Source organism: Pseudomonas mendocina, from assembly GCA_037482215.1.
GTDB lineage: Bacteria > Pseudomonadota > Gammaproteobacteria > Pseudomonadales > Pseudomonadaceae > Aquipseudomonas > Aquipseudomonas mendocina_E.
This window is the reverse complement of record CP148074.1, coordinates 57,672-115,342: the sequence shown is the minus strand read 5'-3', so window position 1 is coordinate 115,342 and position 57,671 is coordinate 57,672. Positions and strand designations below refer to the sequence as shown.

Genomic DNA, 57,671 nt, shown 5'->3' with positions numbered 1-57,671 from the left:
GCGGTATGTGCTCAAAGTGATTGAGGCGCCTGATGAGGTGCAAAAGGTGCGCTTGTTGCGGGGCAGGCTGGAGGTTTCTGTTCGGGCCAAGTCAGCAGAGAAGGTCCGCGAACTCCTTTACGCCTGGTACAAAGCGCGCGCCCGTGAGGTATTTGAACGACGCTTAGACGCTGTCTTGCAGCAGACCCTTTGGGTTGACGCTAAACCGCCACTGCGCCTGCTAAGCATGCAAACACAATGGGGCAGTTGTTCACCGGCAGGCCGCATCACACTCAATCCGCACTTGGTTAAGGCATCCCGCGAGTGCATTGACTACGTAATCTTGCATGAGCTTTGCCACATCGCCGAACACAACCACAGTGAGCGATTCTACCGCCTTATGCAGCAGGTCATGCCGCAGTGGGAAAAGGTAAAAAAACGGCTGGATGGTATGGCGGCTGCATTACTGAACGACAGCTGAAGATTGCGCAGAAACACAAAAACACTGGCCAGCCGAACCGTTACCAGTGTTTTGCAGATGCAGATGTGTTCAACCGATCAAAAATCGACCGTAGCCGATACCTGCAACGTACGCGGGGCGCCGAGGCCGCCGGAGAGGCCGGTGCCGTCGCCGCCTTGGTAGGAGCCCAGCCAGTAGGCTTTGTTGGTGACGTTTTGCACGGTGGCGCTGAGGGTTACCGGTTTGGCCATGACCTTGGTGCTGTAGCGGGCGCCGATGTCGTAGACGGTGTATGACGGCAGCTCAAGGCGGTGGTCGTCAGTCACGTAGCGGCCGTCGGTGTAGTTGGCGCCGGCGGTCAGGGTCAGGCCGGGGATTGCGTCGAGGTCGTATTCAGCACCGGCTTTGGCGATGACTTTCGGTACGCCGGTGATCTGGTTGCCTTCGGTCGTCTTGTCCAGCGCCTTGGTCAGTTCGGCCTTGGTGTAGGAGATACCGCCCATCAGGCGCAGGTTGGCGGTGGCCTCGCCGAAAAAGCTCCACTCCACGCCACGGTTACGCTGCTCGCCATACGTGCCGTAGACGTTGGTCGCGGTGTTCAGATAGGAGCTGGGCTTCTTGATCTCAAACAGCGCCACGCTTGTGGAGAAGCTGCCCAAGTCGAACTTGGCGCCGATCTCGTACTGTTTGGTACGGTACGGGCTCATCATCTCACCAGAGTTTTCTGCTGTGGTCGGTGCCGACTGGCCCTGACTCAAGCCTTCGATGTAGTTGGCGTACAGGGAGATTTCGTCAGTCGCCTTGAACAGGATCGCCGTAGCCGGTGACAGGCGGCTTTCGTCGTACTTGGAGGTTTTCACCTTCTGCCCGGTCAGGTTGGCACTCTTGATGTTCTGGTGGCGGGCGCCGAGGGTCCATTGGATGCGGTCATCCCAGAACGACAAAGTGTCGAGCAGCGCCACGCTCTCCAGCTCAGCCTCGGTGTACTGGGTGATGCTGCCATAGCCCGGAAACGTCGGTTTGCTGCCGTAATTGGCTTTGTCGTAGTTGGCGATATAGCTCGGAGCGCGGCCATCCTTAAAGCTCCATTCGGATTTGAAGCGCGTGGCGGCCAAGGCCCACGAGTGATTGACCGGGCCGGTATCAAAGGTGCCTTTGAGGCCAACCTCACCGGACTTCTGGGTGCCGTCGCGGATGGAGCGGATCGCACCTACTCCGATATCCCCTTCGTTGTTAAGCAGCGTGTTACGGGCGATCAGGGCGTTGTAGCCGCCATCGCGCTGACCCCAAGCCGCGTAGGCGGTGAGGTTGTCAGAGATGTCATATTCACCGCGCAGCAAGAAGGTGTCCGTCTCGGTGCGTACGTATGACCAATCAGGCGCCAGGGAATGATCGCCTTTTTTCGGGCCCGGGATGTGGGTGACATTCGGCGAGATCGCGGAGATACCAAAGTAGTTGGCGCCGTTAAGCAATTCGCGCTGCTGATACATATCCAGCGAGAGGCGGAAGCGCTCCGCACGCCAGTCCAGGCCCAGGGAGGAAATCTCCATTTTCTGGTCCTGATCATCCACCGCCGTATCGCCTTTGCGGTACACACCGTTGTAACGGATGCCGAACTCGTTGTTGTCACCAAAGCGGCGGCCCACATCGGCGTGAGTGCCCCACAGGCCATCGGATTCATAGGTGCCAGTCAGGCGGGTTAGCGGCTCATCAGCAGCGCGCTTGGGCACCATGTTGACGCTGCCGGCCACGCTGCCGCCCGGTGGCATGCCGTTAAGCAGGGCGGACGGGCCTTTCAGGACTTCAATACGCTCGGCCAACTCGGTTGAGGTGCGCATGTTGGGCGCCATGCCGACCAGTCCGTTGTAGGTAACGTCGTCAGAACTGGTAGGGAAGCCACGGATAAAGAAGGTTTCGAAAATGCTGTGCTTGGCTGCCACGTTCACCGAGGGATCAGTACGGCCAATCACCGCGCTGATGTCCTGGGCCTGGCCATTACGGATGTATTCGTCGGTGTAGCTGATGGTGCTGAAGGGCGTCTCCATGAAGTCCTTGTTGCCCATCAGACCGACCTTACTGCCGGTGGCTACCTGCCCACCGGCGTAGACCTGTGGCAGGTCGGCAGCGTCCGCACTGCCTTTAACCTGAGTCTCCGGCAGCTCCAGGTCCCCACCGCTGGCGACGATGGCCGCCGCTTCATCGTCAGTGGCCGCCAGCACGGGCACAACGCTGCTGCTCAAGCCGAGCAGCAATGCTGTGTGGATGGCGGTGCGTAGGGTGTTGCGGGTGAAGCGCGTCCTCGCTGATGAGGACACGCGGGCAGATGGTTGGCAGCGTTCCGACATGCTTATTTCCTTGCATTCAGGATTATTAAATTGACCCTCACAAGGTTTTTCGAAGCAGAACGCCAAAGCCTCAATCTAATTGATAATCATTCTTTAAAATCTGACCACAGGTCACTGGTAGCCCTGGATAACCTCATCGGCGATTCGATTTAGGCAGGTGAAGCTGGCCGTGCACAGGTACCAGGTTTGCGAATCGACAAACACCACACGGTTGTTCTTCCAGGCTTTGGTCTCACGCAGCAGTGGGTTTTCCAGCGTCTCGCGGTTCAACGCCGGGCGACGCTCCATCACCGCCGTGCGGTCGATGACATAGAGGATGTCCGGATCGGTCTGCTGAATGAATTCGTTGGATATCGACTGGCCGTGCAAGCTTGGGGATTTGTCGGTGTCCGCCGGTTTTACCCCAAGCGTGTCGAACAGGTAGCCGTAGCGTGAAGCCACGCCGTAAGAGGTGAAGGAGCCATTGTTGTGCTGCACGATCAGGGCTTTCTCCGGACGCCCTTCAGTCACGCTGCGCACCTGTTGAATTTTCGCGTCCATCTGCGCGACTTTTTCACGGGCCAGGTCATCTTTGTCGAAGATGCGCCCCAAGGTGAGCAGATGCTCCTTGGCTTGGGTGAGGATGTCGCCGTTCTTGTTGCTGAAGTCCATGTCAAAGTGCACGGTCGGTGCCAGCTGCGACATCTCCTCGTAGTCCTTGGCTTGCAAGGCGGAGATAAGGATCAGATCGGGTTTCACTGCATGCAGCTTTTCCAGATTCGGCTGCACGGTGGCGCCCACATCTGCCACGTTCGGGTCATCCTTGTACTTACTCAGGAAGTCCGCCACGTAGTCTTTGGCAATGCCCACAACCGGCGCGCCGAGCTGATCCAGCGTGTCGATTTCGCCCATATCAAAGGCCACCACGCGCTGGGGAATTTGCTTGATGACCGTGGTGCCCAGTTGGTGGGTAACAGACACCGGCTCGTAGGCGCTTGTGGTGCTGGCGCTGTTTGCCGCAGCCGCTTGCTCAGGCGACTCAGCAGGTTTGTCACAGCCCTGCAACGCCGCCGCCAGTGCGGTGACCAGCAGCAGTGAGTGGACTCGGTTTACAGGCAGTAAGCTCATGATCGTTCCCTCGAAGGTGATGGATTGAAGTAGTCGCAAAGCAGCCCGCGCTCGCTGTGCACAATCTGAAAGTCCAGACCGTACAGCGCGTGCAAATGTGCCTGAGTCACCACCTCATGCACGGGGCCTTGGCAGAACACCGCACCGTCTTTCATGGCCACGATGTGGTCGGAATAGTTGGCGGCGAAGTTGATGTCGTGCACCACCAGAATCACCGTGCGCCCGTGCTCATCGCAGAGCCGGCGCAGCGCACGCATGATGCCGACGGCGTGCTTCATATCGAGGTTGTTCAGCGGCTCATCGAGCAGCAGATAATCGGTTTGCTGGGCGATGGTCATGGCCAGAAACGCCATCTGCCGTTGCCCGCCGCTAAGTTCGTCGATGTAAGCGCCGCGCAGTGATTCCAGTTCGAGAAAGGCAATGGCCTCGTCGATGGCGATGCGGTCTTCAGCGGTCAGCGCACCACGGCTGTAGGGGAAGCGGCCAAAGGCGACCAGCTCATCGACAGTCAGACGCAGGTTGAAATCCGGCGACTGCCGCAATGTCGCCACACGCCGGGCGTAGTCGCGGATCGACAGGCTGGCAACCGGCCGCCCCTCTAACAGAAGCTCGCCGCTGGAGGCTTCGGCCAGGCGTGCAATCAGCATCAGCAGAGTGCTTTTGCCTGCGCCATTGGGGCCGATCAGTGAGGTGATCTGACGGGCCGGAAACTCGACACTGACATCGCCCAGAACCGCTTTGCGGCCATAGGCTTTGTGGATATTACGCAGGGTGATCATGAATGGCCTCGGGGGCGGAGCATCAAGGCGAGGAAATAGGTGCCGCACACCAGATTGACCAAAATGCCAACGGTGGTGCCGTAGTTGAAAACCTGCTCGACCAAGAACTGGGCCACGATAAACAGGGCAATGGAAATGGCACAGCTGAGCGGCAGGGTGACGCGATGGCGCACGGTACCGGCCAGCAAGTAGGTGATATTGGCGACGAAAATGCCCATAAAGGCCGTAGGCCCGACCAGGCTGGTGGACACCGCCACCAGCACCGCAATCAGCGCCAGTTGCAAGCGCACACCTCGGCGGTGATCAACCCCCAGCGAGAGTGCCTGTTCACGCCCCAGCGCCAGCACATCCAGCACATTCAGCAGCCGGTAAATGACCGCGCATACGACGATCACCAGCAGCGCCGAGTAAAGCAACTGAGCAGGCTGCGCCTTGTTAAAGCTGGCATAGCTGAAGCTCTGCAAAATGGAAAACTCGCCGGGGCTGATGCGCAACTGGATGAACTGGGTAAAGGTGCCCAGCACCATCGAAAGCACCAGCCCGACCAGCAACAAGTAGAGGTTGCTGCGCCCCGAACGCAGCAGCCAGTGATGGATCGCCCAGGAGTAGGCCAACATCAACAGGATCGACAGCGCCGCGTTGCTCGCTGCATTCAGCACAATCAGGCTGCCGGTGCCCAACAACAGGATCAGCAGCGCCTGAAACAGCAGGTAAACAGCCTCATAACCCATGATCGCCGGAGTCAGAATGCGGTTGCCGACAATGCTCTGAAAAATCACCGAAGACAGGCCCACACACACGCCCGCCAACAGGATGCTGCCCAGCCGCACCATGCGTTTGGGGATCACGTAGTCCATATCCAACCCGGAGCCGATCAGCAGAAAGCCCAGGCTCAGGGCCAGCACCAACAACCACACGATGATGTGAGTCAGCTTGCTGTTCATTTGCACTTCCAGATGATCAGCAGCAGAAACGCTACGCCGCCGATGCTCCCGGCAGTCAGGCCGATCGGCACTTCAAACGGATAGATCAGCAGCCGCCCCAGTACATCGCAGGCCAGCAGCATCATGGCGCCGGCAATGGCCACCACCGGCAGGCTGCGGGCCAGATTTTCGCCATAGAACAGTGCCACCAGATTGGGGATCACCAGCCCGACAAAGGGAATCGCGCCGACGGTAATAACGATCACCGAGACCGTCACCGACACCAGTATCAGCCCCAAGGTGGCCGTTGCGGTGTAACTCAGGCCCAGGCTGCGGGCCATGTCCTCACCCATGCCCAACACGGTGAAGCGGTGCGCGTAGAGGTAGGTCAGCAGCACGATGGGCAGGATCAGGTAGATGATTTCGTAATTGCCCTGCACCACCTTGGAAAAGTCCCCGAGCATCCAGCCCTGCATGCTTTGCAGAATGTTGTGGCGATAGGCATAGAACTCCGCCACCGCGCTGAGCACGCTGCCGTACATCAACCCCACCACCGGCACCAACACGGTGTTCTTGAAGCGGATGCGGCGGATGATCAGCACGTAAACCAGGCTGGCGATAAAGCAGAACGCTAGCGCCGCGAACAGGCGGCCGGTGGTGCTCACACCGGGCAAAGCGGTAATGGCGATCAGAATGCCCAGCTTGGCGGCATCCAACCCGCCAGAAGTTGCCGGTTCCACAAAACGGTTGCGCACGATTTGTTGCAGAATCACCCCGCACACCGCCAGCCCGACACCGGTCAGCAGCAACGCAGCCAGCCGGGGCAAACGGCTGGCGGTGAGGGTTAACCAGGCATCATCAGAGAACGCCAACAGCTGCATCCAGCTCACCTGTTTGACCCCAACCGTCAGCGACAATAGGCAGAGCAGGGCAAGTGGAATCAGTAGCAGCGAACGACTCAAGGCATGACCTCGCCGTCCTGCGCTTGGGTAAGCTGCCAACCCCGCGCCGCCTGACGTTGCGCCAGAAAGTGAGCGTACGCGCCTTGTGCAGCCTGCAACTGTTGATGGCTGCCGTGCTCGACGATTCGCCCGTCCAGCAACACCACTATCTGGTCAGCCATGGCCACGGTGGAGAGCTGATGAGCGATCACAATCAGCGTACGGCTGCCGCGCAGGCGTTGCAGCACAGCGGTGATCGCAGCCTGGTTTTCCGTATCCAGTGCCGCTGTTGCTTCGTCCACCAGCAAAATCGGGGCGTCCTTGAGCAGTGCGCGGGCGATGCAGATTCGCTGCCGCTCACCACCGGAAAGCCGCGCCCCCCCTTCGCCCACCTGCGTAGCGAGGCCATTCGGCAGGCGCTGGATAATCTCGCTGACAGCGGCCAGCTCAATCACAGCCTGTAGCTCGGCATCCGTCGCCTCGGGCTTACCCAGGCGGATGTTGTCGGCAATGCTGCCCTGAAACAGATACGCATCCTGAAAAATCTGGCTGATCTGCCCGGCCAATTGCTGGCTGCTCATCTGCCGCACATCCACACCGCCAATGCGCACACAGCCCTGACTGGCCTCAAAGAAACGTGCAATCAACCGCACCAGGGTGGTTTTGCCGGAGCCGGAGGCGCCGACCAGCGCCGTCATGCTGCCCGGGGCCACACGCAGGCTGACATCCCGCAGCACATCCGCCTGATCATCGGCATAGCGGAAGCTGACCACCTGCAATTCAACAGAGGCATCGGCAGGTTGCTGTGCAGATTCCGGCTGCGCCAGCGGCTGCTGTGCAAACAGGTTCGCCACCACCTGCAACTGCCCACGCACGCCACGCAACACCTCGCTGTAGCCCGCCACATCGAGCAATGGCTCGGCAAAGCGGATCGCCAGCAGCAGGCTCACAATCAACGGCGCCTGAGCCTGCACACTTTGTCCGAGCCCCAGCACCGCAGCGATCAGCAGTGCAGCGAAGCAGACCTGTACCGCCCATGAATTGAGCAACACGGACATCGCCGAAACCTGAATCAGGTTATGCGCCGACGACTGCTGCTGGCTGATCGCTTGCTCAAGAAAGCGACTGCCGCCTTGCTCACCATTAAACGCGCGCAACATTGCCTGCGCCTGAGCAAATTCCAGCATGCGCTGACTGGCATCCGCCGTACTGGCCTGATACGCCTCATCCGCGCGCAAACCGGCGCGGGCACTCAGCACGAAAACCAGCACCAGCAGCGGCAAGCTCAGTGCTGCAATCAGCCCCAAGGGGGGATTGATCACCAGCAACGCCAACATGATTACCAGCGGCGTTACCACGCCGGTTAGCAACGGCGTGAAGACATGGGCGGGTAACTGTGCAATGCCCATCATGCCTTGACCCGCCACGTGGCTGATGCGCCCGCTGTTATGAGCGTTAAACCAGCCCACCGGCAGGCTCGCCACATGCTCGCCAAGTCGATGACGACCGCCTTGCAGCACGGCAATACCGACGCGAATGCCGGCCTTTTCCACCTGACGGCGTAAGCCCCAGCACAGCAGCATTTCCACCAGCAACAGCAGCAGCCACAGCCCGGTCTGCGCCATTTGCTGCGCCAGCAGGTTGTTCAACACCGGCACCACCGTGAGGATGGTCAGGCCGCAGAGGACAGCATAAATAACCGCCAGCAGCAGGTAGCGGTGCAGCGTGGCGCGCTGATCACCCAGCAGTTGTATAAACGTCTTCAGCATGACGGCACCCCTGGGTCGATTGATTCAGGTGTCTGTCCGTACCCACCCAAGCTCCACAGCCGTGCATAGGTGCCGTCCAGCGCCAGCAGTTCGGCATGGCGGCCCTGCTCAACGATGCGACCGTTATCCAGCACGATGATCTGATCCGCCTGCCTGATGGTGTCCAGGCGGTGCGCAATCACCAGCACCGTGCGCCCTTGAGCAAAGCGCGAGAGCGCCTGCTGCACTTTAACCTCGTTATCGGCATCGGCGGCAGCGGTGGGCTCGTCCAGCACCAGCAGGGGCGGGTCAAGCAAGACGGCACGGGCGATGCTCAAGCGCTGCTGCTCACCGCCGGACAGGTGCGCGTCATCACCGATTACCGAGTCATAGCCACGGGGCAACGCGAGAAGCTGTCCGTGGATGTTGGCCAGCTTCGCCGCAGCTTCGATTTCATCCTGAGTGGCGTCCGGGCGCCCCAAGGCGATGTTGTCGCGCACACTGGCATGCAGCAGGCGCACGTCCTGCAAGACGAAACCGATGTGCCGGTAGAGCTGGGTGCTGTCGAGATCACGCAGGTCAACACCGCCAAAGCTGATCTGCCCGCTATCCGGGTCGAAGAAGCGCAGGAGCAAACGCGCCAGCGTCGATTTACCCGAGCCGGACGCCCCCACCACTGCCGTTACCGTACCGGGCTTAAGCGTCAGGCTGATGTGTTCCAGCACTGGCGCGTCCGCCTGATAGCCATAACTCACGTCTGAAAAACGCACAGTACGGTCGGCGGGGAAGGCCATGCCACGGTTTTCAAGAACCGGGGTTTGCAGCAGCGCCTCGACCCGCGAAGCCGCCGCTTTGGCGTGGTCCAGATCGTGGGTAATGTACTTAAGCATCAGCAGCGGCGCGCACAGCCCCGGTGCCACCAAGGCAAAAGGCACCACTTGCAGCGGGGTCATCCACTCAAGCCAGACAAACAGGCTGCCGAAGGCCAGCACCACGCCTAACACCGAGGCCGGCGCGAGCATGGCATTGGCGCTGGCCATGGCGCTTACCAGTGGCCGGGTGAAGTCATCAAAGGCACGGGCAAAGTCATCTACCGCTTGGTGATAGGCGCCGTGGGCTTTGCCCTCAGCAGCGAACGCCTTAACCACCGGCAGACCACGAACAAACTCGCCCAGCGCCGTATTGATACGCAGCATGCCCGCGCCGAATGAGTCGATATTCGCGGCACTGGCTCGGGTGGCGCGGTTGAAGAAAACCACAAACAGTACAAACGGCAGCAGCGATACCAGCGTCATCCGCCAGTCCAGCGCCAGCATGTACAGCACCGCGATCAGCACGGCCCCCACCGCGCGGCCAAGGCTGGTGAAAAAGTGCGCAGTGAGGCTGTGCAACGTGCCGATATCATCCTGAATGGCCTGCTTCACTTCACCCGAGGTACGGTTGCTGAACCAGCCCAACGGAACCTGAGACAAGCGCTGCACAATGTCCATCCGCAACTGAGCGGTGATGAAATTATCTGCCAGGTGGGCCACACCCTCAGCCAGCGCAAACAGCAATAAACCGGCGAACAAGCACCCCAGACTGATCCACAGCAGCGCCTCCACAGACCCGGACACCAGCCCAAACTGCACCTGCGCGATCCTCGCAATGCCTGCCAGTGGTACCAGCGTCAGCATGCTGCCTACGCCAGCCACCCCCGCGGCCAGTAGTAAACGTCCACGAACCGGCCGCAGCACCCGGGAAATCGGGCTGCTTGTGCGTACAGCGTCCTGCTTAGCACTCATCAACGTTCTCGCTTAACTCAAGGCACCCGCTAAATCAGGCGCTCATCTGTGTGTATTCCGAAGCAGGTGAACAAACCCTCAATCGGCTTCACTCATTTTTTTGCAAGGTGGCCTGCCGACAGGTCTTTTGCACCGCCGCCACATACTTTTCGACAGACGAGACGGAGACCTTCAGCTCATCGGCAATCTCCCGGTAAGCCTTGCCCTCAATCCGGTTCAGCAGCAAAGCCTGCCGGGCCTTGGCAGGTTGGCGACGCAAGGCGCTTTCGACCTGATTGAGGGCTTCGCACACCAGAGCCCGCGACTCTTCTGAAACGGTGGCAGGCTCTTCGCGCAGGCTCAGCTCACCGAGGTAACCGGATTCGAGGCTGCGACGGCGATACAGGTCGATGACCTTGCACTGCGCGACGCGGGTCAGGTGTCGTCGGCAGTCGCAGGTATCTGGGATATGCCCCTTGCGGAACATATGCAGGTAAACATCGTGAGCGATGTCCGCTGCATCCATAGAGTTACCCAATTTGCGCCGCAGCAAGTTGCACAACCAGTGATGATGGTCGGCGTAAAACCTTTCGAATGCCTGCGGCGCCAGCGACAACTCCTTGTCCACAACACTCTCCCTTCGAGACAGAAAGCCCTATTACAATACCACCAATGATAATCATTACCATTTGTATTTAAATCCTACGTATAATGGCCACGACTCGCAATGCCGCTCTCTAAATCGGGAGTTCCGGGAAATTGTCGGCTTAGGTCGGGCACGGACATGGACCGGATGTGGAGGCTTGTGGGCTCTTTTCGCCCCGACCGAACACGTGGGAGATATCCATGAAGGAAACCTACCCGGACGCGTCCTCAGTGCTGCCACTCAGTGCAACTGAAGAACAGATCTGGCTACTGCAGGAGCAACATCCCGAACGCATCCTGCGCACCCTCGACGCTTGGCGTGTACGCAGCGCCAGCACGCTTCCCCGGCTTATCGACGGCTTGCGCCAACTGATCGACAACCTGCCTGAACTGAACGCCCGCTACCGCTTCAGTGATGAGGGTGAGCTGATCAAGTCTCACTCAAATAACTGGCTTGAATGCCTGCAGTGGCTGGACAGTTCCAGCCCACAGGACATCACTGAGCAACTGCTGATACAGCAACGCGCCGCTTGGGATGCAGCCACCCAAGCACCGTTTAAAGCCCTGCTGATACGCAGTGAGGGGCAGATTTATCTCGCACTGCTGGCGCATCGCATCCTCGGCCCGCATGGCACGGCGGCGCTGCTGGCCAATCGTCTGGCAGCGGCCTGCGCCGGAAACAGAGTGGAAAAACTGCCGGTTGAACAAGCGTCTCCATTGGCGCAGCAGCATTTCACCGGCCCGCTCAGTGCACTGCGCCGAACAGAGGCTGCAACTTGGGCACTTAGCGGGCCATTCAGCTCCGTGCCGTGCCGTGAACAACCGGAACTGGCTCTACGCTGGCAAAGCCGCGTGCAGCCAGGCTCAAGCGAGCCTGCACTGCCACAGTTCAGCCTGCTGTTTGCCCGCTTTGCCGCTCAACTCAGCGATCAGCCTGACGTAACCCTGCTGATCCACCACGAAGGCATCTGCTGCCCGGTGCAGGTCAACGCCAACAGCACCGCGCAAGACCTGCAGCTCGCCGTTGAACAACACAGCGCCACCGGCGTCAGCGATCAACCGGTGCTGCATGTGCACTGGTTACCCGCCGCCACACACGAGCTGGATGAACTGCTCGCCGAGCCGCTTGCCGTTCCGACCGCTGAGCAACGCCCGGAGCTGGAACTCAGCCTGCAACCCTGGGCAGACGGCAGCCTGCAACTGACACTCAGCACCGGACAAAACCTCTGGGGTTATACCGGGCATTATCTGCTGGGTAGCTTCCTGACCTTTGCCGAAGCAGGCGGCTGTAACGTCGCGACTCTGGCTCCATCCACAGCGCAACACCCGGCGGCCAACGCGCAACCGGCAATGGATGTCACACAAATCATCCTCGACGAATTCCGCGCCACGCTGCTGGAGCCGGAGCTTAAAGCCGATGACGACTTCTTCGACTTTGGCGGCCACTCCATGCTGGCCACCCTGATTATCGGCAAGCTGCGCAGCCAGCATGGCATTGAGCTGAACTTCAACGACTTCTTCAAGGCACCCACAGCCGCCACCTTGGCGACTCGGGCGCAGGTCAGCCAGCCAGCAGCCAACCACACGCTGAGCAGCAGCGGCCCGATTAAAGCCCCGTTTGCTCTGGCGCAGGCGTCATTGGGTCGCGCTTATGAAGCGTTTAACTTTGGCACCATCTTCAACCTGCCATTTGCCGTGCGCTTTATCGACCCCGTGGATGAGTCAGTGTTTGAACAGGCCTTCCGCGACCTCATCGTGCGCCACGCCAGCCTGCGCAGCACCTTCCACTTCGAAAACGGCCAGGCTTGGCAGCAACAGATCGCCCTTGAGCAACTGAGCGCTTACAAATGGTTTTGGAATAGCAGCGAGAGCCAAGGCGCGACACTGGCCAGCGAAGCCGCCTGGCAGTTTGATCTGTCCCGCGAGCTGCCGATGCGCGTGCGCTTTCTGCGTGATCCGCACACAGGTCAGCAGGTGCTGTCGATGTTGGTGCATCACATGGCCATTGATGAATGGTCGCTGAACGTGATGATGAAAGAGCTGGCTCAGGCCTACCGCGCACGCGCCAATGATCAGGCGCCGCAATGGGCAGCAGCAGCGCCATCCTTCCATGAGTTCGCCACGCGCCAGCAGGACAGCGGCATTAACCAGCAGCATCTGGCGTTCTGGGTTAATCATCTGCGACACGCCACTCGTGGCCTCACACTGCACCGCATGGAAGAAGACAACGCACCTCAGAGCGAGGCCGTAACCACCCGCGCTCAGTGGTTCGAAATCAACCTGGCGCCCGACGTGGCCGATGCGTTGCAGAGCGTTGCCCGCACGCAGCAGTCCTCACTGTTCAGCGTGTTGTACAGCGCCATTGCCCTGTCGTTACAAAAGATGGGCGATCTGGCTGATCTGGCCATCGGCACATCAGCTTCCGGGCGCACCGATCCGGCGTTCTACGAGACGGTGGGTTACTTCACCACCATGGTGGCGCACCGCGTGCAGTTCACCGCGCAGCAAAGCGTCGGCCAGCTGATTGAGCAGGTCACCCGCACCATCAACGACTCCATGAGCTACGCCGACGTGCCCATGGAGCACATCCAGCAAGCCCTGGGCATGACGCCGGAGGACGGGCTGCTGTTTGATGTGTACGTGCAGATTCACGCCAACAACGCCCTGAACGGTGCGCTGCACGCAGCAGATGGCTCGCCCATTCGCTACCGTCACATCGACCCGGAAAAGAGCGAATCCATGTTTGGATTGCAATTCGAGATTATGGAGAACCAACTCGACGGCCAGCGTCAGCTACGCCTAGTAGTCACCTACCGCTGCGACAGTTACAGCGAAGCCCAGATGGAGCAACTGAGTCGCCTGTTGGATAAGGTGATCCATCGTCTGATTGAGCCGGGGGCAGAGCAGTTGAGCCTTGCGCAGATCACAGGTTGAAGGCCAGTGTTATCCATACCCATAAAGGCTCACTTGAGCACGGGTGCTGCTCATTTGCTTCGCTAAACGTGAGGCCGACACCCTTTGCCCACTCAGGAGGGTGAGCGGAATTACCGTGGAAGAGGTTGAGCGGCATGGATGCCGCGAGAGACGCGATGGGCCAAGGATGGCCCTTCGCGGCGGGCCTCTGGAACGGTGATTGCGGGCACGAACCCGCAGCGAAGCGGAGGGCCGGATGACTGGGCAAGCGGTTTTGACCACTTTTTCCAAGAAAAAAGTGGTTCGCCCGTGGAGGGCGAAACCCTCTTTCAAGGTTTAACCAGGGCGGCCCGATACTCGCCTATTGGCTTTGTTTCAGACGTGACAGCGCGTTTAATCGCTAAACAAAATGCCCGGCATTAGCTGAGTAGCCCCTTAGCGAAACCGCTAAGGGGCTTTTTTTCAGCTCAACGGCATGCCGTAACGCTGGAAGGAGGACTGCTTAGGAATGCGGTAATGATCGCGGCCCAGCAGCTGGTTGATGATGTTGATGTTGCGAATGGCCGCCACACAGAGATCCGGCGAGCCGACCCCGTGCTGAAAGATCTCAGCATTCTGCACAAAAATTCGCCCCGCGCCGCCATCACAACGGCGGGCGCAGAAATGCTCATCGACGATAAAGTCGCCGTGATCATCCACCTCCAGCAGCGAACCCTTAAAGCGCTCAAGCCAGGCAGGCCAGACGTGCTCATAACCGGTGGCCGCGACCACTGCATACGCCTCCAGCTCACCGTACTGATCCAACTCCCGGTGACGGAAACCCAAGCGCAGCGGGCCTTGCTCGCTGACGCTCTGCATGCGCTCCACTTCGCAATTGGACAGCAACGTCAGCCCCGGATCACGCCCACCAATGGAGCGCTCGTACATCTGATCAAACACATCGGCGATGGTGCTGAAACTGATGCCCTTGTAGAGCAAACCCTGGCCCGCCACGATCTCGCGGCGACGCTCACGGGGAATGCTGTGGAAGTAATCCATGTAAGCCGGGGTAAAACACTCCTGCCCCAGTTTGGAGAACTCCATAGGGTGGAAGCCCACCGCGCGGGTGATCCACACCAGTGATGCCCCGGCATCGACGCGCTCCGGCGTCAGCTCATTGAGCAGCGACAGCACACACTCAGCAGCGCTCTGCCCGGAGCCGACCACCACCACCCGTTTGCACTGGGCCAGTTGCTGGCGATGATGGGCAAACTGTGCGGCATGCAGTATCGGCGCCTGGGTACGCACAGTGGCCCAGGCAGGCAGCTTCGGTACCGTGCCCACACCAACCACCAGATCACGGCTGCTGTACTCGCGGGTGAGGCCGGAAACCGACTGGCTGCGAATCAGAAAGCGCGCACCGCCTGCGTCGTACTCGACATCCGTGACTTCCTCGCCGAAATGGCAGGCGGGTAATTGCTCCACCGCCCAGCGGCAGTAGTGGTCGTATTCACGGCGCGGGACCATGAAGGTGTCGTAGTAACAGAACTGGTACAGCCGGTCGTGATGATGCAGGTAGTTGAGGTAACTCAGCGGATGGGTCGGGTCGGCCATCGTCACCAAGTCAGCGAGGAAGGGCACTTGCAAGGTCGTGCCCGGCAGCAGCAAGCCTTCGTGCCAGTGGAACTCCGGCCGCCGCTCAAGGAACACCGCCTTGATATCCGCATGCCTCGATAACAGCGCCGACAGCCCCAGGTTGAAAGGGCCAACGCCAACACCGGCGATATCCACAGTGGGTTGATTCATCATCCGATTTGATTCCCAAGGTATTGCTGTAAGTAGGTTTCGGCGTCTTGTGCGTTGCGCCAACGCAGCAGCTGCGCGGGTGAAACATCGACCGAAAGAACCTCGCGCAAACGCGCCGAAATGGCTTTCAGATGACTGGGGCGTAAACCCAGGCTGACAAAATCGGTCGATTCTTGTGGACGTGCGCCTGGCGGCTGACCCAGCACACTGAGGTAGATATCCAACACTTGGCTGGGCTGTAGACCAGCGTCCGCCTGTATCGGCTTTGGCGTTACCGGCTCAGCTGCTGGCGGCGCGCTGAGCAACTGCCGGGCGCGGTTACGGTCGGGCTTGCCGTTGGCGGTCAGCGGCAGAGCATCCACCACGACAAACCGCGACGGCACATGGGACTGCGCCAGACAGTGGCGGGCATGCTCGCGCAGCTGCGCCTGAGTCACCGGCTCGCGGCAGACGTACAGGGCGCCGAGGCAGGTATCACCGTTGTGCTGATCGCCGTAATCCACCACCAGCGCATGCTGTAATGCGGGGTGGCCGAGCAGGGCCATTTCCACATCCGGCAGGGATACCCGCACGCCGCGCACCTTCACATAACCATTAACCCGACGGGCAAAAATCAGCGTTCCATCGGCGCGGTAATAACCACAGTCCCCGGTGCGGAATGCCCGCACCGGCTGGCCGTGCTCATCCTCGACCGGAATGAAGTCGGTTTGCAGCAATTGGCCTTGATCCAGATAGCCCAGCGCCAGATTCACCCCAGCCGTATGAATGCGACCCACCACTCCTGCCGGGCAGTGCTCACCCCGCTCATCCAGCAGCAGATAGCGATTGCCGGGCAGGGGATGGCCGTAGGGGATTCCATCACGATCATCGCTTGTGATCTCGTGCCAGATGCTCCAGATCGTGGTCTCGGTCGGCCCACCCAGTGATATTAGGCGAGCACGGGGCAGCAATTGGCGCAGTTCGCTGATGACCGCTGGCTTGATGTAATCACCGCCTTGAGCGATCAGGCGCAGGCTGCTCAGGCTATTGCCAGAACGGCAGGCCAGGAGCATTTCCAAAATCGCCGGAACCGAGCACCAGAGCGTGACGCCGTGCTCGGTCACCAACTGGTTCCAGCGCACCGCGTCCTTCTCCTCGCCGACACCGGGCAGCACCAGCGTGGCCCCGGCGCTCAGGCTGCCGAACACATCGAACACCGACATATCGTGGTGCAGCGGCGTGACGGAGATAAATACATCGTCCGCCGTGACGCCCCAGTTGCTAAGAGTGCTGCCGATTACATTGGCGGTGGCGCGGTTGTTCAGCACCACGCATTTGGGCCGCCCAGTGGTGCCGGAGGTGTACAGGTAGTAGGCCGCGTCCTCACTCAGCGACAACGCATGCAAATGCTCCAGCGGCGGAATGGGTGCAGGTTGCGCCAGCAACTCTGTCGTGTGTGCAAACGGCTGAACAACCTGCTCGCCCTCACGCAGCACCACCAGATCTGGGTTGCAGTTTTGCAGCAGGTATTCACGCCGCTCCTGCGGCGCGCAGGCATCCACCGGCACCCAGATAATCCCGCTCAAGGCACACGCCAGGGTGATCTGGGTGTGCTCCGGACTGCGCGGCAGGCACACCGCGACCACGCTGCCACGCGACAATCCACGCGCCTCGAACGCCGCCATAACCCGCGCTACCGACGAACCCAGTTGTGCGTAACTGAGGCGTTGGCCGCCACTGATCAGCGCCGTGCGATGGTTTTCAGGGTCAAACAGATTGGCGGCAATGCGGCTGAGAAACGGCTCGCTGCTGGCCTCATGGGGCGAACTGTTCAAGCGATAGTGGCGGCGGTCGATAAACGCCGCACTGTGCAGATCAAAGGCAGTGGAATTGGCCAGTTGCTGCAAGGCCTGTTCGAATGCGGCAAGCAGATCAGCAATCACTCCGGCATCCAGCGCCTGTCGCACGTAGTCAATGTCGATCAGCAGGTCGCCATTCGCATCGGCACAAAAGCGGATATCCATCGCCACCTGCGGCGTCTGGGTCAGGCCGCCATACAGCTTCATCGGGCTTTCAGCGGAGACGTGAGGCCAGGAAAAACCGTTGGTAATCACCACCGGCAACACCGGCCCTGGGCCATTGCTTTCGAACAACGTGCGGCCCAAATCGACACCGGAGAAGGCCAGATGCTCCAGCCCTTCCAGCACATCGCTCTGCAGGGTGGCAGCACGCTCTGCAAAGCTAGCCTGATGCACCTGCCAGTTCACCGCGATAAAGGTGGAGCGGTTGGCAAAGGCACCGGCGCTGGGCACCGCAACTGGCACGGCGACGCACAGATCGCCTTCATCCAGCCAATGGGAAAGCACGTCCAGCAGCACGGCCATTAGGGTGGAGTTTTTGAACAGGCGTTGCTTTGCCCCGGCTCGACACGCGGTGTTGAATACCTGCTTGGTCACCCGCAGGCTCTGCCGGGCAAAACGGGCTGCGCCCATTTGCTCCAGCGGCATTTTCCAGGGCAGTCGAGGCGCACCGGTCACATCGGCCAGTTTGGCTTTCCAGTAGGCCGCATCGGCTTTACGGGCGAGGTTACTGTCTACTGGAGCAGTCTCAACGGAGGGCGCAGGCACCTCTGGCGCCCGACCTTCAAACAACTCAACCAGCAACGCAGCAATGGAACGGCCATCGAGGATTAGCGCATCAAAGCGCACAAAGACGACCTGCTCAGTGCCGGGCATGCGAAACAGGGTGACATTCCAAGGCGAGCGGGAGAGGTGGAACAAGCCATGGGCATATTCATCCCGTAGCTCATCGACCCGCGTGCGGGCTGCCGCTGGAGTCAGTTCACGTAAATCAATTTGATCAAAATTGACCTGCACTTCAGCGCTGACGTACTGCTCGCGCTGTGCGGCATCAATGCGTGTACGCAGGCTGTCATGACGCTTCACCAGTGCAGTCAGGCGTTGCTGCAACAGCTCGGGATCAATCGGGCCGCGGTATTCACGAAACTCCTGCATGGCCACGCCGCCCAGCGCCATCTGCTCGCTGCGGCCAAACAGGTAAGCCTGTTGCAGCGTGTTGAGTGGTGTGCGCACTGGCGCCGCAGGCAGGGGCTGATTGAGCCGCTCCGGATCGTCTGCGACCTCGCTGACCAAGGCCACAAAAGCATCGAACAGGTTATTGACCCAAGGTTGTGGCAGGGCATCAAGACGCACATCCCAGTTGATCAGAATGCCGCCGTCTGCGCAGGCCAACTGCGCATCCAGCGCCACCTGCGGGCCTTGCGACACCACCCAGCTCAACGCGCCGAGCTGCTGTTTGACGCGCTCTGAGAAGAGCTCGCCTGTGGGTAAATCCAGTGCGGCGGTGAAGACCACCGGAGCCAGCTGCGCCGTGCCGCTAAAGCGCGACAGATCACGCATGACGCTGACCCCGGAGTAGGCACTGTGCTGCAGCAACTCAAGCAGGTTGGCGGCGAGTTGCTGGCACAGTTCTGCCAGCGATTGCGCCTGATCCAGATCGACATCGAGGATCAGCACATTGGCGAATTCACCGACGATGCGTTCCACCTCCGGCACCAGCGGGGCACGCCAGAAGCTCGGCACATTCAAGCGAAAGGCCCGGTCGCCAGTCATACCCGCCAATACACAGGCAAACAGCCCCAGCATCAGTTGCGACAGGCTCAGTCGCTGTTGGCGAGCCAGCTGCTGCAAGGCCTGACGCCGTGGGGCCGACAGCCATGCACTGTAACGCTCACTGCGGGGACCGCTGATAGCCTGATTCAGCGGCAAGGATGGCGCCGGAGCGACCTGAGCGAGGCGTTCACGCCACCACTGTCTACCCGCGTCGCGTGCGGCTTTGAGCTCGCTGTCGCTGCGCACCTTGTCGAGCCAGTCGAAGTAATTCGCGGTGGGCACCAGCGGCGCATCCGGGTCTTCGCAGAGGCGCGCTAGGTCTTCGATCATCACGCGAAAGCTGGATGGGTCGATGGCCACCATGTCGGTGTCCACATGCAGCCGGCAGCGCTCACCAGGGAGCATGCTCAGGCACCAGCGTGCAGCTTGGCCCCGAGCCAGATCGAGCTTTTGGTGGGTCCAGTGTTGGCGTATCTGCGCCAGCCGCTGCTGCACCTCATCGGCACTGGCGCTGCGCAGATCCTCAATCTCCAGCGGTACTTCAGGGAGCTGCGGAGTGATCCGCTGCGTGCCTTGCGCAGTGACCTGCATCCGCAACATCGGGTGCAGCTCGTAGAGCCGGTGCAGCGCTTGGCGCAGGCGGCCGACATCCGCCACGTCGTTCTCAAATTCCGCATACAGGTGGGCGGATACACCCCCCAATGCGGCGTGTCCTTCACGGCCCATCCAACAAGCGGCCTGCATCGTCGTAAGTTCTTTCATGACTCCATGGCCTGGTTGACAAGTCCGTCTGTTTCCCGTTCTTTAGTATTACAAATGAGAATCATTATATTTCAAGTGTTTTCTCATTTTTCTCTCACCCGCCATGGAGGCATGTCCCATGAGAACGGCTACACAGCCGGTATATGGATCGAACGAACAGGAAAATGACGGCTATTACCGCGATTTTTCATTTAATTCGGGCGATCGCGAACTTCTTACCCAGGGTTCGTTGCAGCGCATAGACACACCGGCCAGCGGTGGTCATTTGGCCGAAAGCCACTTCTTGAAAACCATCGAAAACGCACTGGAACGTGCACAGAAAAGCGGGCAAAAAAACCCGATAGTGGTCGGTGCGATCCCCTTTGATACTACGCAGGCCTCCTGCCTTTACGTCCCTGAACAGGCGCAGTGGCAAACCCTCAATCAACCCCACAGCAGCACCACCAGCGACGCCATGCCGCAGTTGCTTGAGCAGCGCAACATTCCCGATGAGGGTGCATTCAAACGCGCGGTGGAACACGCCATCGTCAACTTTCAGCACAGCGATGTGCGCAAGGCGGTGCTTTCCGTGCAGCGTGAGCTGACCTTCGACAGGGATGTCGATGTAGCGGCCATGCAACACAAACTGCGCCTGCAAAATCCCTCCGGTTATCACTTCTGCGTGCCACAGGCGGACGGCACCACGCTGATCGGCGTGAGCCCGGAATTGCTGGTGCGTAAGCAAGGCGCTCAGTTGATTTCGAACCCGCTGGCCGGTTCGGCCAAACGCTGTGCCGATCCCGTTGAAGACCAGCGCAATGCCGACTGGCTGGCCGACTCGGAGAAGGATCACTACGAGCACAGCCTGGTGATTGAGGACATCACGGCACGGCTTGAAGGGCTGTGCAGCCACCTGGAGGTGCCGGAGCGCCCCTCGCTAATCAGCACGGCAGCGCTGTGGCACCTGTCCACGCGCATCGAAGCGCAGTTGCTGGATGCTTCAGCATCAGCCCTACAACTGGCTTGTCGCCTGCACCCGACACCTGCTGTTTGCGGCTACCCGACAGAGCGGGCGCGCCACCTGATCCGCTTTATCGAGCCGTTCGAGCGCGGCCTGTTCACCGGCATGGTGGGCTGGTGCGATGCCGAAGGTAACGGCGAGTGGGTGGTGACCATCCGCTGCGGCACGATCCGCCGCAACTGCGTGCGCCTGTTTGCCGGTGCCGGGATCGTCGAAGCCTCTCACCCTGAAACCGAATGGAACGAAGTTCAGACCAAGCTCGGCACCATGTTGCGTGCCTGCGGCCTGTCCCATTGATTGCAACCACACCGCTCAAGGACTGACATGACCATCCAATTCACCCACTGGCCGCAAGACCGGGCTCAGCGCTATCGGGACAAGGGCTACTGGATCAATCAACCGCTGACGCACATCCTCGAAAGCCACGCCCATACTCAGCCGGACGCTCCGGCCATCCTCTGCCAAGAGCGCACGTTCAGCTATGCCGACCTTGACCGCCTTTCCACCAACCTGGCCGCTCGGCTGGCGGTAAAAGGGCTGGGTAAGGGCGACACGGCATTGGTTCAGCTACCCAACGTGGCCGAGTTCTACATTGTGCTGTTTGCGCTGCTAAAAGCTGGGATCGTGCCGCTTAATGCGCTGTACAACCATCGCCAACTGGAACTCAGCAGCTACGCCGAACAGATTCGCCCACGCCTGCTGGTGGCCTCCCATGAACATGAAGTATTCCGAGACGAAAAATGGCTGAGCAGCCTGCAACATCGGCCTGACGTGGTATTGATGTTGGGTGCTGGCGACCTCGGCGAGAGCCTGAGCGACTGGCTGCACACACCACCCCAAGAACGCGCCAGCTATTCACCGACCGCACCGGATCAAGTAGCGCTGTTCCAACTGTCCGGCGGCAGTACCGGTACGCCCAAGCTGATTCCGCGAACTCACGATGACTATCACTACAACGCCCGCACCTGCGCTGAAGTCTGTGCGCTGAATGCGCAAACTCGCTTCCTTTGCGCGGTGCCTGCGGCACACAACTTTGTCCTCAGCTCCCCCGGCGCCCTCGGTGTCTTCAACGCTGGCGGTTGCGTGGTGATGGCCAGCAGCCCCGACCCACACGTGTGCTTCCCACTGATCGCCCGCCACGGCGTCAATGTCGCTGCGCTGGTGCCCAGTGCCGTGGTGCTGTGGTTGGAGGCGGCCGCCACGGACCGCGAGTCGCTTAATTCGCTGGATGTTCTAGAGGTCGGCGGCGCCAGCTTTGCCGAAGCCTTGGCGCGCCGTGTGCCGCATGAACTGGGCTGTCGCTTGCAGCAGGTGTTCGGCATGGCCGAAGGCTTGATCAACTACACCCGCCTGGACGACAGCGAAGAACGCATCTTCACCACGCAGGGTTGCCCGATTTGTGCCGATGACGAAATCAAAGTCATCGACGAAGACGGCCAGCCTGTACCTGATGGTGTCACCGGCATGCTGGCCACACGCGGCCCGTACACCTTCTGCGGTTACTACAACAGCCCTGAACAGAACCGCAAAGCCTTCGACGAAGAGGGGTTCTACCTATCCGGTGATCTGGTGCAGCGCAGTCCAGACGGCTACTTGCGCGTGGTCGGTCGCGTGAAAGACCAGATCAACCGCGGCGGCGAGAAGGTTGCCTCGGAAGAAGTCGAGCACCTGCTCGTGCGCCATCCCGAGGTCAGCCACGCCGCACTGGTGGCCATGCCAGATGAGCGTTTGGGCGAAAAGAGCTGCGCGTTCGTCGTCTCGCGCAATCCAGCCCTCAAAGCCCCGGCACTGCGTCGTCATCTGATGGAACTGGGGATTGCTGAATACAAGCTGCCGGACCGCATCCGCCTGATCGACGAGATGCCCCTCACCGCCGTCGGAAAAATCGACAAAAAGCACCTGCGCACCCTGCTGGCGGTGCAAACCACCCGCGACTGGCTGGACAGCCGTGTGCGCCAGTTGGTGGAAGACGCTGACGAACTCGACCCGGCGGAAAACCTCATCTTCTACGGGTTGGACTCGTTGCAGGTAATGAACCTGGCCGCCGAGCTGAAAGCCAAGGGCATTCTGGTGACGTTTGAAGAACTGGCGAAAAACCCCACGCTGGAGCAGTGGCGAAACCTGGTGGAAGCCCGACAACTGGCGGCCTGAGTGCCGCCGACCTCAGTCACCCTCATCACTGTAAACGGAGTTAAGATGGCCCTTTCCACCAGCGACCAGGACAAGCTGGATAACTTCTGGCGCTACTGCGTGCAGCATCAGTACTTCAACATCGGCTACCCGGAATCAGCAGATTTCGACTACTCGCAACTGGAACGTTTTCTGCGCTTCTCAGTGAATAACTGCGGCGACTGGAACGACCCGAGCAATTACCTGCTCAACTCGTTCCCGTTCGAGAAAGAAGTAATGGCCTACTTCGCCGAGCTGTATCAGATACCCCTGGCGGAGAGCTGGGGCTACGTCACCAATGGCGGCACCGAAGGCAATATGTTCGGCTGCTACCTGGCCCGGGAGTTGTTCCCCTCGGGCACCCTGTATTACTCCCGCGACACGCATTACTCAGTGGCCAAGATCGTGCGACTGCTGCGTATCAAGAGCCAGGCGGTGAAATCCCAGGCCAATGGCGAGATGGATTACGACGACCTGATGCTGAAAATCAGCGCCAATCAGGAACGCCACCCCATCCTCTTTGCCAACATCGGCACCACCATGCGCGGCGCTGTGGATAACATCGCGATCATCCAGCAGCGTCTGGCTCAGGCGGGCATTGCCCGGCAGGACTATTACCTGCATGCCGATGCTGCGCTGAGCGGGATGATTCTGCCATTTGTGGAGGCGCCGCAGCCGTACAGCTTTGCCGATGGCATCGACTCGATCTGCGTATCCGGACACAAGATGATCGGCTCACCGATTCCCTGCGGCATCGTCGTGGCACGGCGCAGCAATGTGGAGCGGATTTCCGTCGAAGTGGATTACATCGCCGCTCAGGACAAAACCATCAGCGGCTCGCGTAACGGCCACACCCCGCTAATGATGTGGACAGCCCTGCGCAGCCAGACCCAAGCGCAGTGGCGTGAGCGCGTCCAGCACTGCCTGAACATGGCCCAATACGCCGTAGCCCGCATGCAACAAGCCGGCATTGCCGCCTGGCGACATGACAACTCCATCACCGTGGTCTTTCCACGCCCTTCGCAAGCCATTGCGAAAGCCTTCGGCCTCGCCACCTCAGGCAATGAGGCGCACCTGATCACCACACCCCATCATCGTAAACCCGACCTTATCGACACACTGATTGATGCCGTGATTGCAGACCGCAAGCGCAGCTCAAACCGCCCATATCACAACGAATGGAACACCTCCTGCAGCAACACACGCCCAGATTCAGCTGCATAAATCCCCAATTCACATAGGTAAATGCCATGACCACATTGAAAAACCCTGAAGACGTCACCAGCCTGGAAGATGTACGGGTGGGTATCGACCACTACGACCGGGAAATTTTCCAAGCCCTACAAGAGCGCCTGCGCTACGTGCTAGCCGCCGCGCAATTCAAACCCACAGAAGAATCCATCCCAGCCCCCGAGCGCGTTGCCGTCATGCTCGAGGAACGCCGTCAATGGGCGATAGACGCGGGTTTCGATGAGGACTTCATCAAAACCCTGTACGAACACATCATCTACTGGAACATCCAGCAGCAGATCCTGTACTGGCGGGAGATGCACGGTAAGGATTGAGCGCAAAAACAGTCTGAACCTCGGCCAGTCGCCCCATATGGAGCCACTGGCCAGCGTCAGCCATGCTTATGCCGAAGTGGCCGCCGCCCTTGGCTTCTTCACCTGGCTGGAAACCTGTACGCAGCCAACGCCTAGGAGAATCAGCAATATGGCGCCCATCACACTGGCGTCTATCGGCTCGCCTTGCATGCCACCGATCACCAATGCCACCACGGGGGGGATGTAGGTGATGTAGGCCACGCCTGAGCACATCATCCCCAGGCCCAATACCAGGCTGACCCAGGCTTGGGTCTCCTGAAAGACCGCTTCAATACCCTGCAAAGGCGTGATAAATGCCAGCACCAGCAATGCCAGGGCCATTTGGTAGGTGGTCAATGCCACGGCGGGTAATGCCAGCGGCGTTACAAAGCGTTTGGCATAGACAAATGAAACCGCCATGCACAGCGATGCAGAGAGCAAGTAGGCGATCCCTTCTAGGTTTAGTGCCTGGTCGGCAGTCCAGGGTTTTGCGATCAGCAGAATGCCGACGAACCCCAATAACACCCCGAGCACCTTCAACCCGCTCATGGATTCATCACGCAAGAACAGCCAGCCCAATATGAACGCAAACAACGGTATGGAGCCGTTGAGTACGCCTGCAATGCTGGTCGGCAACAAGGACGTGCCTGTGGCCAGCGCGAAGTAGTACAACGACGTGCCCAACAGGGCCATCATCAAAAAATGCGGCAGGTGGCGCAAATGTGACCAACGCAAAGCTCCCGTGCACAGGGCAAAGATGCACACGGGAATGAAGCCGAACAAAACCCGCATAAAGGTCGACTGCAAAGGGCTGATCAGGTGGGATGACATGCCCAGAAAGAGATAGGTCAGCCCCCAGAGTATGCCAAGGGCTGCACAGGTTACTGCGCCGGATAATTGCATGGGATCTCCCGCTAAAAAGCCAGCGCGGCGGGATCAGTTGACATGTCTGTCTGAGGCTGACACTGAACGATCTGCGGGCGGCTGCTTGCCGTTATGGATGGATTGGGTTGCAGCCAGAGGCATTGCGCATCCATAGCGAGGCGCGTGCCAATGCCTCTGGCTGATGTCGATTCAGGACTGTTTTTGCAGTGACTCGTCCCGTATCTGCTGCAAGGACTGACGCGGCGTGATGGCGTCCTGCGCCACCCGAATTTCAATCAGAGCCGGGCTACCTGCGTTAGCGCAGCGGGCAAACGCGGGGGCAAAGTCCTCGGTGCGTTCCACGGTTTCAGCATGCAGTCCGTATGCACGGCCGAGGGCGGCAAAGTCCGGGTTGTGCAGGGCCGTGCCGCACACACGCCCTGGGAAATTGCGCTCCTGATGCATGCGGATGGTGCCGTACATACCGTTATTGACCACGATGAAGATCACGTTGGCGCCATAGTGAGCGGCTGTCGCAATTTCCTGGCCGTTCATGAGGAAGCAGCCATCACCGGCAAAGGCAATCACCTGACGCTCTGGGTGGGTGAGTTTTGCCGCAATCGCAGCCGGCACACCGTAGCCCATGGAACCGTTGGTGGGGCCAAGCTGCGTGCGGAACTTGCGGTACTGGTAAAAGCGCTGCAACCAGATCGCATAGTTACCGGCACCATTGGTCAAGATGGCGTCTTCCGGCAGCTGCTGATTGAGCCAACTGATGATTTCAGCCATTTGCACATCCCCCGGAGAGCGGGTGATGGCCAAGTTTTCACGATATTTTTTGTTCAGCTCTGCTCGCCAGCCAGGATTACGGGCCTTGTTCATGCGCGGCAGGGCTGATGCTTTCAGGGCAAAGCTCGGCATGCTGCTGTTGATGCCGACGGTCGGTTGGTAGACACGGCCCAGCTCTTCAATACCCAGGTGTACATGCACAATCTTTTGCCGCGGGGTTGGAATCTCCACCGTGGTATAGCCACACGTTGAAACCTCACCCAGACGGGCGCCAACCACCAAAAGCAGGTCAGCATTTTTCATCGCTTGCACCAGTGCAGGGCCAGCGGCGAAGCCCAGATCACCGGCATAGTTGGGGTGACGGTTATCGAACAGATCCTGACAACGGAATGAGGCCGCCACCGGCAGGTCTTGCGCCTCAACGAACTGGGCCATATGGCTAACAGCTTGCTCATTCCAGCCACCGCCACCGAGGATCAGGAGCGGGCGCTCGGCCTCATCCAGCATGTGCGCCAGCGACTCCAGCTCTTTGCCATTGGCATGGGGCTCAAACCGCTGCACGGGGCCTGCATCGTTGACTTCGACCACATCGGTCAGCATGTCCTCCGGCAGTGCCACTACAACCGGCCCTGGTCGGCCGTTGACGGCTCGGTGGAAGGCCTGGCTAATCAGCTCAGGCAAACGCCGGGCATCATCCACCTGCACCACCCACTTGGCCATGGGGGAAAACATGGCCCGGTAGTCGATCTCCTGAAACGCCTCCCGATCACGCTGATCCCGCGCGACCTGGCCAACAAAGAGGATCATCGGCGTGGAATCCTGATAGGCCGTGTGCACGCCCACTGACGCGTTGGTCGCCCCCGGACCACGGGTGACAAAACAGATACCGGGTTTACCGGTCAGCTTGCCGTAAGCCTCCGCCATGTAGGCAGCGCCACCCTCCTGCCGACACACAACAAGCTCGATTTCATCCTGCACGTCGTACAGCGCATCCAGCACTGCGAGATAGCTTTCTCCGGGTACGCAGAACGCACGCTCAACGCCATTGATGCGTAAAGCGTCGACCAGAATCTCACCACCCGTCCGACGTCTAAGTGTCTGGTTCATGGATCAATACTCCGATGCAAAGGATGGAAGGCAGCTCGTGTGGGCCCGGCTCGGCGGCGCCTATACAGTGCCTGTGGTTGGGCCGCAGGCACTGCTCAGCAACCGCTGATCCGTAGCGTTACGCCAGCTCAGGGAGTTGCAGCGCCTTGCCGCATTCCTGCAGGGAGCGTTGCTGGGTTGTGGCGTAGAGATCCAGCTCATTGAGGACCGTGCTGCCCAGTGCCGCATGGAAATCCACTTGGTTGGAGCTCAGCGCGTAGTGCGCCTGCGCGTTGTCACCCAGGTTGGACTGGAAGATGCCTGCGGCGCTGACAGGCAGGAAGTCTTCATACACCAGCGGTTCGAACTCGATGTGGCCCGCTTGGATAAGGGCTTGCAACGTGCGTGGACGATCCTGATCCTGAACAGCCTTAACACCCTTCTCGGTGGCGAAATAACGGAAGTAGGCCAGCTGTTCGTCGTGCATCACCTCGTAGCTGTCCGGGAAGCGCTGGAAGTGCTTCTGCAACAGTTCGTAGTAACGAACGGCGTTTTCCTCATTCGGGAACTCGCCCAGTTCATCACGGGCAGCATTGAGCAGCTCATCGTACAGCGCGCGGCCTTTAGGGGTCAGCGCCGTGCCGCGTTGTTCGATCTCACCGAAACGAGCGGTATGGCTACCGTTGACGCTTGCTTCACCCACAAAGCGAACGCTCTCCTGAAGCGCTTTAAAACTGGTCTGACGCAGCAGGATCGGGCACTTACGGCGGGGTGGGCCTTCCACAATCGCTTTAGGCGTGATGCCACGGCCGAGCATGCCGCTTTGCACCTCATCAATGTCCAGTGTACGAGGCGTCAGGTGGTTGATGTGCGGGCCTTTGAATGCCACCACGTCGGCAATAAGGCGATGCTGGTCGTGCAATTGCTGATATTGCGCGTTGGTCACCGTGGCTTCGGTGTGCCAGCGGAAGGTTTCCAGGGCTTCTTTGACGAACTCATCCGCATCGTCCTGATTGAGGCCACCTTGGGACTCAAACTGGGTGATCAGCTCTCGGACCCGGTCAGTAAAAATGTTGCGCTTGGCCAAAATCTGCGCAGCCAGTTCACGCAGCTCTACGTTGTCGATCAGCTCCAGACGCAGCAGCGAGGTGAACACCCGGAACGGGCTGACTTGCAGGGCATCTTCATGCACCGCACGGAATGCGGTGGAGTGCACCGGTACACCTGCCGGAGTCAGGTCGTAGTAGCCGACCGGGCTCATTCCCATTACGGCAAACAGGCGGCGGATGGTGCACAGCTCTTCAGCAGTACCCACACGGATAGCGCCGTGGCGCTCCATATCGAGGCGGCTCAGCTCGCCGGTGCGACGCAGGTGCTCTTCGATCTCAGGGTGATCAGCCATCGCCTGACGGTTAACGTCGGCCACAAGCTCCATCAGATCGCCGTACAACGGCACCTCGGTTTTGTACATCTCGGACATTACACGGGAGAACTGCGCTCGAATGTCGGATGGGTCAACAAACCCCTGAGTGGCCATGATCTGAATATCTCCTTGATACGAAATAGCGGGCTAATCCGAGCGTGAGCGTCGGTGTGATGCGCGAAATTCTGATGAGCTTGTGGAGCGCGTACAAACGACATCTCCTCAGTACTTCAGTCGCAGGAGGAATGATCATTTCCGCAGACGAACGCAGACAGGGCGGGCCTTTTAGCCCACCCTTACGGGGTAAAACCTGACCAGTCAGATCAGGTGTGAGGTGCCTTGCACAATCACACAAGGCACCTTGAATACCCGCGGGCTAGTCGCCTGCGAGATGCTGTTTCAGCGCCTGTAACGGATGGGCCAGGGTGGCCTTGCTTAAGCGCTGGGCCTGGCTGCGACATGAGTAGCCGTTGGCAAGCAGTCGGGCTTGATCCTCATGCTCCACGACCTGCCGCCAGGAGAGGTCATAGATTTTTTCAGACACTTTTCGGTTAGCGGTCTCATGGCCATACGTGCCAGACATGCCACAGCAGCCGACCGAGACCATGTGCAGGTTGAGCCCTAATTGACCAAACACATGGCGCCACAATGCAGTAGCCGCCGGGGCATTGGTTTTCTCAGTGCAGTGGCCCAAGAGGTAATAGGCTTTGCCGTCCCCCGTTTGTTCTGGAATTTTCTCCAGCGTCTGGGCCAAAAACTCCTGAGGCAACAGCACCTCTGGCGCACCACTGCCGAGTGACTTGCGGTATTCCTGGCGATAAACCAGGGTCATCGCCGGGTCGAGGCCGACCAGCTTGACCCCGTACATGCTCAATGAATTGAGCATGTCTGCATTCTTGCGTGCCGCCTTTTCAAAGGCGCCGAGGAAACCCATCACATGCAACGGCTTGCCATTAGGCAGGTAAGGCGCCATCAACACCTTAAAGCCAAGGCGCGCAAGCACCTCAATCCAATCAGCCAGCAGGTCGGTTTCGAAGTAGCGGGTGAAGGCGTCCTGCACCAGCACCACCGTGTTGTCCCGCTCGACATCGCTTAAGCGTGCAAGCGCTTTAGGTGTCGCCTCTACCACGTGCCAGCGCTTAAGCACAGGCTTTAACGCAACGTTGCTGAGCAGCGGGCTGTCGACCATACCCACAGGGCCACGCAGCAGCGACTGCACAGCGCTGAGCCGCATAAGGCTGTTGTAAAGCCCCGGGAATTTGGCCAGTACAGGAACGGTGAACTCCAGCGAACCCACCACATAATCTTTAGCCGGGCGCAGATAGCGGCTGTAATACAGCTCCAGGAACCGCGAACGGAATTCAGGCACGTTGACCTTGATCGGACACTGCCCCGCACAGGACTTGCACGCCAGACACCCGGACATGGCATCGAACACTTCATGGGAAAAGTCTTCGCGACCTCTGTACTTACCCAGCGTATTAGCGATTTTTTTCAACGCGCCTGAAAAAAACCGAGCGTTGCGGGCTTTCTGCGCAACCTCAAGCACATCGACACCCGCATTACCCTGCAAGCGCAGCCATTCGCGGATCAGCGAGGCCCGCCCCTTGGGCGACTGCGTACGCTCTCGCGTGGCCTTCCACGAAGGGCACATGGCATCAGCAGGATCGAAGTTGTAGCAGGCGCCATTACCATTGCAGTGAACTGCCGTTTCGTAACTGTTCCACACCCGCTCATCTATCTGGCGATCCAACTCACCCCGCAGCGTCACTTCATCGACCTTCAGCAGTTCGTCGGTGGCATTGAGGGGCGTCGCGATCTTGCCGGGGTTGAGCTGATTGAATGGATCAAAGGCTGATTTAATCGCTTGCAGCGCCGGGTACAGCTCACCAAAAAATCGCGGTGCGTATTCCGAGCGGACGCCCTTGCCATGCTCGCCCCACAGCAGGCCGCCGTACTTATGCGTCAGCTCGACCACTTTATCGGTGATTGGCCGTACCAACGCCGCTTGCGCCGGGTCTTTCATATCCAGCGCCGGGCGCACATGCAGCACGCCTGCATCCACATGGCCAAACATGCCGTACTGCAAGTTGTAGCTGTCGAGCAGGGCGCGGAACTCAGCAATAAAATCTGCCAGAGATTCCGGCGGAACAGCGGTGTCCTCAACAAACGGCTGGGGACGAATCTCACCCTGCACATTACCCAGCAGCCCAACGGCGCGTTTACGCATGGCGTAAACCTGATTCACCGACGACCCACGGGCCAGTGTGTGATTGAGCCTGCGCACGCTGGTGTCACGCTGGAGGTGCTCAACAAACTCCTCCACTGCGTACTCCAGTGCTTCAGGGTCATTGCCACTGAACTCAACCAGGTTGATGCCCTGGGTCTCTGTAGCAGGGTGAGCCGGGAAGTACTGGGCAACGTCATGCCAGACGATGTCTTGTCTGGCCAGGTTCAGAACCTTGGAGTCCACCGTCTCAATCGACAGCGGTGACATGGCCATCAGCGCCCTTGCATCTCGCAGGGCATCCATAAAGCTGGCGTACGAAACATTCACCAGCACGGATTGCTTGGGAATCGGCAGCACATTCAGCGTGGCTTCGACGATAAAGCCCAGTGAACCTTCTGACCCGCACAGAATACTGTTGAGGTTAAAGCGCCCGTCAGGATCATGGATGTGCGCCAAGTCGTAGCCGGTCAGGCAGCGATTAAGCTTAGGGAAGCGCGCCTCAATCAGCTCAGCGTGTTGTCTGTGCACATCAGCAACGGTGCGGTGCACACCGGCAATTCGGCCGTTTCCACGCTGCAACACCTCAAGCTCATACTGTGTACATGGGCCTGATCTGAGCGTTTCCCCACCCAGCAATACCGTGTTGAGGGCCAACACGTGGTCGCGGGTCTTGCCATAGGCACAACTGCCCTGGCCACTGGCATCGGTGTTGATCATACCGCCGATGGTGGCCCGGTTTGAGGTGGAAAGCTCGGGGGCAAAAAACAGCCCAAACGGCTTTAAGGCCTTATTGAGCTGATCTTTTACCACCCCAGCCTGAACCCTGACCCAACGCTCTTCAGCGTTGATCTCAAGGATACGATTCATGTGCCGCGACAGATCGACCACGATGCCATGGGTCAGCGACTGGCCATTGGTGCCGGTGCCGCCGCCTCTGGCAGTCAGTACGATCTCGCGGTATTGCTCCGTTGCCGCCAGTTCAGCAATACGCTGTACATCTTCGGCATGCAGGGGGAACAGCGCCGCTTGTGGCAGGCGCTGATAAATAGAGTTGTCGGTCGCCAGCACCGTCCGGCTGCCATAATCAGGCGATATTTCGCCTTGGAATCCAGAGGTTTTGAGCGACGCAAGAAAATCCCGGTAGCGCGTTGTGAGCGCTACCGGTGTTGCGATACGAGCAATCATGACTTAGCGAATACCTGCCAGACACTCTTCGAAAATGTCCAGGCCTCTCTCATACAGCTCAGGCTCAATCGTGAGCGGCGGCAGCAAGCGGATGACATTGCGGTATTTACCACTGGGCATCAGCAACAAGCCCTTGCTGCGAGCAGCCTTAAGCAGTTCTGCCAATTGCTCAGTGGCGGGTTTGCCTTCAGGGGTCAGCAACTCAATACCGCGCATGGCGCCAGTACCACTGAGGCGACCCAGGTAGGGTGAAATACCACGCGTCAACCAGCTGGCGTAGCGGCTCTCCAAGGCCTGTTGCTGGTAACCGCCCCAACTGGCCAGGTTAGCCTCTGTCATTTGCTCAAGGCTGGCCAGTGCTGCTGAGCACGCCAGTGGGTTGCCGGAGTACGTACCCCCCAACCCGCCTTGCGGCAGTGCGTTCATCAGTTCAGCGCGACCATACACAGCCCCCAGGGGCAGGCCACCGGCAATGCTCTTGCCCATCAACAGCAGGTCAGGCTCGATACCCAAACGGCTAAACGCAAAGCGCTGACCGGTGCGGCCAAAGCCCGACTGAATCTCATCGACAATCAGGTAAATATTGTTGGCGTCACAGAACGCCCGCAGCGCTTGAGCAAACGCAGGGTCCATGGCCAGGAAGCCGCCTTCACCTTGCACCGGTTCAAAAATAAAGCAGGCAACGTCAGCGATATCGACTTCCACACTGAACAGGCGCTCGATGGCCTTGAACGCTTCCTCGGCGGTAACACCGGTATCCGGGCTTGGGTAGGGCACGTGATAAACCGGGCCAGGCAAAATCCCTACACGCTGCTTGTATGGAGCCACCTTGCCATTGAGGTTCAAGGTAGAGAGGGTGCGTCCATGGAAGCCGCCATCAAAGGCAATTACCACCGTACGGCCGGTGGCTGCACGAACGATTTTTAATGCGTTTTCGGCCGCCTCAGCACCGCTGTTGGTCAACATGCCCGCGCCTTCATAGCTGACCGGAATAAACGCGGCCAGCGCGTCCATCAGATCGCGGTAGCCTTGGTGAGGCACGGCGTTGAAGGCTGAATGGGTCAGGCGTTGAGCCTGTTCTGTAATAGCTGAAACCACTGCCGGGTTGCAGTGCCCGAGATTCAATACGCCAATGCCGCCCACAAAGTCGATGTAGGCATTGCCCTCGGTGTCCCAGACCTGAGCATTTTTGCCATGGGTCAGGGTGATCGGATGAACGATGGAGATCGGCGAAGCAATATGCGACTGGCTCATGGGTGGACTACCGTGATGGTTTCGGAAGTTGTCCACAGTTCGCGAGCCGAACCCAAGACTGATCGAGAAGGGCAACCGGAAATGAGTTCACTCCCGGTCACAGGCATGAAGAAGGCACGAAGCGGCATCGAGTAAGTTCTCTTTGAATAGGGACTTTCCCTTTATCAAAGCGAGTAACACGGTGGTGCCACAAGCGAAAAAAAATTGCGCCCTCATTCCATAAATTCAGGAACTTACGTGTTACAGGCTGCCGCCGCCCTCAGCCTTCTCCAGAATCCAGTTCACCAGGCTTTTGATTTTCGGCACTTCACCGGCTTGCTCAGCAAAGGCCACAAAGTGCGAACCTTTACTGACCTTTTTGTGCACCCAAGGGATCACCAGCTTGCCTTCATCCAACTCATCCTGAACCAGGAAACGCGGCACCATGGCCACACCACAGCCCGATCTGGCCGCGCGGATGCACATATAAAATGTGTCGAATCGCGGGCCGTGATAACTGTGCTCAGTGCTGATGCCCTGTTCCTCAAACCACTCATGCCACGACTCAGGTCGTGAGGTGCATTGCAACAGAACCAGATGGGTCAACTCTGACGCATCGGCAAGGGGCTCATCCGGCAGGATGTCGGGCGAGCAGACGGGTACCACATCTTCACCAAACAGTTCGATGCACGTGGCTCCCGGCCAGGAGCCCTGACCATAAAACAGCGCCACGTCAGCCTTGGCCTGCACCAAGTCAAACGACTCAAGCTCGCTCTTAATGTCCAGGTAAATGTTGGGGTGACGCTTGGAAAAACCCTTCAACGCCGGAATCAGCCAACGCGCTCCGAACGTTGGCTGCGTAGCAATACGCACAACCTCCGTCTCACCGCCATAAGAAAGGATGTAACGGCTCGACATATCGACCTGGGTCAGGATCTTGTTCACTTCAGCCAGATACAGTTCACCGGCTGGTGCAAGCTGTAAGCGCCGCCGAACGCGGTGAAACAGCGGGTGCTGCAACATATCCTCAAGCTGTGCAACTTGCTTGCTGACCGCGCTCTGAGTCAGGTGTAGCTCCTGAGCTGCCCGCGTAAAGCTGAGGTGCCTGGCAGCTGATTCGAAACACTGCAATGCAGTCATCGTAGGAAGTAAGCGCTTGGACATGGACATCTCGACTAAGGGATGAAGGGTAGTTAATTCCTTGGAGGAATGATTTGGTGCATAAAGGTCGTTTGTTGAACGCCGGTACAGAGATTAATACTGACCCCCGTCAATGAATTCAACCACTCACCAGATGCAGGAGAAAAACAAAACATGGTTGGTGATCTTCTAAAACACCTCGGGGTTGCTGAAAACGCGTACCAAGGGGGCAACCATGCCGTATATACCCCTATCGACGGTAGTCAGATTGCTCAGGTGAATCTTGAGGGGGCAGAGGCAGTTCGCAGCAAGATTGATGCTGCTCACAATGCATACCTTGCTTGGCGCAATGTTCCGGCTCCTCGTCGTGGTGAGCTGGTGCGCCTGTTCGGCGAAGTACTGCGCAAGAACAAAGCCGCTCTGGGCGAGCTGGTCTCCATCGAAGCCGGCAAAATCACTCAGGAAGGTCTGGGCGAAGTTCAGGAAATGATCGACATCTGCGACTTCGCCGTGGGCTTGTCGCGCCAGCTTTACGGTCTGACCATCGCCTCTGAGCGCCCAGGTCACCACATGCGTGAAACCTGGCACCCGCTGGGTGTGGTTGGCGTTATCAGCGCATTCAACTTCCCGGTTGCCGTCTGGGCGTGGAACACCACGCTGGCACTGGTTTGCGGTAACGCCGTTGTGTGGAAGCCGTCCGAGAAGACCCCGCTGACCGCGATGGCTTGCCAAGCTCTGCTTGAACAAACCATGAAAGAATTCGGCGATGCCCCACAAGGCTTGAGCCAACTGATTATCGGCGACCGCGAGGCCGGTGAGGTTCTGGTTGATGATCACCGCGTGCCATTGATCAGCGCCACCGGCAGCACCCGCATGGGTCGTGACGTTGGCCCGCGCGTGGCAGCACGCTTCGGCCGCAGCATCCTCGAGCTGGGCGGCAACAACGCAATGATTCTGACGCCAAGTGCTGACCTGGATCTGGCTGTCCGCGGCATTCTGTTTGCGGCAGTCGGCACCGCCGGTCAACGCTGCACCACGCTGCGCCGCCTGATTGTGCACCGTTCGATCAAAGACGATGTCGTAGCACGCATTCAAGCGGCATACGGCCGTGTGCGCATCGGCGACCCACGCAAAGACAACCTGGTCGGTCCGCTGATGGACAAACAGGCTTTCGATGCCATGCAGGATGCACTGGCTAAAGCACGTGACGAAGGCGGTATCGTCTTCGGCGGTGAGCGTCAGCTGCAAGAGCAGTTCCCTAATGCTTACTACGTGTCCCCTTCGATTGTCGAAATGCCGGCTCAGACTTCAGTCGTAAAACACGAGACATTCGCACCGATTCTCTACGTGCTTGCGTACGATGACTTCGAAGAAGCCCTGCACATGAACAATGATGTGCCTCAGGGTCTCTCTTCCTGCGTGTTCACCACCGACATTCGCGAGGCCGAGCGCTTCCAGAGTGCATCGGGTAGTGACTGCGGGATTGCCAACGTCAACATCGGTACCAGCGGTGCTGAGATTGGCGGGGCCTTCGGTGGCGAAAAAGAAACTGGGGGTGGCCGCGAGTCCGGCTCAGACTCCTGGCGCGCGTACATGCGCCGTCAGACCAATACGATCAACTACTCCCGCGAGCTTCCGCTGGCGCAGGGCATCGTATTCGACTGATGAAATGCAGGCAGCAGCAAGGGGGGATGCATGCCCCTTGCTGCGACCGGTAGCTGTTATGTGGCAAGGTATCAACACGAAAGATGGCAAAATGCCCTCGCCTTGTCGCCGTTATCTTCGTTGACTACTTACAAATCAAATAAAAAGAAGGAAAACGACATGATCAGCAAGACCTCTCTTAAGTCTCTGGTAATGGGTACTGCTTTGGCGCTGGGCCTCAGCTCGTTTGCTCAAGCCGATTCGGCATCGGCCTCCATTTGGGATGACGTTCGTAAGTCAGGCGAACTGCGTTGTGGCGCAGCTGTCATTCCTCCGTATGTATCCCTGGACCCGGCCAAAAAGGAATACGGCGGTTTCTTCTCCGAACTGTGCAAAGAGTTCGCTGAAACCGTGCTGAACGTGAAGCCTGTGTTCGTTGATACCACGTGGGACAACATCGTCGCTGGCCTGCAAAGCAACAAGTGGGACCTGGCCATGGCCCTCAACCAAACGCCAACCCGCGCACTGGCTGTCAGCTTCAGTGAGCCTGTGGTCGACTATGAAATTTCCTTCGCCTACAACGCCAAGAACCCGAAACTTGAAGGCGCCGGCAACAACCTGACCGACTACGACAAAGAAGGCATCACCTTCGTGGTGATCTCCGGCACCGCGATGGACAAATCCCTGACCGCAGCGGTTAAGCACGGCACCATCATGCGCCTGTCTGGCGTGGACGAAACCCGTCTGGCCGTCATGTCCCGCCGTGGTGATGTTCTCGTCGACACCTCCGACTCCAACCGTCTGTTCGGCATGAAGAACAAAGATTGGGTCACCCTCGTCACGCCAGAGCCAGCCCTGTCCAAGCAAGGCATTTCCTTCGGCCTGTCCCGCAATGCCTCTTACGCAGATATCGAAGTACTGAACATCTTCCTGCGTGAGAAAAAGGCTCTGGGTCATGTGGAAGCACTGGTCAATAAGGCCTCCGAAGAGTTCCTGAGCCTGGAATAAAACGGAAGCGCAACGATTAGGCCTGCAAGCCAGTAAAGCGTTGGAGTCAGCGCGGAGGGTCATCCCAAAACCTCCGCGTCTGCGTGCAGTTCTGCATAGGCGAACCTAAGCCACAGGCTTAGCGCACATGCAGAAAATCAGTATCAAGAAGCCCCACGACAAAGCGGGGGCTGTAATCCAGGAACAGTTTTATGAGCATTCTCAGCAATCCTGCAGCCGAAACGGCCGTGGGAAAACCTATCCTCAGCATAGAAAACGTATGTAAAAGTTTCTCCTCCGACATGGTCGTGATGGATAACTTCTCCCTGACTATGCAAGAGGGAGAATGTGTTTCCATTATTGGCCCGAGCGGCAGCGGAAAAAGTACGCTGCTGCGAGTGCTGATGGGCCTGGACACCATTGATTCCGGCCTGGTTCGCTTCGAACAGAAAGACTATATCCATGGCGTTGGCCCTACACGCAAACCGCGTCTGGATGACCAGCTGCGCCAGCGCATCGGCATGGTATTCCAGCACTACACCCTGTTCCCGCACTTGTCGGTACTGGGCAACCTGATGCTGGCTCCCACCAAAGTACTTAAACAGAGCAAAAAAGTGGCCGAAGAGCGGGCCCTGCAATTGCTGGCGCGCTTTGGTCTTGAAAACAAGGCTCACCAATACCCGAGCCAACTGTCTGGCGGACAGAAACAGCGCATCGCCATTGCCCGCGCACTGATGCTTGAACCGCGCCTGATGCTGCTGGATGAAATCACCTCTGCACTGGACCCGGAAATGGTCGAGGAAGTGCAAAAAGTGATCATGCAGCTGGCTCAGCAAAAGATGAGCATGATCCTTGTAACCCATGACATGCAGGTGGCGCGCAGTGTGGCGTCGCGTGTGGTGTTCTGCGCAAACGGAAAGGTGGTGGAGCAGGGTCGCCCTGACGAAATGTTCCTCAACCCACGAGAGCCTCGCACCAAAGAGTTCCTCAGTAAATTCCTGTACACCAACTGAGGTCCGGCCATGGACTACTCCTTTGATTTTTTCCACGTACTCCATAACTTCGACAAGCTGATTGATGGCCTGTGGATTACGTTGCAACTGACGCTGGCAGCTAACCTGATCGGCCTTACAGCCGGTTTTGTGCTGAGCCTGTTAGCCATGAGTCGTTTCACTGTTGTTCGCTGGCCTGCACAGCTGTACATCGAGTTCTTCCGTTGCACACCGGTGCTGCTGCAAGTTATTTGGTTCTTCTATTGCTTGCCGATTTTGTTCGAGATCTACCTGTCTCCCATTGCGATGGGTGTTCTGGCTCTGGGTCTGAACCTGATGGCATTCAACGCAGAAGCCTACCGCGCCGGCATTCAGGCCGTACCGCGTGATCAGCTGGATGCTTGTGTGGCGCTGAGCCTCACACCGTTCCAACGCACCATGCACGTGGTATTGCCGCAAGCCTTCCGGATTGCCTCTCCCGTGTTGATTACCAACGGAATTTCGATTCTGCAACAGAGCTCTCTTGTCGCAATCGTGTCAGTGGCCGACCTGATGTACGCAGGCAAGATGCTTGCGACTGACTCATACCGTCCGCTGGAAACCTACACCATCGTGGCACTGATCTATCTGGCTCTGGCGATGCCAGTCGGGCAACTCGTCAGTTGGATAGAACGCCGACAAGAAAAGACAATGCACTCCTGAGGCAGGGCCATGAATTTCGATCCTTCTGTTGTTTTTCAATACTGGCCAGCTCTGCTCAAAGGGCTTGGCTTTTCCCTGGTGCTGACGTTCTCGTGTGCACTGATCGGGATGATCCTGGGCTTTTTTATCAGCCTGATGCGCACCTCTAAGAACCATCTCCTGTACTGGTCTTCGACTCTGTTTGTGGAGGTGTTTCGCGGTACGCCGTTGCTGATCCAGCTGTTCTGGATTTTCTTCTGCCTGCCGATCGTCTTTGGAACCTCATTCAGCCCATTGGTCTCCGTGATCATTTCGCTGGTGCTGTTCATGGGCGCAACGAGTAGCGAGTCGTTCCGCGGCGCGCTGAAGTCGATCCCACGGGAGCAGTTTGACGCCTGTCAGGCGCTGGGCATTGGGGGGGTGACCCGCACCACGTACATCGTGTTTCCGCAGGTTTTGCTGCGGGCTACACCGCCGTTGCTGTCCAACAGCGTCGCCCTGTTTAAGGAAAGTGCGCTGGTCTCCTCAGTCGGCATTGCTGACCTGATGTTCATCGGCCAGAACCTGTCCAACCGCACCGCGCGCCCAGTGGAGTTCCTGACTGCGGTAGCCATCATTTACTTCGTAGTGGCCTTCCCGATGACTCGCATTGTCGGAAGCATCGAAGCACGCTTCCTGCGTCGCTACGCGTCGTAACTACTAACAAGAGGTGTAAATATGTCGTCCCTCTACAAAGTCCCCGATCAGTGCACCCAAGCCTGGTACGGTGAAACCGTCGGCATCATCGTGCTCGATGCGCGCTACCCCTGCGTGCCTGGCAACGTTGCCAACGCATCCAGCTACAGCTTCCCGGTGCGCTTCCAGCGCATCGAGGGCGGCTCCATCGAGCGCCTGCTGTACAACCGCGACCCGGAACTGGCCAAACCTTTTATTGAGGCAGCTTTGGCGCTGCAAGAAGCGGGTGTTAAAGCAGTCAGCGGTGCCTGTGGATTTATGGCGCTGTTTCAGAAGCAGGTCGCGGCGGCGCTGGATATCCCGGTACTGCTTTCAAGCCTGCTGCAAATTCCGTTCATCTACAGCGTGACCGGTAAGCCGGTTGGCATTCTCACAGCCGACGCCAGCGCCCTGACGCCACGTCACTTTGAGGGTGTGGGCGTCTCGCCGGATATTCCGCTGGAGATTATCGGCCTGGAAGATTGCCCAGAATTCAGCAGCTCAATCCTGCGCGAAAAAGGCACTCTGGACTCCAGCCTGATCGAGGCCGAAGTGGTCGAGAAAGCGCTGCAACTGCAACGCCGTAACCCAGGCATCGGTGCCATCCTCCTTGAGTGCAGCGACCTGCCACCCTATGCCAGCGCCATTCAGCGCGCTACCGGCCTGCCGGTGTTTGATTACATCGGCATGATCGAGCATGTCGGCCGCAGCTTCCGGGCCCGTCCGTACCAGGGCTTCATGTAACGCAGCACAAGGGCGGTTGGATGAGCCTTCCTCCAACCGCCTGCTCAACACCTCTCCTGCACAGCGGTCGCTCACACGCAATGGATAAGTCCTACCAGCCCAGCGCAATTGAATCCCGCTGGTATCAGACGTGGGAATCGCAAAACTATTTTGCACCCACCGGCACTGGCCAGCCCTACAGCACCATGATTCCGCCGCCGAACATCACCGGCAGCCTGCACATGGGCCATGGCTTTAACAACACGATCATCGACACGCTGGTTCGCTGGCGCCGCATGCAGGGTCGCAACACCCTGTGGCAGCCGGGCACCGACCATGCCGGTATCGCCACGCAAATGGTGGTTGAGCGCCAACTGGCCGCTGAAGGCATTGGCCGTCATGACCTAGGCCGCGAAAAATTCCTGGAAAAAGTCTGGGAATGGAAAGAGCAGTCCGGTGGCACCATCACCCGTCAAATCCGCCGTCTGGGCAGCTCCGTGGACTGGTCCCGCGAGCGTTTCACCATGGACGAAGGCCTGTCCGACGCAGTGAAAGAAGCCTTTGTGCGCCTGCACGAAGACGGCCTGATCTACCGTGGCAAGCGCCTGGTTAACTGGGACACCAAATTCCACACGGCCATTTCTGACCTTGAAGTGGAAAACCACGACGAGAAAGGCAGCCTGTGGAACCTGCGCTATCCGCTGGCCGACGGCAAGAAGACCGCTGACGGCAAGGATTACCTGATCGTTGCCACCACCCGCCCGGAAACCATGCTCGGCGACAGCGCCGTGGCCGTGCACCCGGAAGACGAGCGTTATAAAGCGCTGATCGGCAGCTTTGTAGAATTGCCGCTGGTAGGCCGCCGCATCCCAATCATCGGCGACGACTACTGCGACCCAGAGTTTGGCACCGGCTGCGTGAAGATCACCCCAGCCCACGACTTCAACGATTACGAAGTCGGCAAGCGCCACAACCTGCCGCTGATCAACATCTTCGACAAAGACGCCGCCGTGCTGGCCACCGCTCAGGTGTTCAACCTCGACGGCAGCGTAAACCCGGATGTGGACGGCAGCCTGCCTGCTAAATACGCCGGTCTGGATCGCTTCGAAGCCCGTAAGCAAATCGTGGCTGACTTCGACGCTGCTGGCCTGCTAGAAAAAATTGAAGACCACGCCCTGAAAGTGCCGAAAGGCGACCGTTCCGGCACCGTGATCGAGCCGTGGCTGACCGATCAGTGGTACGTCTCCACCAAACCGCTGGCTGAAAAAGCCATCGCCGTGGTTGAAAGCGGTGAAATCCAGTTCGTGCCTAAGCAGTACGAAAACATGTACTTCAGCTGGATGCGCGACATCCAGGACTGGTGCATCAGCCGTCAGCTGTGGTGGGGCCATCGCATCCCAGCTTGGTACGACGACGCCGGTAACGTTTATGTAGGCCGCGATGAAGCCGAAGTACGCGCCAAGCACAACCTGGGCGACGCCAACCTGCGTCAGGACGAAGACGTCCTCGACACCTGGTTCAGCTCGGGCCTGTGGACGTTCTCCACACTGGGCTGGCCGCAGCAGACCGACTTCCTCAAAACCTTCCACCCGACTGACGTGCTGGTGACCGGCTTCGACATCATCTTCTTCTGGGTTGCCCGGATGATCATGATGTCCACCCACCTGACCGGACAGATTCCGTTCAAGACCGTTTACGTACACGGTCTGGTGCGCGACGGTCAGGGCCAGAAGATGTCCAAGTCCAAGGGCAACGTGCTTGACCCGCTGGATATCGTCGACGGCATCGACCTCGAATCCCTCGTGGCCAAGCGCACCAGCGGCATGATGCAACCGAAGCTGGCCGAGAAGATCGCCAAGCAAACCCGCGCCGAGTTCCCCGAAGGCATCGCCGCCTACGGTACCGACGCCCTGCGCTTCACCAACTTGGCGCTGGCCTCCACTGGCCGTGACATCAAGTTCGACATGGGGCGCGTTGAGGGTTACCGCAACTTCTGCAACAAGATCTGGAACGCCGCCAACTTCGTCATCGAAAACACCGATGGCCAAGACACGGGCGTTAATGGCGAGCCGGTTGAGCTGTCCTCGGTGGACCGCTGGATCATCTCCGCCCTGCAACGCACTGAAGCCGACGTCACCCGCCATCTCGATGCCTTCCGCTTCGACATGGCCGCCCAAGCCCTGTACGAGTTCATCTGGGACGAGTACTGCGCTTGGTACCTGGAACTGGTGAAGCCGGTGCTGTGGGACGAGAACGCGCCGATCGAGCGTCAGCGCGGCACCCGTCGCACCCTGATCCGCGTGCTGGAAGTGGCGCTGCGTCTGGCCCATCCGTTTATGCCGTTTATCACTGAAGAAATCTGGCAGCGCATCAAAGCGCAGGCTGGCGTCAGTGGTGACACCATCATGCTGCAAGCCTGGCCGGTGGCGAACGAAGAGCGCATCGACGCCGCTGCTGAAGGCGATATCGAGTGGGTCAAGCAACTGATGCTGGGCCTGCGCCAGATCCGTGGCGAGATGAAAATCTCCATGGCCAAGCGCATCGACATCATCCTCGCCAACACCAACGACGAAGACAGCCGCCGTCTGGCCGACAACCTGCCGCTGCTGAATAAGCTGGCCAAGCTGGAGTCGGTGCGCGTGTTGGAAGCCGGTGAAGAAGCGCCGATGTCCGCCACCGCACTGGTTGGCGAGATGGAAGTGCTGGTACCGATGGCCGGGCTGATCGACAAAGACGCCGAACTGGCTCGCCTCGACAAAGAAATCGCTCGCCTCGACGGCGAAGTGAAGCGCGTCGGCGGCAAGCTCAGCAACGAAGGCTTCGTCGCCAAGGCCCCGGCTGAGGTGCTGGAGAAGGAACGCGCCAAACTGGCCGAAGCCGAACTGGCCCTCGGCAAGATGCTGGAGCAGCGCGGCAAGATCGCCAGCCTGTGAACGTAGAGAGGCCTAAGCAAGAGGGGTAAGTACATTCCATCGAGGAATGATTTGGTGCGTATTCCTCGTTTGTTGAGTGTTGGCCAGAAGATTAATACTGACCCACATCAACACTTAATTCAGGGATGTTAAGTGGGCTTACAGCCCAGCTAGCATCGACTTGAGAACAACTTGTCTCACGCAGACTTCCCCGGACGACATCGATGATGTGAATGGGGCTTTTTATTCGGATACACCAGGCCTTATTCGCGAGTTGATTCGCAGGCCCTTGGCTCAATAAATAAAAGAAGATTTAAGAGGAAGGCTTAATGAGTGGTTTGCGGCAACAATGCCTCTGGGAAAAGGTAACGACCAGCCAGATTCTCAATGGCGCATTGTCCAGTCATATCAAAGCCGATGTATGCATCATCGGCGGCGGCATTACAGGCTTGTCAGCTGCGCTGCATCTCCTCGAAGCAGGCAAAACCGTCGCACTGCTTGAGGCTTACGAAGTCGGCCACGGTGGTTCCGGGCGCAACGTAGGCCTGGTCAACGCCGGTAACTGGATTCCGCCAGATGATGTTGAAAACACACTGGGCGCTCAGTACGGCAAACGCTTGAACAAAGTATTGGGCGAAGCGCCGAGCAAAGTCTTCAGTGCAATCAAGAAGTACAACATCGACTGCCAGGCCCGTAATGACGGGACCTTGCACATGGCCCACAACGCCTCTGGCCTTGCCGACCTACGCTCCCGTGAAGAGCAGTGGCGCCGCCGTGGTGCCGATGTTGAGTTGCTCACCGGAACCAGGTGCGAAGAATATTGCGGTACAGACAAAATCACCGGCGCCCTGCTGGATCGCCGCGCGGGCACCATTAACCCAATGGGCTACACCAAAGGTCTGGCCAAAGCCGTCAACGATCTGGGCGCACAGCTGTTCCAACACTCCCCGGTCAACTCGCTCAAAAAACAAGCAGATGGCTGGCTGGTGCAGACTGAACGCGGCTCCGTAACCACCGAAAAAGTCATCATTTCCACTGGTGCCTATACCGAAGGCGAGTGGACCAAACTCCAGCAGAACTTCTTCCGGGGTTATTACTATCAGGTGGCATCTGTGCCGCTTGAGGGTGCTGTGGCTGATTCAATCCTGCGTCACGGCCAAGGTTCCTGGGATACCCGCACGGTGCTGAGCAGTATTCGTCGTGATGACCAAGGCCGCCTGCTGTTGGGCAGCCTGGGCCGAGCGGATAACAAGCCGGACTGGTTCGTGCGCAGCTGGGCCGACCGCATTCAGCGCCACTATTTCCCCAAACTGGGCAAAGTCGAGTGGGAAGTGCAGTGGACAGGCTGCATTGATTTCACCCCGGACCACCTTATGCGCTTGTTTGAACCGGCTCAGGGGCTGATTGCCGTGGCGGGCTACAATGGCCGCGGCAACACCACCGGCACCGTGATTGGTCAGGCGATGGCGGACTACCTGCTCAACGATAAGCCAGACGACCTGCCGATGCCGTTCAGCCCGATGATCAATCTGCGTTCTGCTGGGGCGCGTAGCTTCTTCTACGAAGCAGGTTTCTCGCTGTACCACGCCGGGCAGTGCCTGCGAGTTATCCTCTAAAGCCGTTCAGGAGCGGCGCCCAGCCGCTCCTGAATCACGCCACAGCGTACCCAAGGTGGCGCTAAGCCCCTGTACCGGTGCGGTGCAAACGATCTCTGAATTGACCCGGACTTTCTCCCGTCCAACGACGGAAGATGCGGTGAAAGGCGCTCGGCTCCTGGAAGCCTGCTTGGACGGCGATCTCGGAAATGCTAATGGTGCTGTCGCGCATCAGGGTGAACACGATGGCGCGGCGAACTTCGTGTTTGATCTCTTGGTAAGTAAAGCCATCCCTGGCCAAATACCTTCTGAGCACCTGTTCACTGAGTGCAAAACTGTCAGCCAGTTCCTTAAGCGTCGGCCACTCTGAGCTGTTGAGGCTGCGCAGCCGACGAAAGACCTCCGAAGCGGTACTGGCGTCATTGCGAAAGCGTACCACCAGCCATTGCGGGCAACTGCGCAGGAAGCTGCGTATGGTTGTCTGATCCTGAATAACCGGCAGTTTCAGGTAGCTGGAATCAAAGGCAATCTCGGTACGTTCGCACCCATACTCCACCAACGGCCCCCACTGCCAAGGTGAGGACTCAGCGCTTGGCTCATCCGTGCTGAAGCGTGAGCGGTTAAGCGGAATGCGCCGCCCGATCAACCAGCACATCAGCCCCAAGACGATACTCAGGTAGATCTCTTCAGCCGCGCCTTTGAGCACTGGTTTCTGCATAGATGTTTCCAGACAGATCACTGCCTGCCCGTTGCGTTGCTCCAGGCTGCCGCGGATATCGTGGATAAAGAAGCTCAGGTACTTAAAGCACTGCTCCAGCGCTTTACCCAGCGTGCGCTCCTGAATCAGCGCCCGACTGATCAAGGCAAAACTGCCCGACGGCATGCCGTGGGAATCAAAGCCAAAAAACTCGTCGTTAAGCTCTTCGTCCATCGCCAGCCAGAAGCGGGTGACCGCCGCCGCAGGCAAACGGGCGTTATCCAGCGCCAGCGCTGCCTGTTCTATCCCGGCCTTATCCAACACCGCCGCAACCCGCTGCGGGGAGTCCTGAATACCGTGGAGGGCCGCCTTTACCAGATAGGCCGCAACTGAATCCTGATCGCGCATGACCTTTTTAACCTTAACCAACTAGACCGGATGAAGCATGCGCAACATGCCGTCATGGCAAAAACTATACGTAGATTGCGAAGGGTTTGGGCATAGCCCCGCCCTTGGCACCTCTCTAGACTTTCCACCCATGCGCAGTCTGCTTGCGAGCAAACCGTAAAAAATAAAAAGAACGATCATGACTGAAAAAAAGCATTCCCGTTTTGAGCACAACCGTAAGGTTGCCTTACAGCTATTCGCCAGCCAGGGTTTTGCCCAGGTCAGCCTGCGAAAACTGGCCACCCATATGGGGATGTCTACTGCTGCGTTGTACAGCCACTGTAGCAGTAAAGAGGAGTTGCTATTCGATGCTCTGGAAGAGCATTACGAAAATATTCTGACGATTGTGAGCCGCCCACTACGCAACAACGGTTTGCCCAGACAGCGCCTGCAACAGATCAGTCGCGCTATTGCTGAGTTGTATCAACACGGCCCATGGCTCTTTCAATTGGCCAACCGCGAGCGCCATTGCCTGGGTCAGGCGCATCGCCAACAGATTGAACAGCTGCGTCAGCTAATTGGTCTGCACATGCAACAGCTGTATGCGAAGTTGCTGGATGAGCCGAAACGTTGTTCACCGGCCATCGGCCAGCTGGCGTTGAACCTGCTGGAGCAACTGCCGCTGTGGTTGAGTGAAGCCAACGTGAATGCAGAGCAACAGCTGCAACTGATCGAACACCTTATTCAGGGGTTCTTTTCCCGGCTCCCGGAGCTGCGAGAAGCGCCCGCTATAGTCGAGGAACCACATTATGCCGAGTTACAACGCCGATCTGCGTGAAGCGCGCTTTATCCTCCACGATGTTTTTGATGCCGCCAGCGTGTGGGCGCGACAGCCCGAGCTGGCTGAGCGCATTGATGCTGACACTGCCAATGCCATCCTCGAAGAAGCGGCCAAAGTCACCGGCACCCTGATTGCTCCGTTGAACCGCAGCGGTGATGAAGAAGGCGCGCAGTGGGTCAACGGCGAAGTACGCACCCCGGCGGGCTTCAAAGAGGCTTACGCCACCTACATTGAAGGCGGTTGGGTAGGTCTGGCAGGCAACCCGAACTACGGCGGCATGGGCATGCCGAAGATGCTCGCCGTGGCCTTTGAGGAAATGCTGTATGCCGCAGGCTCCAGCTTTGCCCTGTACTCCGCGCTCAGCTCTGGCGCTTGCCTGGCCATTGATGCTCACGCCAGCGAAGAACTGAAAAACTGCTATTTGCCACCGATGTACGAAGGCCGCTGGGCCGGTTCTATGTGCCTGACTGAACCCCATGCAGGGACTGATCTGGGCATCATCCGCACCAAGGCTGAGCCTCAGGCTGACGGGTCCTACGCCATCAGCGGCACGAAGATTTTCATCACCGGCGGTGAGCAGGATCTGACCGAAAACATCATCCACCTAGTACTGGCCAAGCTGCCAGATGCACCGGCCGGGCCGAAAGGTATTTCCCTGTTCCTGGTGCCAAAGGTGCTGGTCAATGCTGACGGCTCCCTGGGCGAGAAGAATGCGGTGTCTTGTGGCTCCATCGAGCACAAGATGGGCATCAAAGCCTCTGCCACCTGCGTGATGAACTTTGACGGCGCCACCGGTTACCTGATCGGCGAGGTCAATAAAGGCCTGGCGGCCATGTTCACCATGATGAACTACGAGCGCCTGTCCATTGGCATTCAAGGCATTGGCTGTGCTGAAGCTTCTTACCAAGCAGCCCGCGACTATGCCCGTGAACGCCTGCAAAGCCGTGCGGCCACCGGCCCGGTAGCGAAAGAGAAAGCAGCCGATCCGATCATCGTCCACGCCGATGTGCGCCGCATGCTGCTGACCATGAAGGGCATGACGGAAGGCGGTCGCGCGTTTGCCTGTTACGTCGGCCAACAGCTCGATCTGGCTAAATACAGCGTCGATCCTGCAGAGAAAAAGCAGGCAGAAGCGATGGTTGCCCTGCTGACGCCAGTGGCCAAAGCGTTCTTTACCGACAGCGGTTTTGAAAGCTGCGTACATGGCCAGCAGGTATTCGGCGGCCACGGTTACATCCGCGAATGGGGCCAGGAGCAACTGGTGCGTGATGTGCGTATTGCACAGATTTACGAAGGCACCAACGGCATTCAGGCACTGGACCTGCTCGGCCGTAAAGTCGTGGCCAATGGTGGCGAAGCACTGCGCCTGTTCACCAACGAAGCCCGCTCATTCGCTGCTGAAAACAGCACCCCATACAACGCTGCACTGCTGGATGCACTGGCGCGTTTGGAGGCCGTTAGTGACTGGCTGCTGAACGAAGCGAAGGCCGATCCGAATGCAGTAGGTGCCGCGTCAGTGGAATACCTGCACCTGTTCGGCTACACCGCGTATGCGTATATGTGGGTGCGTATGGCTGCCAGTGCAGAGCGTCTGCGGGCTAACGACGAGGCATTCTACGCTGGCAAACTGGCCACTGCGCAGTTCTTCTTTGCCCGCCTGTTGCCACGTAGCTTGAGTCTGGAAGCCAGCATCCGTGCCGGCAGTGCAGCACTTTACCAGCTGTCAGCAGAGGGTTTCTGAGGCTTACCGCACAGCAAAGCGGATACACCTAGCGCTTTCGCGGCTGAAGCCGCTCCCACGAGGCATTCGTATAGATGCTTTTCGTGGGAACGGCTTTAGCCGTGAATTGGCCAGTCGCAACACTGAATCATTCAGCTAAACAGGCGCTGCTCACGTTCGGGTAGAGCTTTGCAGCTGAAGCCGCTTCCTCAAAGCCCTCCGAACAGGGCTTACATTTATCGCGGCCGGGCGGCGATCGCTTCTATTTCAAACATCAGCTCAGGCAGAGCCAAGGCGCTGACCTGAACGATGGAGTCAGCCGGATAGGGCGGGCTGAAGTAGCGTTTGCGCAGCTCGACCACATCCGGGAAGTGGGCCATATCCGTGACAAAAATAGTGACCTTAAGCACATGCTCAAGGCCTGAGCCCCCGGCTTCCAGCACCCGTTTTAGATTCTCAAACGCACATTCGGCTTGAGCCATAAAATTACCCACACCAACGATTTCGCCCTGCGGGTTCATGGCCGCCTGCCCGGAGACAAACAGCAGGTCGCCAAAGGCAATCCCTGGTGACAGGGCAAACGGTTCGAACGGGTCAGGTAGTGGTTGCACAAGCTGTTTGATCATTGCGTCATCGCCTCCGGAGTAATGCGTTTAAGCCGGCGCCACAGCGTGGTCTGGCTGATGCCCAGGTATTCCGCTGCCAGTGTCTTATTACCGCCAAATTGTTTGAGGGCCTTGACGATCTCTTCCTGCTCAACCTGATGCAGGTGGCCCCCTTCATCCATTTCGCTTTCGCTGTTAAACAGCTCAGGGGCGACCCGAGGCATGGCTTCAACCAGTGCATCGCAGCTGCCGTATATGCGCAGGGACACAACCAAACGCTCGATGATGTTTTCCAGTTGGCGCACGTTGCCCGGCCAGGTGTAGCGGCGGAAGATCGGGGTCAGGCCACGCGTCAACTCCTGCGCGTCCACCTCAACGGCATAGCGTTTGCCTTCACGGCGAATCAGGTATTCCGTTAACAACGGAATATCCTCCATACGCTCACGCAGCGGCGGCAGAACCACAACGAAGGTGCTCAGGCGGTAGTAGAGGTCTTCACGGAAGCGACCGGCACGAACTTCAGCCTGCAAGTCGGCGTTGCAGGCCACGACAAACTTGATGTTGAGCGCAATTGCCCGACGAGCTCCCACTGGGCGAACTTCGCGCTCCTGCAGGACACGCAGCAACTTGGCCTGCTGCGGCAGCGGCATGGAGTTAATTTCGTCGAGAAAGAAGGTGCCGTTGTTGGCACTTTCCAGCAAACCGGACTTACCTCCGCTTTTGGCACTGGTGAAGGCACCCTCGGCGTATCCGAACAGCTCCGACTCGAACAACTCAGCCGGAATTGCTGCGCAGTTGATGGCTACAAACGGGCCATTGCTGTTCTGGCTCGCCATATGGATTTGACGGGCAGCCAGTTCCTTACCGGTACCTGTTTCTCCACGCAGCAGCACCGTGCCCGGCGTGGAACCGTACAGGTGGAGCTGGCTCTGGACTTCAAGCATGCGGCTTGACTGGTAGACCATGCGCCGCTGGTTTTCGCTGGTCTGGGCCATGGGTTGTGGATAAAACATATACAGCGAGCCAATAGGCTCGTTATCCACTTCAAACGGCAGTTTGTTCAGCGTACACAGTCGGTCGCCGAGCAATAACCCTTCTGCACGCAGGCTGTCAGCCTCGAGCACGCGAGAATCCAATACTCCGTTGAGACGGCGACGCTTAGGTAGCGTAGGAATCAGGCTTTGCGCCGCGCTGTTCCAAGCCACCACCACGCCGTTACGGTTGGTGAAGACCTGAGGGTTGGGATTTTGCTCCAGCAGAAACTGTTCAGTAGCCGCCTGCTGGCGCTCACGCTTGTATGCCCCAGCATGGCGAATCGCCTTGCGCAGTAAGTTACGGCAGGACTCGCGGGAGTACATCAACACCGAGTTGAGCCCCCACTGGTCTGCCAAGTCGCACACGTAGCTTGAACCGATGACCACGCCGATTCCTTCAGCCCGCAGGCTGTGGAAAATTTCGTGGGCATGCTCAGCCGTGCTATAGGTGCGGTGAATCAGCTCCATGCCACCGAACAAGCGTAACAGCTCGACATTGGCCTCCTGCCGCTCATAGTTGAGCAGCAGGGCCTTGTCGGCAATGCGCCGGGCCGTGAGAAAAGCCTGGATGAGGTCAGATTGCTCAACCTTCAACGCCAACACCGGAACCGGCAGGGTGTCCTGCAAGTAAAAGGCGTTGGCGCCAGCACTGATAAAGATGTCTACAGCCTGCCGCTCAACCAGTTCGCGGGCCGCACGCACGGCATCATTGAAGATGTTGTCGATGATGGTGATGCTGGCCAACGACTCAAACTCGGGAATCAGGCTATGTATCAACCGGCTAACCTTGGAGTTGCCGATAAAACATATCCTGACCCGGTCCAGCTCCTCATTCGCAAATTCCACAGCGCTACCTCTTATTCTTATTAGGCGGCTGGTTCATTTACGTTCTGAAAACCCAGGGCTCCTCCAGCTTTCTCCATTGTTCGTAAGCGCTGACCTTGTCTGCATGGGCCAGGGTCTCACCTATTTCGTCCAGTCCTTTGAGCAATCGCTGTTGACGCCCTTCATCCAGATCGAAAACGAAACTCAGTTCCGCAACACGCAATGTTCGATCACTTACATTGATATGAGCCTGTAAACCCGGACTTTTTTCGGCCAGGTCAAACAAGGCGTCGATTTTTTCTTGCTCGAGTTGTAACGGAAGTAAACCATTGTTGAAGCAGTTGTTACGGAAGATATCGCCGAAACTGGGGGCGATGACCACACGCACACCGAAGTCTCTGAGTGCCCAGACCGCATGCTCTCTGCTTGAGCCGCATCCAAAGTTGGCTTGAGCGAGCACCACATTTCCCTCATGGTACGGAGGTACATTCAAGATGCATGCCGGATTAGGCCTGCGCGAGGCAATCGGTGTGTCTATTTCACCGGGATCGAGGTAACGCTCGTCATCGAAGAGGAAGTCACCGAAACCAAACGACTCCAGGCTTTTCAGGTATTGCTTGGGCAGCAGCATATCCGTATCGATATTGGTTCGATTGAACGGAATGATGATGCCTTCGTGCACTGTCAACGGCTGCATGCTCAAACGCTCCCCAAATCGGTAAGTTCGCCCATCACCGCCGCAGCGGCGGCCATGGCCGGAGACATCAGGTGGGTACGTCCGCCTTTGCCCTGACGACCTTCAAAGTTGCGGTTAGACGTGGCAGCACAACGCTCGCCGGGGTTGAGCCGGTCAGCATTCATACCCAGGCACATGGAGCAACCCGGTGAACGCCACTCAAAGCCTGCAGCTTTGAAAATGCGGTCCAAACCTTCACGCTCAGCTTGCAGACGCACCAGACCTGAGCCTGGAACGACCAGTGCCTGCTTCACCCGCGGGTGTACCTCACGGCCACGCAGCACTTCGGCAGCGGCGCGTAAATCTTCGATTCGGGCGTTAGTGCACGAGCCAATAAAAATGCGGTCAACAGGAATGCCGCTCAATGGTTGGCCAGGCTCCAGGCCCATGTAGCGCAAGGCGCGCTCCCAGTCTGCCCGTTGCAAGGCATCACGTGCCTGATCCAGCGTGGGCACACGGCCATTGATGGGCGCGACCTGTTCCGGCGAAGTCCCCCAAGTGACTTGAATACCGACTTGAGTGCCGTCGATTTCGAGCTCTTGATCAAAGACTGCATCAGCATCTGAGTGCAACGTACGCCAATAGGCAACAGCGGCATCCCACTGTTCGCCGCTAGGCGCCATCGGACGGCCTTTTACATAGGCTTCAGTCTTAGCGTCATAGGCCACCAGACCAACCCGCGCACCGGCCTCAATGCTCATGTTGCACAGGGTCATGCGGGCTTCCATGCTCAGCGCATCAATGGCTTCACCACAGAACTCGATGGCGCAACCTGTGCCACCAGCTGTACCGATCAAACCAATGATGTGCAGGGCCAGGTCTTTGGCGGTTACACCTTCACGCAGGCGGTTAGTCACGCGAATGCGGAAGTTCTTCTGCTTACGGCTACGCAGAGTCTGAGTGGCCAGAACGTGTTCCACTTCACTACTGCCGATGCCGTGTGCAAGGGCTGCCAGTGCGCCGTGGGTAGCGGTGTGTGAGTCACCACACACCAGGGTCATGCCTGGCAGGGTCAGACCTTGTTCAGGGCCCACCACATGCACAATGCCTTGACGGACATCGTTGAGGGGGAACAACGGCACACCAAACTCAATGCTGTTACGTTCCAGCGTGGCGATCTGCTGGCGGGCAATCGCATCGCAGACGCCCTCAACACCTTGCTCACGGCTAAGGGTTGGGACGTTATGGTCGGGGGTCGCAAGTGACGTGTCCAGACGCCAGGGTTTACGTCCGGCCAGACGCAGGTTGGAAAAGGCCTGCGGAGAGGTCACCTCATGCAGGAGGTGCCTGTCGATGTATAAAAGCGTGGAGCCATCCGGAAGTTCATCAATCCGATGGCGCGCCCACAGCTTGTCGTAGAGTGTCTGCGCTCCCACGTAAGTATCCTCTGTTATTCAAGGCTTAGTTCAGATCGGTCCATGGAATCCAGCGGTACATCTCTTCTCCACTGGGGTCGGGGACTTTGTATCCACAATAAGTATCCAGCCGACCTTCGGCCTTAGGCTGAATCAGGCAGTACGGCTTGTAGCAATTGTCATCATGTTGTTGCTGATCCAGGCGTGCCCTGGCTTGTGCCTGCCGCTGTAAAGCACCGTCACCATGGAAGCCTTCGCGCACAGCAACGCTGGCGCGAAAGTGCTCTACCCAGGCCTGGGCATAATGCTGGCAGGCCGCTGACTGGGTGCGGATGGGCGATGAATAGTTCGTGGTATTCATGCCCGTATTCGCGCACCCAGCCAGCAACCCCAGCAGCAGCACGCTCCCGGCACTACGCCAGCAACGCAAGGCACTGCTCCAGTGGACGTACATCCACATACTTCAACTGCAGGTCAAACAGGTTGGCTTTATGAGCATCCTGATTGCGATCACCCACCGCCTCTTCCGGTATCAGCACGCGCAGGTCGTTCTGCAAACCGTCTACTGCGGTAGCGCGTACGCAGCCGCTGGTGGTCAGGCCCGTGACCATCACACCATCAACGCCAGCAACATCCAGCCTGGCTTTCAGGTCAGTGCCGAAGAAGGCACTCGCCCAATGCTTGACCAACACAGGCTCACCCGCTTGCGGCGCAAGCCGTGGGTCGATCTCGACCAACTGGCTACCGGCAGCCAACACATTCAGGCTTGGCAGCTTCTCGCGGAATACGCGGGCCTGATTCGGGTTGTCATAGGCCACTGTGGTGAAAAACACCGGCCACCCCCGCTGCCGAAAGGCAGCGAGGAGACGCTGGTTAGCTTCGACCACCTGTGGGCAGTCGGAGGCCAGCGGGCTCAGGCTGGGGTCGGTAAACCCCAGGCTGAGATCCACCAGGATCAGGGCATATCGCTTGGCTGCTACCAACTCACGCGATTCCAATGCCATGGCTTAGCTCCAGACCGGAGTGGCAGGAGCAGGCAGGCCAGTTTCAGCCAGGCAACGTGCCTTGAGCTCTTCCACTGTGCCGCCACGGTTGAACAAGCTGATCTCGCCGCGAGCTTTGCTCAGCTCAGCACGCAGGGCTTCGGTGGCCGCCTCGTTAACAGCGTCACCTTCAATCACCACACCATAGCGACGGGCACCTTCAACGCTGACCAAGCCACGCTGGACGTCTTGCAGGACCTTAGCGGTGTCGCGCTTGAACGGATCGCCCCAACCGCCAGCACCCCAGGTGTCGAACAGGAGCAGATCGCCCGCTTTAACCACGATGTTGTCGCACTTGGACGGCAGCATCTGACGGGTACCGTCGACACGAATCAGCTCTTTACGGCTGCGTGCGCCCGGCTCACCACCGTTAACGCCCCACGGATAGGTCAACCAGCGGTCGTCGTGGATGGAGATCTCACCATCAGCCAGCAGGCGATAGCTCACACGCAGGCCGTTACCGCCACGGTGGAAGCCCGCGCCACCGGTGTCGGTGAGGGTTTCGTAGCTTTCGATACGCAGCGGGAAGTACGCTTCAACGAACTCGTTCGGAACGTTGGTGAAGCCCGGCCACAGCGAGTGACCGTCGGCACCGTCGCCAGCCGGACGGCCCGGAATACCACCGAAGCCGATCTGGAACAGTTGGAACCATTCGCCGTTCTTGTCGTAGCCGGAGTACATGAAGTGCGGCGAGTCGGAGAAGCCCGCAGCGTTCATCGCGTCCGGAGTGCCTTGGCCCAGCAAGCCGCCCATCATGTCGAAGATACGGCCCAGTGCGTGAGTCCGGCAGGACAGTGCAGCCGGGAAGTTCGGCTTGAGCAGCGAGCCTTGCGGGATGCGTACGTCAACCAGGTCGTAGAAACCGTCGTTGAGCAGAATCGCCGGGTCGAACAGGCTGATGGTCAGCGCGCCAAAGAAGATTTTGAACATCTCTTCGTTGACGTAGAAGTTGACCGAGGACGGTGCCTGCGGATCGGTCCCTTCGAAGTCGAAGATGGCCTTCTCGCCTTCACGCCACAGGGCACAACGCAGGGTGTATGGGCCAAGACCTGCACCGTCATCACAGATGTAGTCTTCAAACACCTGGCGTTCTTCGGAGACCACGCGCTGAATCACTTCTTTCATGGCGCGACGGGTGCGGTCGAGCATTTCCTGCTGGGCGCTGTAGAACACGTCGTCACCGAAGCGCTCTGCCAGTTCCACGCAACGCTTACCTGCGGTGCGGCATGCCGCAACAATGGCGTTCAGGTCAGAACGGTTCCAGCGTGGCAGACGCACGTTGTGCAGGATGACGTCGAGCATGTCGCTGTTCATCACGCCTTTACGGTACAGCTTGACCGGCGGAATGCGGATACCTTCTTCCCAGATCGAGCTGGCGTTGGTCGGCAGCGAGCCTGGCACCTTGCCGCCCACGTCGGACATGTGACCGAACATGGCGGAGTAGTTGATGATGCGGCCGTCTTTGAAGATCGGCATCAGCACCAGCCAGTCCGGCAGGTGACTCACCGCGCCGTTGCACAGGTACGGGTCGTTGGTGAGGAAGATGTCGCCTTCTTCAATCTCACCGGTGTAGTTCTCCAGGAAGCCGGTGATGAACGAGCCAAACTGGCCGACGATCATCTTGCCTTCGTTCGTCGCAATCAGCGGGAAGGCATCGCCTTGTTCACGGATACCCGGGCTCATTGCAGTGCGGATAAGCACGGCATCCATCTCGAAACGGGCGTTGCTCAGGGCGTTTTCGACGATGTCGATAGTGATGCTGTCGACCGGTACGCGCTTGAACGGGGTGTTATTGGTCTGCTTGATACGCGCAACCATGATGCTTACTCCTGCGGACGAATCAGCAGGTTGCCGACGCGGTCAACCGCCGCTTCGTAACCTGGGAACACAACAGTGGTGGAATCCATCTCCATAACGATGGCAGGACCCGCGACGACCATGCCCGGAGCGAGCTTGCTACGGTCATACAGAGTGGCGGTGTAATCCTTACCGGCGTAATGGATCGGGCTTTCGCCGCTGACAGCATCGGCCAGCTCAGGCTGTTCGCCTTCAAACTGACGCTCAGTGATTTCCGGGCGCGGAGCACGGGCAATGGCGCGCAGGTTGATCAGCTCGTGGGAGTCTTCGAGGAAGAAGCTGAACAGCTGCTCGTGCTCTGCGTCGAAGGCGTCGGTGATCACTTTCAGGCCATCGCGGGCCAGTGCATCACGGTCGATTTCCAGGGTCAGTTGCAGGGCTTGGCCCTGATAACGAACATCCGCCTGGAAGTTCAGCTGCTGAGACTCACGGGCAATGCCCTGAGCCGCCAGCGAGTCGCCCACTTGAGCAGCCAGCTGTTCGATGATTTGCAGCACTTCGTCCAGGTTCAGATCAGCAGTACGGCGAATGATGGAGCGCGAGGCTTCATCTTTCACGCGGGTGGTCGCATCACCGTAGGCGCACAGTACACCTGGGCCCGGCGGAATGATGACCGGCCAGGCATTCATCAGAATACCCATGGCGTTGGCATGCAGCGGGCCTGCACCACCGAAACCGCATAGTGCGAAGTCGCGTGGGTCGTAGCCTTGCTCAACACTGATCAGGCGCAGTGCACCGTACATGTGTTCGTTGGCCAGACGGACGATACCTTCGGCCGCTTCGAACAGGGTGACGCCCATGGCGTCGGCGATTTTTTGTACAGCTGCTGTGGCCAGGTCATGACGGACCTGGAAGTCACCGCCAAGTTTCTGAATCGCAGGCAGGTAACCCAACACCACGTTGGCGTCGGTCACAGTAGCCACTTCACCACCACGGTTGTAGGCCGCCGGGCCAGGTACGGCACCAGCGCTTTCCGGGCCTACACGCAGAGCACGGGTCAGTTCCGGCACACTGGCCATGGAACCACCACCAGCACCAACAGTACGCACGTCAACCGAAGGAGCGCGTACAGCCACGTCGCCAACACGGGTTTCACGGCGGATACGGGCTTGGTTGTTGTCGATCAGGGCCACGTCAGTGGAGGTACCGCCCACGTCGAAGGTCAGTACACGGCTGAAACCGCCACGGGAGCAGAACCAGATGGCACCGGCCACACCACCGGCAGGGCCGGACAGCAGCAGGTTAACCGGCGTTTTGGCCGCCGACTGGCTGGTGGCCAAACCACCATCAGAGCGCAGAATGGAAAGCTGCGAATGGCTGCCGATGCGATTGTTCAACTCACCTTGCAGGTGATTGATGTAATTCTCGACCTCAGGTCGTACGTAGCTGTTCACCACTGTGGTTTCGGTGCGCTCGTATTCCTGCATTTCAGGAACGACTTCCGAAGACAGGGAGACCGGGATACCCGGCATAACTTCATGGGCGATCTCAAGGATTTCGCGCTCATGCACGCCATTCACATAGGCGTTGACCAGGCTGATGGTCAGGGCTTCGATGCCTTTTTCAGCCAGGCGCTTAAGTTCTGTACGGATCTGTTCACGATCCAGTGGGCGAACCACTTCGCCATCGGCGCCAATACGCTCGCTGGCTTCAATAGTCAGCTCCAGCGGGGCCAGCAGCTCACCTTTGTTCCAAATTACCCAGCCGCCCAGGCCGCCCGGTACGAAGGAGCGGGCAATGTGCAATACCTGCTTATAGCCCTGGGTAGTCACCAGACCAACCTTCGCCCCACGGCGAGTCAGAATGGCGTTGGTGGCCACGGTTGTACCGTGCATCACCGCGTTGATTTGTGAAGGTTCA

41 protein-coding genes (2 of these 41 cut by a window edge) are annotated in these 57,671 nt (G+C 58.7%); 16 read left to right on the top strand and 25 right to left on the bottom strand.

Going from position 1 to position 57,671, the window contains the following annotated elements; translation table 11 throughout:
• Positions 1 to 460, top strand: the 3' portion of a protein-coding gene (locus WG219_00460; GenBank protein WXL26000.1) for a SprT family zinc-dependent metalloprotease. The gene continues 317 nt to the left of window position 1, outside the view; 460 of the gene's 777 nt are visible here — the last part of the coding sequence; the start codon falls outside the window, past its left edge; the stop codon is at positions 458 to 460.
• 77 nt (positions 461 to 537) lie between these two features.
• Here the strand turns inward: WG219_00460 and WG219_00455 are convergent, their stop codons facing one another.
• The 8 genes from WG219_00455 to WG219_00420 all read right to left on the bottom strand — a co-directional run bounded on the left by WG219_00455 (position 538) and on the right by WG219_00420 (position 10,673).
• A complete protein-coding gene (locus WG219_00455; protein WXL25999.1) occupies positions 538 to 2,784 on the bottom strand; it encodes a TonB-dependent receptor in 2,247 nt (748 codons plus the stop codon).
• A gap of 111 nt (positions 2,785 to 2,895) precedes the next feature.
• Complete coding sequence (locus tag WG219_00450; protein ID WXL25998.1) at positions 2,896 to 3,891, bottom strand: siderophore ABC transporter substrate-binding protein; 996 nt, start codon at positions 3,889 to 3,891, stop codon at positions 2,896 to 2,898.
• Positions 3,888 to 4,670 carry an ATP-binding cassette domain-containing protein gene (locus WG219_00445; protein WXL25997.1) on the bottom strand — a complete coding sequence of 261 codons (783 nt, stop codon included), beginning with the start codon at positions 4,668 to 4,670 and terminating at the stop codon, positions 3,888 to 3,890. Before WG219_00445 ends, WG219_00450 begins: the two co-directional genes overlap by 4 nt.
• A complete protein-coding gene (locus WG219_00440; GenBank protein ID WXL25996.1) occupies positions 4,667 to 5,614 on the bottom strand; it encodes an iron chelate uptake ABC transporter family permease subunit in 948 nt (315 codons plus the stop codon). Before WG219_00440 ends, WG219_00445 begins: the two co-directional genes overlap by 4 nt.
• The gene (locus WG219_00435) at positions 5,611 to 6,555 is read right to left on the bottom strand and encodes an iron chelate uptake ABC transporter family permease subunit (GenBank protein ID WXL25995.1); all 945 of its coding nucleotides are present in this window, start codon (positions 6,553 to 6,555) and stop codon (positions 5,611 to 5,613) included. The genes WG219_00440 and WG219_00435 overlap by 4 nt, the downstream gene beginning before the upstream one ends.
• Complete coding sequence (locus tag WG219_00430; protein ID WXL25994.1) at positions 6,552 to 8,303, bottom strand: ABC transporter ATP-binding protein; 1,752 nt, start codon at positions 8,301 to 8,303, stop codon at positions 6,552 to 6,554. Before WG219_00430 ends, WG219_00435 begins: the two co-directional genes overlap by 4 nt.
• Complete coding sequence (locus tag WG219_00425) at positions 8,297 to 10,066, bottom strand: ABC transporter ATP-binding protein (GenBank protein ID WXL25993.1); 1,770 nt, start codon at positions 10,064 to 10,066, stop codon at positions 8,297 to 8,299. Before WG219_00425 ends, WG219_00430 begins: the two co-directional genes overlap by 7 nt.
• A gap of 88 nt (positions 10,067 to 10,154) precedes the next feature.
• Complete coding sequence (locus tag WG219_00420; GenBank protein ID WXL25992.1) at positions 10,155 to 10,673, bottom strand: sigma-70 family RNA polymerase sigma factor; 519 nt, start codon at positions 10,671 to 10,673, stop codon at positions 10,155 to 10,157.
• A gap of 218 nt (positions 10,674 to 10,891) precedes the next feature.
• Here WG219_00420 and WG219_00415 point away from each other — a divergent pair, with 218 nt between their 5' ends.
• A complete protein-coding gene (locus tag WG219_00415; protein ID WXL25991.1) occupies positions 10,892 to 13,624 on the top strand; it encodes a condensation domain-containing protein in 2,733 nt (910 codons plus the stop codon).
• A gap of 441 nt (positions 13,625 to 14,065) precedes the next feature.
• On the opposite strand, the gene basC is transcribed toward WG219_00415, so the two are convergent.
• Together basC and WG219_00405 are read right to left on the bottom strand one after the other, a co-directional pair.
• Positions 14,066 to 15,388, bottom strand: coding sequence for a putative histamine N-monooxygenase (gene basC / locus WG219_00410; GenBank protein ID WXL25990.1), 1,323 nt, complete (start codon positions 15,386 to 15,388; stop codon positions 14,066 to 14,068).
• The gene (locus WG219_00405; GenBank protein ID WXL25989.1) at positions 15,388 to 19,761 is read right to left on the bottom strand and encodes an amino acid adenylation domain-containing protein; all 4,374 of its coding nucleotides are present in this window, start codon (positions 19,759 to 19,761) and stop codon (positions 15,388 to 15,390) included. Before WG219_00405 ends, basC begins: the two co-directional genes overlap by 1 nt.
• A 118-nt stretch (positions 19,762 to 19,879) precedes the next feature.
• Here WG219_00405 and WG219_00400 point away from each other — a divergent pair, with 118 nt between their 5' ends.
• Genes WG219_00400 through WG219_00385 form a run of 4 tightly spaced genes read left to right on the top strand, consistent with a single transcriptional unit; the run spans position 19,880 to position 24,495 of the window.
• Positions 19,880 to 21,058: an isochorismate synthase MenF gene (locus tag WG219_00400; protein WXL25988.1), complete on the top strand. Its 1,179-nt coding sequence runs from the start codon at positions 19,880 to 19,882 to the stop codon at positions 21,056 to 21,058.
• A gap of 27 nt (positions 21,059 to 21,085) precedes the next feature.
• Positions 21,086 to 22,912, top strand: a complete 1,827-nt coding sequence (locus WG219_00395; protein WXL25987.1) for a (2,3-dihydroxybenzoyl)adenylate synthase — start codon at positions 21,086 to 21,088, stop codon at positions 22,910 to 22,912.
• 45 nt (positions 22,913 to 22,957) lie between these two features.
• Positions 22,958 to 24,154, top strand: a complete 1,197-nt coding sequence (locus tag WG219_00390) for a histidine decarboxylase (GenBank protein WXL25986.1) — start codon at positions 22,958 to 22,960, stop codon at positions 24,152 to 24,154.
• Between the two features lie 26 nt (positions 24,155 to 24,180).
• Complete coding sequence (locus WG219_00385) at positions 24,181 to 24,495, top strand: isochorismate lyase (GenBank protein ID WXL25985.1); 315 nt, start codon at positions 24,181 to 24,183, stop codon at positions 24,493 to 24,495.
• Positions 24,496 to 24,561: 66 nt separating this feature from the next.
• Here the strand turns inward: WG219_00385 and WG219_00380 are convergent, their stop codons facing one another.
• The 6 genes from WG219_00380 to WG219_00355 form a co-directional block, all read right to left on the bottom strand.
• On the bottom strand, positions 24,562 to 25,416 hold the full coding sequence (locus WG219_00380) for a DMT family transporter (protein WXL25984.1): 855 nt from the start codon (positions 25,414 to 25,416) through the stop codon (positions 24,562 to 24,564).
• 171 nt (positions 25,417 to 25,587) lie between these two features.
• A complete protein-coding gene (locus tag WG219_00375) occupies positions 25,588 to 27,273 on the bottom strand; it encodes a thiamine pyrophosphate-binding protein (protein ID WXL25983.1) in 1,686 nt (561 codons plus the stop codon).
• Positions 27,274 to 27,391: 118 nt separating this feature from the next.
• Positions 27,392 to 28,789: a VOC family protein gene (locus WG219_00370; protein WXL25982.1), complete on the bottom strand. Its 1,398-nt coding sequence runs from the start codon at positions 28,787 to 28,789 to the stop codon at positions 27,392 to 27,394.
• A 262-nt stretch (positions 28,790 to 29,051) separates the two neighbouring features.
• Positions 29,052 to 32,090 carry an FAD-binding and (Fe-S)-binding domain-containing protein gene (locus WG219_00365; GenBank protein ID WXL25981.1) on the bottom strand — a complete coding sequence of 1,013 codons (3,039 nt, stop codon included), beginning with the start codon at positions 32,088 to 32,090 and terminating at the stop codon, positions 29,052 to 29,054.
• Positions 32,091 to 32,093: 3 nt separating this feature from the next.
• On the bottom strand, positions 32,094 to 33,344 hold the full coding sequence (locus WG219_00360) for an aspartate aminotransferase family protein (GenBank protein ID WXL25980.1): 1,251 nt from the start codon (positions 33,342 to 33,344) through the stop codon (positions 32,094 to 32,096).
• A gap of 240 nt (positions 33,345 to 33,584) precedes the next feature.
• Positions 33,585 to 34,487 (bottom strand): LysR substrate-binding domain-containing protein, encoded by a 903-nt coding sequence (locus tag WG219_00355; protein WXL25979.1) that lies wholly within the window; start codon positions 34,485 to 34,487, stop codon positions 33,585 to 33,587.
• Positions 34,488 to 34,637: 150 nt separating this feature from the next.
• On the opposite strand from WG219_00355, the gene WG219_00350 reads away from it, so the two are divergent.
• The 8 genes from WG219_00350 to WG219_00315 all read left to right on the top strand — a co-directional run bounded on the left by WG219_00350 (position 34,638) and on the right by WG219_00315 (position 44,732).
• Positions 34,638 to 36,128, top strand: a complete 1,491-nt coding sequence (locus tag WG219_00350) for an aldehyde dehydrogenase family protein (GenBank protein WXL25978.1) — start codon at positions 34,638 to 34,640, stop codon at positions 36,126 to 36,128.
• Between the two features lie 159 nt (positions 36,129 to 36,287).
• On the top strand, positions 36,288 to 37,115 hold the full coding sequence (locus tag WG219_00345; GenBank protein ID WXL25977.1) for a transporter substrate-binding domain-containing protein: 828 nt from the start codon (positions 36,288 to 36,290) through the stop codon (positions 37,113 to 37,115).
• 191 nt (positions 37,116 to 37,306) lie between these two features.
• The gene (locus WG219_00340; protein ID WXL25976.1) at positions 37,307 to 38,107 is read left to right on the top strand and encodes an amino acid ABC transporter ATP-binding protein; all 801 of its coding nucleotides are present in this window, start codon (positions 37,307 to 37,309) and stop codon (positions 38,105 to 38,107) included.
• A 9-nt stretch (positions 38,108 to 38,116) separates the two neighbouring features.
• Positions 38,117 to 38,788, top strand: a complete 672-nt coding sequence (locus WG219_00335; protein WXL25975.1) for an amino acid ABC transporter permease — start codon at positions 38,117 to 38,119, stop codon at positions 38,786 to 38,788.
• 9 nt (positions 38,789 to 38,797) lie between these two features.
• The gene (locus tag WG219_00330; GenBank protein ID WXL25974.1) at positions 38,798 to 39,463 is read left to right on the top strand and encodes an amino acid ABC transporter permease; all 666 of its coding nucleotides are present in this window, start codon (positions 38,798 to 38,800) and stop codon (positions 39,461 to 39,463) included.
• A gap of 21 nt (positions 39,464 to 39,484) precedes the next feature.
• The gene (locus WG219_00325) at positions 39,485 to 40,225 is read left to right on the top strand and encodes an aspartate/glutamate racemase family protein (GenBank protein WXL25973.1); all 741 of its coding nucleotides are present in this window, start codon (positions 39,485 to 39,487) and stop codon (positions 40,223 to 40,225) included.
• Between the two features lie 80 nt (positions 40,226 to 40,305).
• Entirely contained in the window at positions 40,306 to 43,137 is a 2,832-nt protein-coding gene (locus tag WG219_00320; GenBank protein ID WXL28073.1) for a valine--tRNA ligase, read from the top strand.
• Between the two features lie 308 nt (positions 43,138 to 43,445).
• A complete protein-coding gene (locus WG219_00315) occupies positions 43,446 to 44,732 on the top strand; it encodes an FAD-binding oxidoreductase (protein WXL25972.1) in 1,287 nt (428 codons plus the stop codon).
• Positions 44,733 to 44,793: 61 nt separating this feature from the next.
• Here WG219_00315 and WG219_00310 read toward each other — a convergent pair whose 3' ends face one another.
• Complete coding sequence (locus WG219_00310; GenBank protein ID WXL25971.1) at positions 44,794 to 45,816, bottom strand: AraC family transcriptional regulator ligand-binding domain-containing protein; 1,023 nt, start codon at positions 45,814 to 45,816, stop codon at positions 44,794 to 44,796.
• Positions 45,817 to 45,994: 178 nt separating this feature from the next.
• Here WG219_00310 and WG219_00305 point away from each other — a divergent pair, with 178 nt between their 5' ends.
• The gene (locus WG219_00305; protein WXL25970.1) at positions 45,995 to 46,633 is read left to right on the top strand and encodes a TetR/AcrR family transcriptional regulator; all 639 of its coding nucleotides are present in this window, start codon (positions 45,995 to 45,997) and stop codon (positions 46,631 to 46,633) included.
• The gene (locus tag WG219_00300) at positions 46,605 to 48,377 is read left to right on the top strand and encodes an acyl-CoA dehydrogenase C-terminal domain-containing protein (GenBank protein ID WXL25969.1); all 1,773 of its coding nucleotides are present in this window, start codon (positions 46,605 to 46,607) and stop codon (positions 48,375 to 48,377) included. Before WG219_00305 ends, WG219_00300 begins: the two co-directional genes overlap by 29 nt.
• A 215-nt stretch (positions 48,378 to 48,592) precedes the next feature.
• Here WG219_00300 and WG219_00295 read toward each other — a convergent pair whose 3' ends face one another.
• The 8 genes in view from WG219_00295 to WG219_00260 are tightly spaced (at most 52 nt apart) and all read right to left on the bottom strand, a layout consistent with a single transcriptional unit that may run on beyond the window.
• On the bottom strand, positions 48,593 to 48,982 hold the full coding sequence (locus WG219_00295) for a RidA family protein (protein WXL25968.1): 390 nt from the start codon (positions 48,980 to 48,982) through the stop codon (positions 48,593 to 48,595).
• Positions 48,979 to 50,841, bottom strand: a complete 1,863-nt coding sequence (locus tag WG219_00290; GenBank protein WXL25967.1) for a sigma 54-interacting transcriptional regulator — start codon at positions 50,839 to 50,841, stop codon at positions 48,979 to 48,981. The genes WG219_00295 and WG219_00290 overlap by 4 nt, the downstream gene beginning before the upstream one ends.
• A 37-nt stretch (positions 50,842 to 50,878) precedes the next feature.
• A complete protein-coding gene (gene leuD, locus WG219_00285) occupies positions 50,879 to 51,517 on the bottom strand; it encodes a 3-isopropylmalate dehydratase small subunit (GenBank protein ID WXL25966.1) in 639 nt (212 codons plus the stop codon).
• Between the two features lie 2 nt (positions 51,518 to 51,519).
• Complete coding sequence (leuC, locus tag WG219_00280) at positions 51,520 to 52,932, bottom strand: 3-isopropylmalate dehydratase large subunit (protein WXL25965.1); 1,413 nt, start codon at positions 52,930 to 52,932, stop codon at positions 51,520 to 51,522.
• Positions 52,933 to 52,957: 25 nt separating this feature from the next.
• Positions 52,958 to 53,272: a hypothetical protein gene (locus WG219_00275; GenBank protein WXL25964.1), complete on the bottom strand. Its 315-nt coding sequence runs from the start codon at positions 53,270 to 53,272 to the stop codon at positions 52,958 to 52,960.
• Positions 53,273 to 53,324: 52 nt separating this feature from the next.
• Positions 53,325 to 53,915 carry an isochorismatase family protein gene (locus tag WG219_00270; protein ID WXL25963.1) on the bottom strand — a complete coding sequence of 197 codons (591 nt, stop codon included), beginning with the start codon at positions 53,913 to 53,915 and terminating at the stop codon, positions 53,325 to 53,327.
• Positions 53,916 to 53,918: 3 nt separating this feature from the next.
• Positions 53,919 to 55,772, bottom strand: a complete 1,854-nt coding sequence (locus tag WG219_00265) for a hydantoinase B/oxoprolinase family protein (GenBank protein ID WXL25962.1) — start codon at positions 55,770 to 55,772, stop codon at positions 53,919 to 53,921.
• Between the two features lie 5 nt (positions 55,773 to 55,777).
• Positions 55,778 to 57,671 carry the 3' portion of a hydantoinase/oxoprolinase family protein gene (locus WG219_00260; GenBank protein ID WXL25961.1) on the bottom strand. It continues 164 nt past the right edge of the window, so 1,894 of the gene's 2,058 nt are visible here — the last part of the coding sequence; its start codon lies beyond the right edge, outside the window — the gene reads right to left on this strand; the stop codon is at positions 55,778 to 55,780.

Excerpts from the sequence above, each read along its gene's own strand:
- WG219_00455 (WXL25999.1), bottom strand. The coding sequence starts at position 2,784 with ATGTCGGAACGCTGCCAACCATCTGCCCGCGTGTCCTCATCAGCGAGG.
- WG219_00450 (WXL25998.1), bottom strand. The coding sequence starts at position 3,891 with ATGAGCTTACTGCCTGTAAACCGAGTCCACTCACTGCTGCTGGTCACC.
- WG219_00445 (WXL25997.1), bottom strand. The coding sequence starts at position 4,670 with ATGATCACCCTGCGTAATATCCACAAAGCCTATGGCCGCAAAGCGGTT.
- WG219_00440 (WXL25996.1), bottom strand. The coding sequence starts at position 5,614 with ATGAACAGCAAGCTGACTCACATCATCGTGTGGTTGTTGGTGCTGGCC.
- WG219_00430 (WXL25994.1), bottom strand. The coding sequence starts at position 8,303 with ATGCTGAAGACGTTTATACAACTGCTGGGTGATCAGCGCGCCACGCTG.
- WG219_00425 (WXL25993.1), bottom strand. The coding sequence starts at position 10,066 with ATGAGTGCTAAGCAGGACGCTGTACGCACAAGCAGCCCGATTTCCCGG.
- WG219_00415 (WXL25991.1), top strand. The coding sequence starts at position 10,892 with ATGAAGGAAACCTACCCGGACGCGTCCTCAGTGCTGCCACTCAGTGCA.
- basC (WXL25990.1), bottom strand. The coding sequence starts at position 15,388 with ATGAATCAACCCACTGTGGATATCGCCGGTGTTGGCGTTGGCCCTTTC.
- WG219_00405 (WXL25989.1), bottom strand. The coding sequence starts at position 19,761 with ATGAAAGAACTTACGACGATGCAGGCCGCTTGTTGGATGGGCCGTGAA.
- WG219_00400 (WXL25988.1), top strand. The coding sequence starts at position 19,880 with ATGAGAACGGCTACACAGCCGGTATATGGATCGAACGAACAGGAAAAT.
- WG219_00395 (WXL25987.1), top strand. The coding sequence starts at position 21,086 with ATGACCATCCAATTCACCCACTGGCCGCAAGACCGGGCTCAGCGCTAT.
- WG219_00390 (WXL25986.1), top strand. The coding sequence starts at position 22,958 with ATGGCCCTTTCCACCAGCGACCAGGACAAGCTGGATAACTTCTGGCGC.
- WG219_00385 (WXL25985.1), top strand. The coding sequence starts at position 24,181 with ATGACCACATTGAAAAACCCTGAAGACGTCACCAGCCTGGAAGATGTA.
- WG219_00380 (WXL25984.1), bottom strand. The coding sequence starts at position 25,416 with ATGCAATTATCCGGCGCAGTAACCTGTGCAGCCCTTGGCATACTCTGG.
- WG219_00375 (WXL25983.1), bottom strand. The coding sequence starts at position 27,273 with ATGAACCAGACACTTAGACGTCGGACGGGTGGTGAGATTCTGGTCGAC.
- WG219_00370 (WXL25982.1), bottom strand. The coding sequence starts at position 28,789 with ATGGCCACTCAGGGGTTTGTTGACCCATCCGACATTCGAGCGCAGTTC.
- WG219_00365 (WXL25981.1), bottom strand. The coding sequence starts at position 32,090 with ATGATTGCTCGTATCGCAACACCGGTAGCGCTCACAACGCGCTACCGG.
- WG219_00360 (WXL25980.1), bottom strand. The coding sequence starts at position 33,344 with ATGAGCCAGTCGCATATTGCTTCGCCGATCTCCATCGTTCATCCGATC.
- WG219_00355 (WXL25979.1), bottom strand. The coding sequence starts at position 34,487 with ATGTCCAAGCGCTTACTTCCTACGATGACTGCATTGCAGTGTTTCGAA.
- WG219_00350 (WXL25978.1), top strand. The coding sequence starts at position 34,638 with ATGGTTGGTGATCTTCTAAAACACCTCGGGGTTGCTGAAAACGCGTAC.
- WG219_00345 (WXL25977.1), top strand. The coding sequence starts at position 36,288 with ATGATCAGCAAGACCTCTCTTAAGTCTCTGGTAATGGGTACTGCTTTG.
- WG219_00340 (WXL25976.1), top strand. The coding sequence starts at position 37,307 with ATGAGCATTCTCAGCAATCCTGCAGCCGAAACGGCCGTGGGAAAACCT.
- WG219_00335 (WXL25975.1), top strand. The coding sequence starts at position 38,117 with ATGGACTACTCCTTTGATTTTTTCCACGTACTCCATAACTTCGACAAG.
- WG219_00330 (WXL25974.1), top strand. The coding sequence starts at position 38,798 with ATGAATTTCGATCCTTCTGTTGTTTTTCAATACTGGCCAGCTCTGCTC.
- WG219_00325 (WXL25973.1), top strand. The coding sequence starts at position 39,485 with ATGTCGTCCCTCTACAAAGTCCCCGATCAGTGCACCCAAGCCTGGTAC.
- WG219_00320 (WXL28073.1), top strand. The coding sequence starts at position 40,306 with ATGGATAAGTCCTACCAGCCCAGCGCAATTGAATCCCGCTGGTATCAG.
- WG219_00315 (WXL25972.1), top strand. The coding sequence starts at position 43,446 with ATGAGTGGTTTGCGGCAACAATGCCTCTGGGAAAAGGTAACGACCAGC.
- WG219_00310 (WXL25971.1), bottom strand. The coding sequence starts at position 45,816 with ATGCGCGATCAGGATTCAGTTGCGGCCTATCTGGTAAAGGCGGCCCTC.
- WG219_00305 (WXL25970.1), top strand. The coding sequence starts at position 45,995 with ATGACTGAAAAAAAGCATTCCCGTTTTGAGCACAACCGTAAGGTTGCC.
- WG219_00300 (WXL25969.1), top strand. The coding sequence starts at position 46,605 with ATGCCGAGTTACAACGCCGATCTGCGTGAAGCGCGCTTTATCCTCCAC.
- WG219_00295 (WXL25968.1), bottom strand. The coding sequence starts at position 48,982 with ATGATCAAACAGCTTGTGCAACCACTACCTGACCCGTTCGAACCGTTT.
- leuD (WXL25966.1), bottom strand. The coding sequence starts at position 51,517 with ATGCAGCCGTTGACAGTGCACGAAGGCATCATCATTCCGTTCAATCGA.
- WG219_00275 (WXL25964.1), bottom strand. The coding sequence starts at position 53,272 with ATGAATACCACGAACTATTCATCGCCCATCCGCACCCAGTCAGCGGCC.
- WG219_00270 (WXL25963.1), bottom strand. The coding sequence starts at position 53,915 with ATGGCATTGGAATCGCGTGAGTTGGTAGCAGCCAAGCGATATGCCCTG.
- WG219_00265 (WXL25962.1), bottom strand. The coding sequence starts at position 55,772 with ATGGTTGCGCGTATCAAGCAGACCAATAACACCCCGTTCAAGCGCGTA.